At 69.4% G+C, this 54,855-nt stretch carries 60 protein-coding genes (2 of these 60 running past the window's edge); 33 read left to right on the forward strand and 27 right to left on the reverse strand.

Features of this window, described 5'->3' with window-relative positions:
- The 6 genes from MTS1_RS11720 to MTS1_RS11745 all read left to right on the forward strand — a co-directional run.
- Positions 1-607: the 3' portion of a PfkB family carbohydrate kinase gene (locus tag MTS1_RS11720; RefSeq protein WP_023954085.1), read on the forward strand. 278 nt of this gene lie to the left of the window's left edge; the window shows 607 of its 885 coding nt (coding positions 279-885); its start codon lies off the left edge, out of view; it ends in the stop codon at positions 605-607.
- Positions 608-611: 4 nt separating this feature from the next.
- Positions 612-1,445, forward strand: coding sequence for a tRNA pseudouridine(38-40) synthase TruA (truA, locus tag MTS1_RS11725; RefSeq protein WP_023954086.1), 834 nt, complete (start codon positions 612-614; stop codon positions 1,443-1,445).
- A 32-nt stretch (positions 1,446-1,477) separates the two neighbouring features.
- On the forward strand, positions 1,478-2,146 hold the full coding sequence (locus MTS1_RS11730; protein ID WP_023954087.1) for an endonuclease/exonuclease/phosphatase family protein: 669 nt from the start codon (positions 1,478-1,480) through the stop codon (positions 2,144-2,146).
- A gap of 74 nt (positions 2,147-2,220) precedes the next feature.
- Positions 2,221-2,850 carry a hypothetical protein gene (locus MTS1_RS11735; RefSeq protein ID WP_036304775.1) on the forward strand — a complete coding sequence of 210 codons (630 nt, stop codon included), beginning with the start codon at positions 2,221-2,223 and terminating at the stop codon, positions 2,848-2,850.
- Positions 2,851-2,980: 130 nt separating this feature from the next.
- Positions 2,981-3,730: a hypothetical protein gene (locus tag MTS1_RS11740; RefSeq protein ID WP_023954089.1), complete on the forward strand. Its 750-nt coding sequence runs from the start codon at positions 2,981-2,983 to the stop codon at positions 3,728-3,730.
- Positions 3,731-3,859: 129 nt separating this feature from the next.
- Positions 3,860-5,356, forward strand: coding sequence for a glycosyltransferase (locus MTS1_RS11745; protein ID WP_023954090.1), 1,497 nt, complete (start codon positions 3,860-3,862; stop codon positions 5,354-5,356).
- Between the two features lie 22 nt (positions 5,357-5,378).
- Here the strand turns inward: MTS1_RS11745 and MTS1_RS11750 are convergent, their stop codons facing one another.
- Together MTS1_RS11750 and MTS1_RS11755 are read right to left on the reverse strand one after the other, a co-directional pair.
- Positions 5,379-6,425, reverse strand: a complete 1,047-nt coding sequence (locus MTS1_RS11750; RefSeq protein WP_023954091.1) for a response regulator transcription factor — start codon at positions 6,423-6,425, stop codon at positions 5,379-5,381.
- A gap of 80 nt (positions 6,426-6,505) precedes the next feature.
- Positions 6,506-7,621, reverse strand: coding sequence for a glycoside hydrolase family 6 protein (locus MTS1_RS11755; RefSeq protein WP_023954092.1), 1,116 nt, complete (start codon positions 7,619-7,621; stop codon positions 6,506-6,508).
- A 70-nt stretch (positions 7,622-7,691) separates the two neighbouring features.
- Between MTS1_RS11755 and MTS1_RS11760 the strand changes: the two genes are divergently transcribed.
- Complete coding sequence (locus MTS1_RS11760) at positions 7,692-8,399, forward strand: universal stress protein (RefSeq protein WP_023954093.1); 708 nt, start codon at positions 7,692-7,694, stop codon at positions 8,397-8,399.
- Positions 8,396-8,797 carry a VanZ family protein gene (locus MTS1_RS16640; RefSeq protein WP_023954094.1) on the forward strand — a complete coding sequence of 134 codons (402 nt, stop codon included), beginning with the start codon at positions 8,396-8,398 and terminating at the stop codon, positions 8,795-8,797. Before MTS1_RS11760 ends, MTS1_RS16640 begins: the two co-directional genes overlap by 4 nt.
- Here MTS1_RS16640 and MTS1_RS11770 read toward each other — a convergent pair.
- The 7 genes from MTS1_RS11770 to MTS1_RS11800 are packed head-to-tail and all read right to left on the reverse strand — an operon-like array spanning position 8,776 to position 14,249.
- Positions 8,776-9,168, reverse strand: coding sequence for a PLD nuclease N-terminal domain-containing protein (locus tag MTS1_RS11770; RefSeq protein ID WP_023954095.1), 393 nt, complete (start codon positions 9,166-9,168; stop codon positions 8,776-8,778). The two genes, MTS1_RS16640 and MTS1_RS11770, sit on opposite strands and share 22 nt — an antisense overlap.
- A gap of 59 nt (positions 9,169-9,227) precedes the next feature.
- A complete protein-coding gene (locus tag MTS1_RS11775; RefSeq protein WP_023954096.1) occupies positions 9,228-10,298 on the reverse strand; it encodes a spore photoproduct lyase family protein in 1,071 nt (356 codons plus the stop codon).
- Between the two features lie 8 nt (positions 10,299-10,306).
- Positions 10,307-10,555, reverse strand: a complete 249-nt coding sequence (locus tag MTS1_RS11780; protein ID WP_023954097.1) for a hypothetical protein — start codon at positions 10,553-10,555, stop codon at positions 10,307-10,309.
- A 9-nt stretch (positions 10,556-10,564) separates the two neighbouring features.
- Complete coding sequence (locus MTS1_RS11785; protein ID WP_370576222.1) at positions 10,565-11,431, reverse strand: metal ABC transporter permease; 867 nt, start codon at positions 11,429-11,431, stop codon at positions 10,565-10,567.
- Positions 11,432-11,436: 5 nt separating this feature from the next.
- Complete coding sequence (locus MTS1_RS11790) at positions 11,437-12,186, reverse strand: metal ABC transporter ATP-binding protein (RefSeq protein ID WP_023954099.1); 750 nt, start codon at positions 12,184-12,186, stop codon at positions 11,437-11,439.
- The gene (locus MTS1_RS16495) at positions 12,183-13,124 is read right to left on the reverse strand and encodes a metal ABC transporter substrate-binding protein (protein ID WP_023954101.1); all 942 of its coding nucleotides are present in this window, start codon (positions 13,122-13,124) and stop codon (positions 12,183-12,185) included. The genes MTS1_RS11790 and MTS1_RS16495 overlap by 4 nt, the downstream gene beginning before the upstream one ends.
- 9 nt (positions 13,125-13,133) lie before the next feature.
- The gene (locus tag MTS1_RS11800) at positions 13,134-14,249 is read right to left on the reverse strand and encodes a Gfo/Idh/MocA family protein (RefSeq protein WP_023954103.1); all 1,116 of its coding nucleotides are present in this window, start codon (positions 14,247-14,249) and stop codon (positions 13,134-13,136) included.
- A 77-nt stretch (positions 14,250-14,326) separates the two neighbouring features.
- Here MTS1_RS11800 and MTS1_RS11805 point away from each other — a divergent pair, with 77 nt between their 5' ends.
- Complete coding sequence (locus tag MTS1_RS11805) at positions 14,327-15,289, forward strand: alpha/beta fold hydrolase (RefSeq protein WP_023954105.1); 963 nt, start codon at positions 14,327-14,329, stop codon at positions 15,287-15,289.
- Between the two features lie 18 nt (positions 15,290-15,307).
- On the opposite strand, the gene MTS1_RS11810 is transcribed toward MTS1_RS11805, so the two are convergent.
- Genes MTS1_RS11810 through MTS1_RS11820 form a run of 4 tightly spaced genes read right to left on the reverse strand, consistent with a single transcriptional unit; the run spans position 15,308 to position 17,990 of the window.
- Positions 15,308-16,108 carry a MerR family transcriptional regulator gene (locus MTS1_RS11810; RefSeq protein WP_023954107.1) on the reverse strand — a complete coding sequence of 267 codons (801 nt, stop codon included), beginning with the start codon at positions 16,106-16,108 and terminating at the stop codon, positions 15,308-15,310.
- Positions 16,105-16,641: a VOC family protein gene (locus MTS1_RS11815; RefSeq protein ID WP_023954109.1), complete on the reverse strand. Its 537-nt coding sequence runs from the start codon at positions 16,639-16,641 to the stop codon at positions 16,105-16,107. Before MTS1_RS11815 ends, MTS1_RS11810 begins: the two co-directional genes overlap by 4 nt.
- 52 nt (positions 16,642-16,693) lie before the next feature.
- Positions 16,694-16,870: a hypothetical protein gene (locus MTS1_RS16645; protein WP_158497463.1), complete on the reverse strand. Its 177-nt coding sequence runs from the start codon at positions 16,868-16,870 to the stop codon at positions 16,694-16,696.
- Between the two features lie 19 nt (positions 16,871-16,889).
- Entirely contained in the window at positions 16,890-17,990 is a 1,101-nt protein-coding gene (locus tag MTS1_RS11820; RefSeq protein WP_023954113.1) for a VanZ family protein, read from the reverse strand.
- Between the two features lie 115 nt (positions 17,991-18,105).
- Between MTS1_RS11820 and MTS1_RS11825 the strand changes: the two genes are divergently transcribed.
- The 9 genes from MTS1_RS11825 (at position 18,106) to MTS1_RS11865 (ending at position 26,051) form a co-directional block, all read left to right on the forward strand.
- A complete protein-coding gene (locus MTS1_RS11825; protein ID WP_023954115.1) occupies positions 18,106-18,810 on the forward strand; it encodes an L-ribulose-5-phosphate 4-epimerase in 705 nt (234 codons plus the stop codon).
- A gap of 66 nt (positions 18,811-18,876) precedes the next feature.
- Positions 18,877-19,137, forward strand: coding sequence for a multisubunit Na+/H+ antiporter MrpF subunit (locus MTS1_RS11830; protein ID WP_023954117.1), 261 nt, complete (start codon positions 18,877-18,879; stop codon positions 19,135-19,137).
- Positions 19,134-19,478: a monovalent cation/H(+) antiporter subunit G gene (locus MTS1_RS11835; RefSeq protein ID WP_023954119.1), complete on the forward strand. Its 345-nt coding sequence runs from the start codon at positions 19,134-19,136 to the stop codon at positions 19,476-19,478. The genes MTS1_RS11830 and MTS1_RS11835 overlap by 4 nt, the downstream gene beginning before the upstream one ends.
- Positions 19,475-20,482, forward strand: coding sequence for a hydrogenase subunit MbhD domain-containing protein (locus MTS1_RS11840; protein ID WP_023954121.1), 1,008 nt, complete (start codon positions 19,475-19,477; stop codon positions 20,480-20,482). Before MTS1_RS11835 ends, MTS1_RS11840 begins: the two co-directional genes overlap by 4 nt.
- On the forward strand, positions 20,479-20,790 hold the full coding sequence (locus MTS1_RS11845) for an NADH-quinone oxidoreductase subunit K (RefSeq protein ID WP_023954123.1): 312 nt from the start codon (positions 20,479-20,481) through the stop codon (positions 20,788-20,790). Before MTS1_RS11840 ends, MTS1_RS11845 begins: the two co-directional genes overlap by 4 nt.
- Positions 20,787-22,229: a complex I subunit 5 family protein gene (locus MTS1_RS11850; protein WP_023954125.1), complete on the forward strand. Its 1,443-nt coding sequence runs from the start codon at positions 20,787-20,789 to the stop codon at positions 22,227-22,229. Before MTS1_RS11845 ends, MTS1_RS11850 begins: the two co-directional genes overlap by 4 nt.
- Positions 22,226-23,767: a complex I subunit 5 family protein gene (locus MTS1_RS11855; protein WP_023954127.1), complete on the forward strand. Its 1,542-nt coding sequence runs from the start codon at positions 22,226-22,228 to the stop codon at positions 23,765-23,767. Before MTS1_RS11850 ends, MTS1_RS11855 begins: the two co-directional genes overlap by 4 nt.
- Positions 23,758-25,521: a complex I subunit 5 family protein gene (locus MTS1_RS11860; RefSeq protein ID WP_036305683.1), complete on the forward strand. Its 1,764-nt coding sequence runs from the start codon at positions 23,758-23,760 to the stop codon at positions 25,519-25,521. Before MTS1_RS11855 ends, MTS1_RS11860 begins: the two co-directional genes overlap by 10 nt.
- Entirely contained in the window at positions 25,518-26,051 is a 534-nt protein-coding gene (locus MTS1_RS11865; protein ID WP_023954131.1) for a Na+/H+ antiporter subunit E, read from the forward strand. Before MTS1_RS11860 ends, MTS1_RS11865 begins: the two co-directional genes overlap by 4 nt.
- Here the strand turns inward: MTS1_RS11865 and MTS1_RS11870 are convergent.
- Positions 26,031-26,267, reverse strand: a complete 237-nt coding sequence (locus MTS1_RS11870; protein WP_036304776.1) for a three-helix bundle dimerization domain-containing protein — start codon at positions 26,265-26,267, stop codon at positions 26,031-26,033. The genes MTS1_RS11865 and MTS1_RS11870 overlap by 21 nt on opposite strands.
- An 83-nt stretch (positions 26,268-26,350) precedes the next feature.
- Between MTS1_RS11870 and MTS1_RS11875 the strand changes: the two genes are divergently transcribed.
- The 5 genes from MTS1_RS11875 (at position 26,351) to MTS1_RS16115 (ending at position 31,324) form a co-directional block, all read left to right on the forward strand.
- On the forward strand, positions 26,351-26,824 hold the full coding sequence (locus MTS1_RS11875) for an acyl-CoA thioesterase (RefSeq protein ID WP_023954135.1): 474 nt from the start codon (positions 26,351-26,353) through the stop codon (positions 26,822-26,824).
- Positions 26,825-26,978: 154 nt separating this feature from the next.
- Positions 26,979-28,004 (forward strand): helix-turn-helix domain-containing protein, encoded by a 1,026-nt coding sequence (locus tag MTS1_RS16500; RefSeq protein WP_023954137.1) that lies wholly within the window; start codon positions 26,979-26,981, stop codon positions 28,002-28,004.
- A 19-nt stretch (positions 28,005-28,023) separates the two neighbouring features.
- A complete protein-coding gene (locus MTS1_RS16110) occupies positions 28,024-29,424 on the forward strand; it encodes a PqqD family peptide modification chaperone (protein ID WP_052007680.1) in 1,401 nt (466 codons plus the stop codon).
- Positions 29,425-29,575: 151 nt separating this feature from the next.
- Complete coding sequence (locus MTS1_RS11890) at positions 29,576-30,229, forward strand: hypothetical protein (protein ID WP_023954141.1); 654 nt, start codon at positions 29,576-29,578, stop codon at positions 30,227-30,229.
- Positions 30,230-30,358: 129 nt separating this feature from the next.
- Positions 30,359-31,324: a helix-turn-helix domain-containing protein gene (locus MTS1_RS16115; RefSeq protein ID WP_023954143.1), complete on the forward strand. Its 966-nt coding sequence runs from the start codon at positions 30,359-30,361 to the stop codon at positions 31,322-31,324.
- Positions 31,325-31,333: 9 nt separating this feature from the next.
- Here MTS1_RS16115 and lepB read toward each other — a convergent pair whose 3' ends face one another.
- The 6 genes from lepB to MTS1_RS11915 all read right to left on the reverse strand — a co-directional run bounded on the left by lepB (position 31,334) and on the right by MTS1_RS11915 (position 35,703).
- Positions 31,334-32,047: a signal peptidase I gene (gene lepB, locus MTS1_RS11900; RefSeq protein ID WP_064955444.1), complete on the reverse strand. Its 714-nt coding sequence runs from the start codon at positions 32,045-32,047 to the stop codon at positions 31,334-31,336.
- 3 nt (positions 32,048-32,050) lie between these two features.
- A complete protein-coding gene (locus tag MTS1_RS11905; RefSeq protein ID WP_023954147.1) occupies positions 32,051-33,574 on the reverse strand; it encodes a polysaccharide biosynthesis tyrosine autokinase in 1,524 nt (507 codons plus the stop codon).
- The gene (locus tag MTS1_RS16120; RefSeq protein ID WP_023954149.1) at positions 33,565-34,521 is read right to left on the reverse strand and encodes a nucleotidyltransferase family protein; all 957 of its coding nucleotides are present in this window, start codon (positions 34,519-34,521) and stop codon (positions 33,565-33,567) included. Before MTS1_RS16120 ends, MTS1_RS11905 begins: the two co-directional genes overlap by 10 nt.
- Before the next feature lie 161 nt (positions 34,522-34,682).
- Complete coding sequence (locus MTS1_RS16650) at positions 34,683-34,832, reverse strand: hypothetical protein (protein WP_023954151.1); 150 nt, start codon at positions 34,830-34,832, stop codon at positions 34,683-34,685.
- 47 nt (positions 34,833-34,879) lie between these two features.
- Entirely contained in the window at positions 34,880-35,035 is a 156-nt protein-coding gene (locus MTS1_RS16655) for a hypothetical protein (protein WP_157096448.1), read from the reverse strand.
- Positions 35,032-35,703 carry a hypothetical protein gene (locus MTS1_RS11915; RefSeq protein ID WP_023954153.1) on the reverse strand — a complete coding sequence of 224 codons (672 nt, stop codon included), beginning with the start codon at positions 35,701-35,703 and terminating at the stop codon, positions 35,032-35,034. The genes MTS1_RS16655 and MTS1_RS11915 overlap by 4 nt, the downstream gene beginning before the upstream one ends.
- Positions 35,704-36,066: 363 nt before the next feature.
- Between MTS1_RS11915 and MTS1_RS11920 the strand changes: the two genes are divergently transcribed.
- The gene (locus MTS1_RS11920; protein ID WP_023954154.1) at positions 36,067-36,927 is read left to right on the forward strand and encodes a helix-turn-helix transcriptional regulator; all 861 of its coding nucleotides are present in this window, start codon (positions 36,067-36,069) and stop codon (positions 36,925-36,927) included.
- Here MTS1_RS11920 and MTS1_RS11925 read toward each other — a convergent pair.
- Positions 36,903-38,213, reverse strand: a complete 1,311-nt coding sequence (locus tag MTS1_RS11925; RefSeq protein ID WP_023954155.1) for a UDP-glucose/GDP-mannose dehydrogenase family protein — start codon at positions 38,211-38,213, stop codon at positions 36,903-36,905. The genes MTS1_RS11920 and MTS1_RS11925 overlap by 25 nt on opposite strands.
- A gap of 137 nt (positions 38,214-38,350) precedes the next feature.
- On the opposite strand from MTS1_RS11925, the gene MTS1_RS11930 reads away from it, so the two are divergent.
- Complete coding sequence (locus MTS1_RS11930; protein WP_023954156.1) at positions 38,351-39,811, forward strand: YdiU family protein; 1,461 nt, start codon at positions 38,351-38,353, stop codon at positions 39,809-39,811.
- A gap of 126 nt (positions 39,812-39,937) precedes the next feature.
- Positions 39,938-40,534: an excalibur calcium-binding domain-containing protein gene (locus MTS1_RS16845; protein WP_233494923.1), complete on the forward strand. Its 597-nt coding sequence runs from the start codon at positions 39,938-39,940 to the stop codon at positions 40,532-40,534.
- A 16-nt stretch (positions 40,535-40,550) separates the two neighbouring features.
- On the opposite strand, the gene MTS1_RS11940 is transcribed toward MTS1_RS16845, so the two are convergent.
- Positions 40,551-41,486, reverse strand: coding sequence for an aldo/keto reductase family oxidoreductase (locus tag MTS1_RS11940; RefSeq protein WP_023954158.1), 936 nt, complete (start codon positions 41,484-41,486; stop codon positions 40,551-40,553).
- Positions 41,487-41,563: 77 nt separating this feature from the next.
- Here MTS1_RS11940 and MTS1_RS11945 point away from each other — a divergent pair, with 77 nt between their 5' ends.
- Positions 41,564-42,052, forward strand: a complete 489-nt coding sequence (locus MTS1_RS11945) for an SRPBCC family protein (RefSeq protein WP_023954159.1) — start codon at positions 41,564-41,566, stop codon at positions 42,050-42,052.
- 43 nt (positions 42,053-42,095) lie between these two features.
- Here MTS1_RS11945 and MTS1_RS11950 read toward each other — a convergent pair whose 3' ends face one another.
- Together MTS1_RS11950 and MTS1_RS11955 are read right to left on the reverse strand one after the other, a co-directional pair.
- Positions 42,096-43,508: an HNH endonuclease signature motif containing protein gene (locus tag MTS1_RS11950; RefSeq protein ID WP_023954160.1), complete on the reverse strand. Its 1,413-nt coding sequence runs from the start codon at positions 43,506-43,508 to the stop codon at positions 42,096-42,098.
- Between the two features lie 211 nt (positions 43,509-43,719).
- A complete protein-coding gene (locus tag MTS1_RS11955; protein ID WP_023954161.1) occupies positions 43,720-45,264 on the reverse strand; it encodes a fibronectin type III domain-containing protein in 1,545 nt (514 codons plus the stop codon).
- 201 nt (positions 45,265-45,465) lie between these two features.
- Here MTS1_RS11955 and MTS1_RS11960 point away from each other — a divergent pair, with 201 nt between their 5' ends.
- A complete protein-coding gene (locus MTS1_RS11960; protein ID WP_023954163.1) occupies positions 45,466-46,542 on the forward strand; it encodes an ECF transporter S component in 1,077 nt (358 codons plus the stop codon).
- Between the two features lie 72 nt (positions 46,543-46,614).
- Here the strand turns inward: MTS1_RS11960 and MTS1_RS16510 are convergent, their stop codons facing one another.
- The 3 genes from MTS1_RS16510 to MTS1_RS16520 are packed head-to-tail and all read right to left on the reverse strand — an operon-like array spanning position 46,615 to position 47,836.
- Positions 46,615-47,013: an ATP-dependent 26S proteasome regulatory subunit gene (locus MTS1_RS16510; RefSeq protein ID WP_023954165.1), complete on the reverse strand. Its 399-nt coding sequence runs from the start codon at positions 47,011-47,013 to the stop codon at positions 46,615-46,617.
- Positions 46,962-47,108: an AAA family ATPase gene (locus MTS1_RS16920; protein WP_158497465.1), complete on the reverse strand. Its 147-nt coding sequence runs from the start codon at positions 47,106-47,108 to the stop codon at positions 46,962-46,964. Before MTS1_RS16920 ends, MTS1_RS16510 begins: the two co-directional genes overlap by 52 nt.
- Positions 47,109-47,119: 11 nt before the next feature.
- Entirely contained in the window at positions 47,120-47,836 is a 717-nt protein-coding gene (locus MTS1_RS16520) for a hypothetical protein (RefSeq protein WP_023954167.1), read from the reverse strand.
- A gap of 405 nt (positions 47,837-48,241) precedes the next feature.
- Between MTS1_RS16520 and MTS1_RS16335 the strand changes: the two genes are divergently transcribed.
- The 5 genes in view from MTS1_RS16335 to MTS1_RS11990 are tightly spaced (at most 54 nt apart) and all read left to right on the forward strand, a layout consistent with a single transcriptional unit that may run on beyond the window.
- A complete protein-coding gene (locus MTS1_RS16335; protein WP_158497466.1) occupies positions 48,242-49,183 on the forward strand; it encodes a polysaccharide pyruvyl transferase family protein in 942 nt (313 codons plus the stop codon).
- 54 nt (positions 49,184-49,237) lie between these two features.
- Positions 49,238-50,656 carry a lipopolysaccharide biosynthesis protein gene (locus MTS1_RS11975; protein ID WP_023954171.1) on the forward strand — a complete coding sequence of 473 codons (1,419 nt, stop codon included), beginning with the start codon at positions 49,238-49,240 and terminating at the stop codon, positions 50,654-50,656.
- A gap of 18 nt (positions 50,657-50,674) precedes the next feature.
- On the forward strand, positions 50,675-51,580 hold the full coding sequence (locus tag MTS1_RS11980) for a glycosyltransferase family 2 protein (protein WP_023954173.1): 906 nt from the start codon (positions 50,675-50,677) through the stop codon (positions 51,578-51,580).
- On the forward strand, positions 51,567-53,627 hold the full coding sequence (locus tag MTS1_RS11985; RefSeq protein WP_081731788.1) for an acyltransferase family protein: 2,061 nt from the start codon (positions 51,567-51,569) through the stop codon (positions 53,625-53,627). Before MTS1_RS11980 ends, MTS1_RS11985 begins: the two co-directional genes overlap by 14 nt.
- Positions 53,624-54,855 carry the 5' portion of an O-antigen ligase gene (locus tag MTS1_RS11990; RefSeq protein WP_023954177.1) on the forward strand. It continues 37 nt past the right edge of the window, so 1,232 of the gene's 1,269 nt are visible here — the first part of the coding sequence; its start codon is at positions 53,624-53,626; its stop codon lies off the right edge, out of view. The genes MTS1_RS11985 and MTS1_RS11990 overlap by 4 nt, the downstream gene beginning before the upstream one ends.

The following is a 54,855-nucleotide window of genomic DNA, read 5'->3' on the forward strand; positions in this document are numbered from 1 at the left end:
GGCGCAGTACGACTTCGACGTGGCCGGCGTTGTACCGCCCGTGCCCCGCGGCGACGCCGCTCTCGTGCACACCGGCTCGATCGCCCTGTTCCTCGATCCGGGCGGGGAGACCTGCCTGGCGGCTCTGGAGGCCGCCCGCGGCGAAGCGATCGTCACCGTGGACCCGAACATCCGGCCGGCGCTCGTCGGCTCGCGCCAGACGGCGCTGGCCCGCTTCGCCCGCGCCGCGGCGGCCGCCGATCTCGTCAAGCTCAGCGACGAGGATGCCGAATGGCTGTGGCCCGGCGCCGATGCAGACGGCGTGCTCAAGACGATCGCGGGCCTCGGCGCCGCGGCGGTCGTCATGACGCGCGGCCGCGAGGGGGCGATCGGCCGGGCGCCCGACGGTGCGGTCGTCGAGGTCGCCGGCGTCGCGGTGACGGTGGCCGACACGATCGGCGCGGGCGACTCGTTCATGGCGAGCCTGATCGCCACTCTCGTCGACCGCGGCCTGCCCGCCGACGCCGACGCGCTCGCGGATGCGATGGGGGTCGCGGCGCGCGCCGCGGCGATCACGGTCTCGCGGCCCGGGGCCAATCCGCCCACGCGCGCCGAGCTGGAAGACTGATCGGGTGCGCCTGAGACTGGACATCGCCTACGACGGATCGGGGTTCTCGGGCTGGGCCCGCCAGCCGGGCCTGCGGACAGTTCAGGGGTCGATCGAGGCGGCTGTCAGCCGCGTTCTCGGCGGCGACGCGCAGCTCGTCGTCGCGGGCCGTACCGATGCCGGCGTGCACGCCTCGGGTCAGGTCGCGCACCTCGACCTGAGCGACGCGCAGGAGGCGCGGCTGCGACGAGGCCGCGAGCCCGAGCCGGCCGCCCTCGCCGCGCGCCTGAACGGTGTGCTGGGCCGTTACGCCGACGTCCACGTGCGGGCGACATCCGTTGCTCCGGAGGGGTTCGACGCCCGGTTCTCCGCGGTCTGGCGACGCTACGCCTACCGTGTCGCCGACCGCACGACGGGCTACGACCCGCTCGAGCGCTTCCGCACGACCTTCGTTCCGGTGGCCCTCGACGGCGCAGCGATGGATGCCGCCGCACGCAGCCTGACCGGCCTCCACGATTTCGCCGCGTACTGCAAGCCGCGGCCCGAGGCGACGACGATCCGGACGCTGCTCGAGTTCGGCTGGCGGCGCGACGAGAGCGGTGTGCTCGTCGCCAACGTCAAGGCCGACGCGTTCTGCCACAGCATGGTGCGGGCCCTCGTCGGCGCGTGCGTCGCGGTGGGCGAGGGGCGGCTCGACGTCGAGGACGTCGCGGTCCTCCGCGATGCGCACCGACGGACGAGCGCCTTCGCGGTGCTGGCGGCGCGCGGGCTCACGCTCACGGAGGTCGGATACCCCGCCGACGATCTGCTCGCCGCACGCGCGGAGCAGACCCGCGCCCGCCGCGCAACGGACACCTGACCGAAAGGAAGCGGGCGTAGCCTGGCGGCACCATGAAGGTCATCTCGTACAACCTGCGCAAGCACCGCGCCGCCTCCGAGCTCTCGGAACTCGTCGAGCAGCACGGCGCAGACGTGCTCTGCCTGCAGGAAGCGGACACCAGCGGCATCCCCGACCGGATCAGCGGGCTGCGGCTCGCCGAGGCGACGGCGCGCAACCGCCTGGGACTGGCGGTCTACTACCGGGAGAACACCTTCCGCGCGGTCGAGGTCCGTTCGCTCGCGTTGAAGAAGTCGCTCCACGACCGCGTCCTCAAGCCCGCCGAGGAACGGATGCTCGGCGTGCGGCTGCGGGACATCGACGACGGCCGTGACGTCATCGTGGCGAGCTTCCATGCGGCGCCGCTGACGGCGCTGAACTCGCTGCGCCGCAACCAGATCCAGGCGGCGCTGGGCGCCCTGTCGGAGCTCGGTGAGGGGCTGCCGATCCTCATGGTCGGCGACTACAACTACCCGGTGTTCAAGGAGAACCTCGGGCAGGTCGTGCGCAAGCAGGGGTACGAGCTGACGCTCAGCGACGCCCGCACCTACACGCGCTACAAGTTCTTCCGCGGTCACTACGACTTCGCCACGAGCGTCGGATTCGACATCGAGCGGGTGCAGACGCTGCCGCAGGGCGCGAGCGACCACCTGCCGATCCTGGTCACGGCCGAGCCCGCGTGAGATCGAGCCCGCCCGGCTGTGGCGCTCGGCTCCGCGGCTCCCCCGTACACTCGGGGAGGGAAGGCGGAGGAGACATGATGCGACGCTTGGGGACGGCCGCCGCGACTGCGGTGATGGCTGTGGCTCTCGTGGGATGCGGCCCAGCGCCGTGGAACCTCCCCTCCGGCGGCGGGGGAGACGCGAGCGGCCCCGCGCCCTCGCCGAGCGTCTCGCGCACGGCTGTGCCGCCCCCGGTCCCGAACGACCTCTCGAGCGGCTCGACCGAGCGTCAGGTGACCGCCGGGGCCGTGACGGGATCGCTCAACTACTGGTCCGACCTGTCGATGGACCGGTGGACGGCGACGGCCCTCAAGCCGGTCAGCCTCTCCCTCGTGACGACCGTCAGCCCCGATGACGGGCAGAAGGTCTACCTGCAGAAGGCGACGATGATCGCCGTGCCCGGCAACGCGCAGGGCGACCTCAGCCCGCTGGCACCGACATCCGACCAGTCGGCGACCAATCCCGGCTACCTCGTGCTCTCGCCGTACAGCTACTCGCAGACGTTCTACGTCGGCGAGGTGCCGCCGGAGGCCACGTTCGTCACGATCCGCTTCACGTACGACTTCCTCGTGCAGACGACCCCCACCTCCGACGAGTTCGCGAAGCAGACCGCGACCGACAGCATCACGGTCGCGATCGCGGCGGCCGAGAGCGACGGCGGCTGAAACCTCAAGGTCGCCGCAAGGCGACCTGAAGAGATCGCAAAGCGCCCGGGGCGGTCCTCGCCGGGATGCTTGGATGGCGAGGCCCGCGACATTCGACGCTGGCCCCTCGCCTCGAGAAATCCGGTCTGCCATGTCTCCGCGCCGCACCCCCACCCTCCGCGCACGTACGCTCCGCGCGGGCGCGCTCGCCCTCTCGCTCGTCGTGCTCTCGGGCTGCTCTGAACTGACGGGGATGATCAACGCCGTCCAAGGTGAACCGGTCTCGGCTGTGCCGGCACCGGCGCCTTCGCAGTCGCCCAGCATGGCGTTCAACTCCCAGTTCACCTATGACGGATCGGTGTCGCTCTCGTCCGAGGTGGCGCAGGACCTCGAGCTCCGCCTCGACGTGTGGGCGCAGGATCCCAAGCGGACGCAGGAATGGACGCCCGGAGCGGACAAGACGTTCGGCTTCGCGGTCAACGTCCACGACAAGCGCGTCGACGAGAAGGCCGTGCTGTCGCAGAAACGGCGCGTGTTCATCTCGTCGATCTCGATCACCTCGCAGACCGCGCAGACGTCGGGGCAGGTGCAGAACCCGTTCCAGTTCAGCGCAGACCCGCGCACGCTCGTTCCGAGCGACACGATCCGCTCCGACCGGGGTCTGCTGCTCAACAGCTTCCAGGGCGGCCTCTACGTGCCCGAGACCATCGTCCACGGGCTCCCTGCCGACACCTACGGCATGACGCTCGAGTTCGCGATGACCGTGTGGGTCGAGGGCAACGCGAACGACGATGCGAGCTTCTCCCAGCAGACGGTCTACCAGTACCTGCCGGTCGCGATCTTCAGCGACGAGCAGGCGGCCGACTCCGTTCCCGCGCCGGCTCCCAGCACCACGCCCTGAGGCGGCGCGGGCGCCCGCATTCCTTGCGCAGAAATTGCGGTTGACTTCGTCCGCTCTGCACACGCGGCGCCCCAGAATGGATCGCGGCAGACAACAGCTGCCCCATCACCTCGCACAGGATGTGACCGCATGACCCAGACGCCGTACACGCCGTACACGCCGAACCCGGCGTTCGCGCAGCCGCAGCGCCCCGCCCCGGAGGCGCCGGTGCAGCTGGCGGATCACTTCGAGACGGCATTCCCCGACGACTTCGAGTCGGTCCTCGAGAACACCACCGTCCACCGCTCCACGATCGGCTGCGTCATCCCCGCGTACAACGAGGAGGAGTCAATCGCCGACGTGATCGAGGGCCTGCTCGCGCAGACCCGCGTGCCGGACGTCATCCACGTCATCGCGAACAACACCTCCGACAACACCGTGAAGATCGCCGCTGCGTACGCCGGGCCCCACGAGGTCACGACCGAGCTCGGCACGCAGTTCACCGAGGTGTTCGTCCACGACATCGGTAAGAACCCCGACAAGAAGGTCGGCGCGCTCAACTACGGCTACTCGCTCGTCGAGGGGTACGACTACCTGCTCGGCGTCGACGGTGACACGATCGCCGACTCGCGTGCCGTGGAGTACCTCGAGTCGGAGGCCGTCGGCGACTCGCGCATCGGCGGCATCTCGGCGATCTACTCGATCGACGACAAGCCCATCAAGGGGACGATCGCGAAGTTCCTCATCGCCGGTCAGCGCACCCAGTTCGCCGCCTTCAACATGCAGAACCTACTGCGCGGCCGCAACATGGCCGTGCTGGGCGGGCAGTTCTCGATCTTCTCGACGAACGCGCTGCGCGACGCGATGAAGCAGAACCACCAGTCGACCCCGTGGGTGAAGGATTCCGAGGTCGAGGACTCGCTGCTGTCGCTCCAGATCAAGAGCGCGGGCTACCTGACGAAGATCAGCCCGTACGCCCGCGCGAACGTCGGCGGAATGACGACCCTGAAGGGTTACGACGCCCAGCAGGTGAAGTGGACCTACGGTGCCATCGAGCTGATGTGGCCGGGCCAGCGCGGCGACACGAAGGGGCAGCCGTTCCATCCGAACCTGCGCCTGCGCTGGTTCGAGAACTTCGGGATGCTGACGAACCTGTTCGTGCGCGTCGCGTTCCTCATCCTGCTCGCCGGCTCGCTGTCCATCAACGCGTTCGTCTTCTCCCCGCTCTGGCTGATCCCGCCTCTGGTCGCCGTGCTGCTGAACCTGCGCATGGCCCGCAGTATCAAGGACCACAATCAGCGCGACATCCTCTTCGCCATCCTGGTGTTCCCCGCCGAGGCGTTCATGTGGATCCGGCTCGGCCACTTCATGCGCTCGTGGTCGCGCTTCCTGTCGAAGAAGAAGGTCGACAACTGGGCGATGCAGGCCAAGGCCGAGAGCGGCGGCGGCAGCATCGGTCACTGGATGCCGCTGGTGATCCTCGCCGCGGTGCTGCTGGCGATGGCCGTCGTGTGGAACATCATCGGCCCCGTCGCGCAGTCGTCGATCCTGTGGATCGGATGGCCGATCGTCGGTGTCGTCACCGTGCTGCAGACCCTGCTGATGTTCTCCAAGCTGGTCCGCCGCCAGAACGGCTACAAGGTCTGAACCGGAGGCCGGGTCCGCCGGTTCAGACCGCTGCGGCGGCCTCCGACGTCATGCGGTATCCGACACCCCGGACGGTCTCGATGTACCGCGGGGTCGTCGGGCTGTCGCTCAGCTTGCGACGGAGGTTGGTCATGTGCGCCTCGATCGCCCGCTTGTCGGCCTCGCCCACGAAATAGCTCGTGACGTAGGACTCGCCGCGCAGGACGAGCGTCAGGTCGGCCTTCGACCTGACCCGGCGCTTGGAGGCCATCAGCGTCGAGAGCAGATCGAACTCGGTGCGGGTGAGCTCCAGCTCGCGGCCGGCGATGTAGGCCAGCCGCGTGTCGGTGTCGACCTGCAGGTCGCGGTGCGTCAGCCAGTGGTCGCCCGTGGTCGGCACGAGATCGCCGCCGGGCTGGTGCACCACGATGTCGGCGCCGGGCGCCGGTGCCGGTGCCGGTGCCGGGGCGTCGCTCGGGTGGTGCACGATCACCTGCTGCTGCGGCGGTGATGACTGCGGGGGCGCGGGCGGCGGTGCGTACTGCGGCGGGGCGGGCTGCTGCGGGGCCGAGCCCGGGAAGCGGGCGAGGTACTCCTCGTACGACAGAGGTGCGGTCTCGGCGGGGCCGGGAGCCGGGGCGGACGGGGCGGGGCGTGCGCCCGGGAACGACGGGCCGACCGAGTCCTGCTGGGGGGTCTGCTGCGGGGCGGCGGCGCGCGGACGCCGCAGCAGCGCGTCGACCCGCGCCCGGAACTCGCGCGGGCGGAACGGCTTGACGATGTACTCGTCGGCGCCGGCGCCGAGTCCGAGCACGACATCCGCCTCTTCGGAGAGCCCGGTGAGCATGATGATGTATGTGTCGCTCTGCGCGCGGATCCGCCGCGCGGCCTCGAAGCCGTCGATGCCGGGCATGTTGACGTCCAGCGTCGTCAGCAACGGCCGGTACGACAGCACGGCTTGGATGCCGTCGATGCCGTTGCCCACCGAGACGGTGGAGAATCCGGCTGCCTCGAGCACCTCGACGAGGAGATGACGGATGTCCGGATCGTCCTCGACGATGACCGCCGTCTTCAACTGCTCGGACATCATGTTCGTCACTCTTCTCCCTCAGGTTCGGGTTATTTTGCCACACGCGAGCGACGCGGCACTCCCGGAGGAACGCCGAAGAGTCAGGGCGCGACGCCGCGCGTGAGCTCGACGGCTCCTTCGGGCCACCAGACGCCAGCGGCGGGCCCGCCGTTGCACGGTCCGTCGCTCTCTCCCGGCGGCTTGATCCACAGGTTCGTGTCGACGACGTCGTCACCGAACGTGCCGCTCGGATCGCCCACGGTGCGCCCGGGCGGATTGCACCATTCGCCGTCACCCGGAGCGCCCGCGCCGTTGCGCGAGGTGTCGACGAGGGCGTGCATGCCGCCCAGGCGGTCGGACAGGGCGTGGGCGTAGGCGAACTCGTCGTAGGTGTCGTTGAAATTCGACACGTTCGTCACGAAGCCGCGCACCCCCGAGACCGCGACCCGCTCGATGAGTCCCGCCATCACCTCGGGGCCGAGCCAGTTCGAGTGCCCGCCGTCGACGTAGACCCAGGTGTCCGGGCCCGTCAGACGACCGAGCGCCCCGCGCAGCTGGTCGACGCGCTCGTCGACGTTTCCGCACTGCGGGGCGAGGGCCAGGCTGTCGGGCTCGACGATCACGACCTTCTTCACGTCCGGAACCGAACGCAGCGCCGTGCCGATCTGCTTCGTCCACGTCTCGTAGTCGGCCTCGTCGAGACCGCCCGCGGAGTGATTGCCGCAGTCGCGGCCGGGCAGGCCGTAGACGACGACCGCCATCGCGGTGCGCGACTCGCGCGCCTCGTCCGCGATGTTCAGCACGCGCTCGCCGACCGCGCCGATGGGATCCTGCTCGGGGGTGAGCCAGTACGCCGTCGGCTGGGCGGCGAGATACTCGGCGGCGGCGACCTCGTCCGCCGATCCGCCCTCGGCTGCGGCGCGCGCGGCTTTCGACTCGGCGGGCGCGACGAAAGCGGTGCCGACGCCCGGGGGCCGTGCGGTGAGCGCCTGCACCCCGCCCATCACGAGCGATACCACCAGGGCGATCCCGGCGACGACGAGCGCCACCGCGGCGACGATGATCGCGATCCACCCCCAGCGCGGCAGCCGGCGGCGCCGGCGAGCGGGCCGAGGCGGAGCGGGCCGTTCGGGCGGCGGCGGTGGTTCGTAATGTCCGCTGAGGACATAGCGACCGGCGTCGTGATGCGATGCATCGGAGCCGGGTCGCTGTGCCACGCACTGACTCTAACCGCTGCCGGCCGCGAGACCCATCGTGCCGGTCCGCCGCGGCGGATACCCTGGGGCCATGGGCGACGTGATCCTGGGAGTGACCGACGCGGACGGCACGGGTGCGCGGGAGTGGGCGTTCCGGCGCGCCGAGGCGCTGGGAGTGACACTGCGCGAGCTGCTGATCGCGCCCACGCGCGACGATGCCGACCGTGCCGCCGCGGCGACGGCGGATGCCGAGATCCTCGTGCTCCCCGAAGAACACGGTCATGCGTACCGCGCACTTCTCGCACACGCGCACTGCCCGGTCGCGATCGTCCCCGACCGGCTCGACGCTGATGCCGAGGCTCGCGACGTCGCGAGGACGGGTGTGCTCGTCGGCGTCGACGCGTCCGAAGTCTCGGCCCGGGCGCTCGACTTCGCCGCCCGCGAGGCCGTGCGAACGGGTGAGCCGCTCGTCGCCCTCGCCGCCTGGGAACCGGTCTCGGTCGGCACCGAGCCGGGCCTCGATCTGTGGACCGGTCCCATGCCCGTCGACCTCACCGAAGCGACGGCCGGGATGCTGGAGCGCATGCTCGAGCCGGTGCACGCCGAGCACCCGCAGCTCGAGGTGCGCTCGCGCATCGACGTCGGCGACGCCTCCGCGCTCATCGAGGACGCGTCGCGCGGCGCCGTGCTGACCGTCGTCGGCTCGCACGGACGCACCGGGTTGTCGCGCCTGCTGCTCGGATCGGTCAGCGAGCGCGTCGCCGCCCACGTCGGTTCTCCGACCGTCATCGTTCGGTGACCCGCCGCGCACGAGCTCTGCTGATCGGTTACGTCGTCGTCCTCGCGCTCATCGCGTTCTGGCCGACGCCCGTCGATCGCGACGCCGGCCCGATCCTCCGGGCGATCACCTCGGCCGTGCCGTGGCTGACATACGACCGCATCGAGTTCTCGGCCAACATCGCCCTCTTCATCCCGTTCGGATGGTGCGCGGCGCTCGGCTGGCCCCGCTGGCACGCCTACGTCGTCCCCGCCGGCCTCGTCATCTCCGTCGTGATCGAGATGGCGCAAGGTGTGCTGCTCGCGGAGCGGACCGCGAGCGCGTGGGACGTCGTGGCCAACACCCTCGGCACGACGGCGGGCTGGCTCATCGCCCGCCGGTGGGTCGTCGGGCGGGATCAGCCGGCGTCGGGCGACTGAAGACCCTGTGCGCGGCGGCGACGGATCTCGGCCTCGAGCTCGGCGATCTCGATCTCGCGTTCGAGGTCGGCGAGCTGCTGCGCCGTCGACCGGTAGTCGCGGGGCTGCGGGCGGCTGGCCGGGGCGGCGGGCGCCGGCTCGTCGCGGGACCACCGGCGCGGGTCGCCGAAGCTCATCGACTCTCGCGGTGCGGTGTCCCACTCGCGTCCGAGGGCGAACCACAGCACCGATCCGAGGAGCGGCAGGAAGACGATGAAGAGCACCCAGGCGAACTTCGGCAGGTGCTTGACCTGGTCGTCGCGGCGGGTGATGGCGTCGACGAGAGCTGCGACCATCAGGACGAGGACGAGCAGGGGCAGCAGCAGATACACCCCGCCAGGGTGGCGCAGATCCGCGCGTCCGCGCAAGGGAGGGGCACCGGGGGAGCGGGTCAGAACGCGTAGCGGATGCGGCACGACGGCAGCTCGCGCTCGATGAGAGCGCAGAGCGTCGCGACGGCCTCGCCCTTGAGGGGCGAGCGGTACCGCACGTTGATCGCGCCGTTCTGAGAGCGCTTGGTCTCCTGCATGCGCGGGGTCCACAGCAGGTCCTCGCCGCGCGGATGCCAGCCGAGGTTGATCTCGTGCAGGCCCTCATTGTGGGTGAGCATGATGATCTCGCACGCCAGCTGCGCCTTCGCGCGGTCGGAGAGCACGTCGTCCAGTTCCCGCAGCAGGGCCGTCCAGTCGGCCACCCAGGTCGGGGTGAGGATGACGGGCGAGAAGTTCAGGTGCACTTCGTAGCCGGCATCGACGAAGTCGTTGATCGCGGCGATCCGCTCGGAGACCGGCGACGTCCGGATGTCGGTGACCTTCGCCGTGTCGTGCGGCATGAGCGAGAAGCGGATGCGGGTGCGCCCGAGCGGATCCCAGTCGAGCAGGTCGCGATTGACGTACTTCGTCGCGAACGAGGCCTTGGCCGTCGGCGACATCCGGAAGAGCTCGCACAGGTCGCGGACGTTCTCGCTGATCATCGCGTCGACCGAGCAGTCGCTGTTCTCGCCGATGTCGTAGACCCACGCCTCGGGGTCGCACTGGTTCGGCTCGGTCTTCGGTCCCTGCCGGGAGATGTGGCGGGCGAGATGGCGGGAGATCTCGTCGATGTTGGCGAAGACCGTGACGGGGTTGCTGTATCCCTTGCGGCGCGGCACGTAGCAGTACGAGCAGGCCATGGCGCAGCCGTTCGCCGTCGACGGCGCGATGAAATCGGCCGAGCGGCCGTTGAGCCGGGTCGCGACCGACTTCTTCACACCGAGCACGAGCGCCTCGGTCTTGATCCGCACCCAGCGGCGCACGTTCGTCTCGTCGCCGTGGATCTCGGGAACGAGCCAGTGCGAGTCGATCGGCACGATCTCGGCATCGGGCCACCGCGCCACGATCTCCTGCCCGCGGGGCAGCGCGAGCGCGGCCTCCTCGGCGTAGATGCGGCTGATCTGCAGCAGCGGGGCCCGATCCCGGGACATCCGGCCGGTCAGCCGGCCTGCTCGAGCTCGATCTCGCCGGCGGCGAGGGCGTCGGCGTACGTGCGGACGTCGGGGCCGGGCTCCCAGTCGATGAACTTGTCCTTCATGTGGCTGACGAGCGCGGCGTAGGCCTTGTCGGCGTCGTTCGCGTCGTCGGTCGCGGCGACGGCGGCGACGGCATCCTGCAGGACACGGTCGGCGTCGTCGAGCACCTTCTGGCGGGCTTCGTCGTTCCAGTGGATCTCGCTGATCTTCATAGCGGCACGCTAGCCAGCGGGAACGGATTCGGCGACGGACTTGCGCGAGGCGATCCGACGGCCGATGATCCCGTGCTTCGGGCTGAAGAGGTACACCGCGGCGAACACGACGCCCTGCACGAGCACGACGAGTCCGCCCGACGAGGCGTCCACCCAGTAGCTCAAGTAGATGCCGACGATCGAGGATGCCGCCGAGAGCACCGGCGCGATGACGAGCATGCGGCCGAAGCGGTCGGTGAGCAGGTGCGCCGTGGCTCCCGGGATGATGAGCATCGCGACCACCAGCACGACGCCCACGACCTGCAGGGCGACGACCGCGGTCAGCGCGAGGACGCCCAGCAGGAGGCCCGACAGCAGGCGGGGAGAGAGCCCGATGGCGAAGGTGTGGATCGGGTCGAAGGCGAACAGGGTGAGGTCGCGCCGCTTGATGAACAGGACCGCGAAGGCGACGGCGGCCAGGACGCCGATCTGCACGAGGTCGCCCGCCGAGACCCCGAGGACGTTGCCGAAGAGGATGTGGTTGAGGTCGGTCTGGCTCGGCGTGACCGAGATGAGCACGAGGCCGAGCGCGAACAGCGTCGTGAACACGATGCCGATGGCGGCATCCTCCTTCACGCGGCTCGTGCCCCGGATGATGCCGATGAGGGCGACCGCGACGAAGCCGAACACCAGGGCGCCGATCGCGAACGGGGCGCCCAGGACGTAGGCGAGCACCACACCGGGGAGCACGGCGTGACTGACGGCGTCGCCCATCAGCGACCAGCCGATGAGGACGAGCCAGCACGACAGCACGGCGCAGACGACCGCGGCGATGGCCGTGGCCGACAGGGCGCGCAGCATGAACTCGTACTGCAGCGGCTCGAGCAGGATGTCGATGACGGTCACGGGCGCTCCTCGGTGGTCAGGCCGAAGGCGCGCGCCAGCAGCTCGGGGCGGAGCGCCTCGTCGACGGCTCCCTGGAAGACGACGCGGCGCAGCAGCAGCACCGCCTCGTCGGCGAGGGATGGGAGGGCGTGGAGGTCGTGGGTGGAGACCAGCACGGTGCGGCCGTCGGCGGCGAGCTCGCGCAGCAAGCGGACGATCGTCGCCTCGGACTTCTTGTCGACGCCCGCGAACGGCTCGTCGAGGAGCAGGATGCCGGCATCCTGAGCGATGCCGCGCGCGACGAACGCGCGCTTGCGCTGTCCGCCCGACAGTCGGCCGATCTGACGGTCGGCGAGTTCGCTCAGCTCGACGCGCTCGAGCGCGGCGTCGACGGCGCGATGGTCGTCGGGGCGCGGGCGCCGGGTGGGGCCCAGGCGTCCGTATCGGCCCATCATCACGACGTCGCGCACCGACACCGGGAAGGTCCAGTCGACGTCCTCGCTCTGCGGCACGTACCCGATGAGGCCGCGACGGCGAGCGGCGGCGGGAGTCTGCCCGGCGATGCTCACCCGTCCGCTCGCGGGGCGCACGAGGCCCGTGATCGATTTGAACAGCGTCGACTTTCCCGAGCCGTTCATGCCGATCAGTGCGGTGACCCGTCCGGGCGTGACGGTGAGATCGACGTCGTCGAGCGCCACGATGTCGCGGTAGCGCACCGAGACCCCCGAGACCTCGATCCCGGGGGATGCGCCGCTCGCGGTGCTCACGAGGCGCTCCCGGTCAGCGCCGCCGTGATCGTCTCGGCGTCGTGGCGGATGAGGTCGAGGTAGGTCGGCACGGGTCCGCCCTGCTCGGAGAGCGAATCGACGTAGAGCGTGCCGCCGAAGACGGCATCCGTCGCCTCGACCACCTGCTGCATCGGGCGGTCCGACACGGTCGATTCGCAGAAGACGGCGGGCACGTCGTTGTCCTGGACGAACTCGATCGTCTGCCGGATCTGCTGGGGCGTCGCCTGCTGCTCGGCATTGACGGGCCAGATGTAGGCCTCGGTGAGTCCGGCGTCGCGGGCGAGGTACGAAAAGGCGCCCTCGCATGTGACGAGCGCCCGCTGTTCGACAGGAACCGTCGCGAGGTCGGCGACGAGATCGTCGTGGATCCGCTGCAGCTCGTCGTTGTATGCCGCGCCGTTCGCGGCGTAGGCGTCGGCGCCCGCGGGATCGAGTTCGCTGAACGCCGCGACGATGTTGTCGACGTACAGCTGCACGTTCAGGGGGCTCATCCAGGCGTGAGGGTTGGGCTTGCCGGCATAGGCGTCGCCGGTGATGTCGATCGTCTCGACGCCGTCGGAGACCACGGCGTGCGGTGCGTCGGCGGTCTCCACGAACCGTGCGAACCATGACTCGAGGCCCAGCCCGTTGTCGAGGATCAGATCCGCGTCGGATGCCGCCGCGATGTCGCGCGGGGTGGGCTCGTAGCCGTGGATCTCGGCTCCGGCCTTCGTGATCGAGCGCACATCGAGCCGGTCGCCCGCGACGTTGCGCGCGATGTCGGCGAGCACCGTGAAGGTCGTCAGCACGACGGGCCGGCCCTCGGACGGCTCGCCCGAGACGTCGGCGTTCGAGCCCGTCGCGCAGCCCGCGAGCAGTGCGGTCACCGCGCCGAGGGCGACCAGGGCGGAGAGGCGACGATGTCGATTTTTCGGCATACCGAAAAATTACCCGCTGGCCTCCCGGGCATGCAATTCCGCGTCGACGACATCGGCCCAGGGTTGACGCGTCGAGCGCACGGTGTTACCGGTCTCGGCCGCCTGCTGCGAGAGCTGCGCCAGGTAGTGATCCTGGCTCGCCTCGGCCAGCGAATACACCGGTGCGCTGCCGTCGATGGCGTGGGGCATGCCATCGAGCATGCGCGCGATCGCGATCTCGTCGTCGTTGAGGCGGGCGGGCAGGAAGGGGTTGCGGAAGAGCCATTCCTCGCCGAGGAGGATGCCGCGCAGGAACATCCCCTCGAGGTTGCCGCCCTCGCCGGTCATGACCCGTCGCAGAGAGTCGAAGACGGGCTCGTCGAACCGGCGGAGGCGGCGCACCTCGCCGTTCTCGATCTCGCCGCGCTCGCCGCGGATCAACAGGCGGTTGCCGCGGATCCACGAGAAGTACTGCTCGCTCGCGAAGTCGTACACGCCCAGGCGGTCGTCGAAGGCGAACCGTGCCGTGGTCTGCGTCGCCGTGACGACGCGCTCGGCGGTCGGGTCGCCGGCGCGGTCGGGGCCGGCCACGAGCGGGGAGCGGAAGACGGATGCCGAGATCTCGACCTCGTCGGCGCCGATCCCGAGGGCCCGCCGCATGACGCTGACGCCGTGGTAGTCGTGGCACTGCGCGACGAGTGCGTACGACGGGATGCCCAGCCGGCCGGAACGGGCGACCGCGAGCTGCGCCGACAGCAGCGGTGAGAGGTGGTACTGCTCGGCGACCTGGACGGTCGGCATCCCCGGGCGGGCCAGGTGCTCCCACAGGGCGACGAGGTCGTCGATCCCCGCCGCGGGCGGGGTCTCGGTCAGGACCGGGATGCCGCGGCCGGCGAGGTCGACGATGATCCCGGGCGCCACGTCGCGCGGCACCGACACGACGACGAGGTCGGGGGTGCCGTCGGCGAGGAGCGTGTCGAGGTCGGGGTAGCCGCGGACGCCCCAGCGCGTCTCGGTCTCGGCCGCCGTCGCCGCGCTGCGGGTGACGAGACCGGTGACGCGGAACCGCTCGGGCAGGGCGGCGGCGACGCGCAGGAAGAAGTCGCTGCGCCAGCCGCTGCCGACGATGGCGAAGGTGAGGGTCATCGGCACAGTCTGCACGGGCCGGCGTGTGAGACGGTAGGGACATGGTGGAGGGGCGCGCTCGCGGCGGTGAAGATGATATGGAGCCGGCCGACATCGACGTCGAGACGGTCGCGTTCGACGGGGTGCGCACGCGGGTCACGCGGGTGCAGACCGCCTCGTCGGCGGACGCGGAGCGGGTCTTCGTGCTGATCGCGGGGATCGGGGTCGCCGCGACGTACTTCGACCTGCTCGCTCCCTTGCTCGCGCAGAACGCGCGGGTCTTCGCGCTCGACCTCCCCGGCTTCGCGGGCCAGCGTGCGCCGCGTGACGAGCCGTCGGTGTCGTTCTTCGCCGACCAGGTGGAGGCGGTGCTCGACCGGTTCGAGCTCGAGGACCCGGTGCTGCTCGGGCACTCCTTCGGCACGCAGATCGTGACGGAGGTGCTCGCGCGGCGCCCCGCCATCCGTCAGGCCGTTCTCATCGGGCCGGTCGTGAACGACCGCGAGCGCTCGGTGGTGCTGCAGGGGATCCGGTTCGCGCAGTCGTCGCTGTTCGAGCCGTTCCGTCTCGTGCTGCTGGCGGTCAGCGCCTACCTGCTCTGCGGTTTCGCATACTTCATGCGGGTGCTGCCGCACATGATGCGGTATCCGCTGCGCGACCGCCTGGCGGACGTCTCTGCGCAGGTGCTGCTGATCCGCGGCGCGCGCGACTTCTCGTCGCCGCGGTACTTCCACTCGGAGCTCCTGTCCGTCGCGCACGACGCGTGGCGGTGGGAGATCCACGGTGCCGCGCACTCGGTCATCAACGGCAACGCGATCGGCGTAGCCAAGCTCATGGACGCCTTCGTCGCGGGCGACCTGCCGCGCCGCGGTCAGATGTCGCAGGAGGAGGCACGCGTGCCCCGCCCGGCGTACGGCGGGATCGCCCTGATGTGGCGGGCGGCCCGCTATCGCGTGCAGGAATGGTTCAGCGCGCGGGAGGGCGACGAGGTCGGCGTCGAGCACGCGAAGGAGTCGCACGCCGCCGTCATGTGGCGCGCGTTCACCGGCGGACGGCGCTGAGCCGTCACTCCCGCGTCGTCACTCCCATACCGCGGTGTCGGGGTCGATGCCGCGGGCGCGGGCGCTCTCGTCGATGCTGCGGCGCAGCCACGAGGCGAGGCCGGGGCGGAGACGGTCGTAGTGCGCGGCGAATGCGGCATCCGCCTCGTACATCCGACCCAGGCACACCTGCATCGACCGGCTGACCGGAAAGTACTCGCTGATCGCTGCGCGATGGCGCTCGACGAGCGCATCGGCTTCGGCAGCGCCGGGCTCGATGCCGGCGCCCGCCGCCGCGGCGAGGTCGCCCTCGAGCGCGGTCATCGCCGCGGTGACCGCGCGCCACTGGTCGGGGCTGCGGGTGGCGGCGCGCTCCGCGTACTGCTGCCACTGCGGGGAATCACCGTACCGGCGCCGGGCGAGCGCGGGCCAGTCGGGGTTCCAGTCGGGGCCGAAGATCGACAGCTGCTCCTCGGCCGTGAGCAGGACGCCGCGCTCGTGCGCCTCGATCATCCGGTCGAGACCCGCGCGGAGGTCTTCGAGCCGGGCGAGCGATCGTGACACCTCGTCGCGCTGCGCCCGCAGGGCGGCGGAGGTGTCGCGATCGGGTTCGTCGAGAATCGAGCGGATCTGGTCGAGCCCCAGCCCGACCTCCCGGTACACGACGATGCGCTGCAGACGCGCGATGTCGTCGGCGGTGTACAGCCGGTATCCCGCGTCGGTGCGCAGCGACGGCGAGGCGAGGCCGATCTCGTCCCAGTGGTGCAGGGTGCGCACCGTGACCCTGAGATCGGATGCCGCGCGCCCGACCGTCACCCCGTCCGTGCTGATGTCGCTCATGGGTGCTCCTGCGAGGGTGTGATGCCGATGGCGGCGAGGGAGCGTGCCGCTGCGCTGTCGGGCTCGTAGGGCTTCGCCGCCGTGACGACGATACGCGCGTTCTCCGGGGTGAGGATCTCGACCTCGCGGCTGTTCCATGGGGTGTCGCGCGGATCGCCCACCGCCCCCGGGGCCAGGGCGCGGCAGTCCGCGGCGATGCCGTCGAGCTCGGTGAGGATGCAGGCGTAGCTGTAGGTCAGCGCGGGTGGTTCGGACGCGGGCAGCGTGGCCGGGTCGGCGGCGACGAGGAGGACATCCTGGAAGGCCCAGCGGCGGAGGTGCACGAGCGTTCCCGGGATCGTGAAGAGCTCGAAGAACCCCAGGCCCGCGGTCCAGAACTGCGTCGAGGTCGACAAGTCATGCGTGGGGATGGTCACGAACGCCGGCATCCCGTAGATGCCGCGGTAGGGCTCGGGGGCGACGGCATCCGGTCCGGGCGGGGGAACGGGGCTGATCTCGAAAGCGTCGTAATACGGGGTGTGCTGGTCGGTCATGCGACCACTCTCTGCCCTCACGTCGCGTGAGGGTCAAGCGGGCGTGACCCCCTCAGCGGTACATGCCGCGGGGAAGCAGCATGACGGCCGCGATCGCGAGGACGACCATCGCGACGCCGCCGACGATCACGCCGAGCATCGGGTTGAGGGTGAGCAGCCCCACGACGAATCCGAGGGCGATGCCGACGAGAGCGCCGGTGGCGGTGTGGGCGAGTGCTTCGACGTCCATGCTCTCGACGGTACGGACCTCAGCGCCGGCGCGCGTCCCCCGTACGGGTGATTTCGACTCGTCCTGCGGGACCATGCTCTCTGCTGTCGCGCAGCTCCTGGCCGCCGAGGACTCCGGGCAGGCCCCGGCCGGCGCGGGTCGTGAACGCGAGGATCGTGGCCGTCACGAGGAAGGCGAAGGTGAGGAAGCCCCACGGGCCCGGGAGCTGGTCCAACAGGGCATATCCGCCGATGCCGCCGATGAGCCGGGTCAGCCGCGTCACGCCGGCGGGGGCCGGTCCTCCCGCGTAGCGGAGGCGCACGGTCAGGTCGCCGATCGTGCGCCCCGACACCAGGACGCATCCCGCCACGATGATCAGGGCGGCGACGGAGCCGACCTGACCGGCGAGGTCGGTCTCGACGGCGACGTCGCGGTTGCCGGTGACGACGAGGGCGGCCTGGATGCCGACGCTGACGAAGATGCCGACGAGCGCGTAGGCGAGCAGGTCGCACACCATCGCGAGGATGCGGCGGCCCCGGGTCACGGGCCGCGGGGCGTCGGGCTCATCCGAGACCGGCCGGCGCGGCACGAGGAGGGCGAGGATGGAGCCGATGACCGCGCCGACGGTGTTGGTGAGCAGATCGTCGACGTCGAAGACGCGGTAGGCGCACGGGTAGACGCCCCAGACACCGGTGAGCTGAGTGAACTCGACGATGAGGGAGATCCCGAGGCCGGCGGCGAGTGCGACGAGGATGCCGCGGCGGGCGAGCACGCGGACGAAGAAGCCGAGCGGCAGGAAGAGCAGGACATTGAGCGCGAGCTGCAGGAAGGCGAAGTCGGTGAGGAACGCCCGGGTGCTGCCGCCCGCGCGCTGCCCGGCACCTCGGATGTCGTCGACCAGCTCCAAGGGGTTGAGGTTGACCCCCGCGCAGCGCATGCCGGCGGGATCGGGGAGAGGCAGGAGGGTGTACGTCCAGATGGCGAAGAAGTACACGAGGGCCGCGCTCCACAGCACGAGCTGCCCCGCGGTGAGGTGGCCCGCGCGCCGGTACTGGATCGCGACGAAGGGAACGAACAGCACGATCCCGACGACCGCGCCGATGCCGATCGCCACGGCACCGAGGAAGACGTTGTCACCCATTCCGACAACTCTTCCAGATGAGAGGCTGTTTCCGTGACCCGCATGGTGTTACCGGTAACATGTCGAGCGCCGGTCCCGAAGGCGGATCCGGCATCCCGAGAAGCGGAGGAGTCCGATGGAACACGAAGCGGTGGCGCGGGTTCGGGCCGAGGTGGCGTCGTTGCACGCGGAGCTGGTGCGTTACGGGCTGGTCGTGTGGACCGGCGGCAACGTGTCGGGTCGGGTGCGCCTGGGCGCAGACCCCGCCGACGACCTCATGGTCATCAAGCCGTCGGGGGTGTCGTATGACGAGTTGGCGCCGGAGAACATGATCGTGTGCGATCTGGACGGCAATGTGGTGCCGGGGACGCCGGGCAGTGATCGGTCGCCGTCGAGTGACACGGCCGCTCATGCGTATGTGTATCGGAACATGCCCGAGGTGGGTGGTGTGGTGCACACGCATTCGACGTACGCGGTGGCGTGGGCGGCGCGGGGTGAGGAGATCCCGTGTGTGATCACGGCGATGGCCGATGAGTTCGGGGGGCCGATTCCGGTGGGGCCGTTCGCGATCATCGGTGATGACTCGATCGGTCGGGGGATCGTGCAGACGCTTCGGGGGCATCGTTCTCGGGCGGTGCTGATGCAGAACCATGGGCCGTTCACGATCGGGTCGAGTGCGAAGGATGCGGTCAAGGCTGCGGTGATGGTGGAGGACGTGGCTCGCACGGTCCACATCGCCCGGCAGGCGGGGGAGCTGCTCCCGATTCCGCAGGACGCGATCGATGCGTTGTACGACCGGTATCAGAACGTTTACGGACAGACCACCGACGACCGCCGGTAGCCCCGCACCGGGGCGGCTTCGCATTCCGGATATCGTCAGTGGTGACGACGTCGGAGGGGAGACGCCATGACCGCAGTGGACATCGCGCTGCATGCGGTCGCCGCCGTTCTGCTCGTCTGCATCGTCGTGGGACTCTGGCGTGCGGTGCGCGGGCCGAGCCCCGAGGACCGGTTGACGGCCTTCGTGCTTCTGGGCACGAGCGGCGCCGCGCTCTTCGTCGTCCTCGCCTCGGCGCTGGGCGTCGCGGCTCTTCGTGATGTCGCGGTCACGGTGGTCGCCCTCGCAACGGTCGTCGTGGTCGTCTACACCCGGCGGGCAGAGCGGTGACCGCAGCGAACGTCGGGGTGCTGGACGTCCTTGTGATCTGCCTGCTGTCGGTCGGATGCCTGTTCGTCGTCGTCGGCACGCTGGGGCTGCTTCGTTTTCCGGATCTTCCGACCCGCCTCCACGCTGTCGCCAAGGCCGACAACCTCGGCCTCGGGTTCATCGTCATCGCCCTCATCGTCGATGCGATCGCCCGCGGCGGCGACGGGCTCGGCATCGTCGGGGTCGCGGCGAAGCTGCTGCTGATCTGGATGCTCGCGCTCCTCGGCACCGCAGGCAACTCCCACCTGCTGGCCGGCAGTGAGCGCCGGAAGCGGCGCAGCGACGCGGACGGCGGCTCATGAACGTCGACCTCCTGGATCTGCTCGCTGTCGGGGCGGTCGTCGTCGCCTCGGTGGCGGTGCTCGTGCGGGGCCGGGCCGCCGCGACGACAGCCTTCCTCGTGTTCGGCATCCTGCTGGCGGTGCTGTGGGGTCGCATCGATGCGCCCGATGTCGCGCTCGCGGAGGCGGCGCTGGGCGGCGGTATCGCCGGGGCGTTGCTGGTCGACGCGCTCGAACGCCGGGCACCGCCGCGACCGAGCGCCGAATCGCGGGGTCGGGCGGTGACGATCGGGGTCGCCGTCGCAGGGGGTGCGGCTGGTCTGGTCGGTCTGCTGCTGGCCGTACGCAGCGTGAGCGCCGAACCCGCCGACCTGGGCCGGGAGGCGGTCGCGGCGACGGACGCGGCGGGCGTCTCGCACCCCGTCACGGCGGTGCTGCTGAGTTATCGCAGCCTCGACACGCTTCTCGAGATCGCCGTGCTCGTCGTCGCCGCGGTGGCCGCGGGCGCGGTCGGCGGCGAGCGGCTGCGGCCCGTGAGGCCGGCTGATCCGGTGCGGCGGGCTCTTGCCGTCGTGATCGTGCCGGTCGTCCTCGTGCTCGCGATCTGGGTGCTGGTGGCCGGCAGCGTTCAGCCCGGCGGGGCGTTCCAGTCGGGCGCGCTGATCGCCGCGGCTCTCGTGATCGCGCGGCTGTGCGGCATCCGAGCCGCCGCCGTCTCGCGCCCCGTCGCGACGGCGATCGTGGGCACGAGCCTGCTCGCATTCGTCGCCCTCGCCGTCATCGGCCTCGTCGTGACGGGCGCATGGCTCGGGCTCGACACCGCGTGGGCGGGTGGGGCGATCCTCGCGATCGAAGCGGTGCTCGCCGCGGGGATCGGCGTCGCGCTCAGCGAGATCTTCTTCGCCGCCGGCGCGGTCGATGACAGCGCGAGTCCCGCCGGCGCGATCGATGACAGCGCGAGTCCCGCCGGCGCGGTCGATGACAGCGCGAGTCCCGCCGGCGCGGTGGATGAGGAGCGCGCATGAACGCGACGTTGCTCTTCCTCGGTGCGGGCGTCGTGGTGTTCGTCATCGGCACCACGGCGCACCTCGTGGTGCGCGACCTCATCCGCCGCATCGTCGCGCTGAACGTCGCCTCGGGCGGAGTGATGCTCGTGCTGCTGGCTCTCGCCGACCGCGGCGCAGCGGGCGCTGACGGCGGCGCGCCCGATCCCGTGCCGCAGGCGCTCGTCCTGACGGGGATCGTCGTCATGGCCGCGATCACAGGCCTCGCTCTCGCGCTCGCTCGCCGGGTCGAGGACACCACCGACGAGAACGAGCAGGGAGACGGATGATCCCGCTGCTGCTGTTCGTGCCGGTGGCCGCCGCTGTGGTCGCCGCGCTCGTTCCCGCTCGGTTCCGCGCTGCCGTGGGAGTCGTGGCCGTCGTCGCGAGCGGTTCCGTCGTGATGGCGCTGTGGCCGGCTGTCGTGGACACCGGCGTTGTGCGTACCGAGCTCGCGGGATGGATCCCCCCACTGGGCATCGCGCTGCAGGCGGATGGAGCGTCGGTCGCGATGCTCGCCCTCGCCCATGTCGTGTTCCTTGCCGCCTTCGTCATGGGCTCGGCAGAGCCACGTCTCATCGGCGCCGACAGCTTCTGGCCGCTGGCGCTCTTCGCGATGGCCGCGATCTCGGGTGTGTTCGTGGCCGCGGACCTGTTCACGATCTACGTCCTGCTCGAGCTGCTGACCCTGGCCGCGGTCGCGCTCGTCGCCCTGGGAGGGGCGCGGGCGCGTGCGGCGGCACTGCGGTATCTGTTCGTGGCGGTGACCGGTTCGCTGTTCTACCTCCTGGCGGTCGCGCTCGTCTACGGGCAGGCGGGGACGCTCGACCTCGCTCTGGCGGCGGGTCGCCTCGACGACGGTCCCGTCACGGCGGCCGTGCTCGCCCTGGCGCTTGTCGGCATGGGGGCGAAGATGGCGCTGTTCCCGCTGCATTCGTGGCTTCCGGTCGCGCATCCGGCTGCCCCCGCCGCGGTGAGCGCGCTGCTGTCGGCGCTCGTGATCAAGGCGTCGCTGTTCGTGCTGTGGCGCATGTTCGCCGCGGTCGGTCCGGAGACCGCCCTCGGGCCCGTGCTGGCGAACACCGCGGCCGCGGCCGGAGCCGCCGGCATCCTCTGGGGCGGGTTCATGGCGCTGCGTCGCGATCGGCTGAAGACCGTCATCGCCTATTCGACGGTCGCGCAGGTCGGGTACCTCGTGCTGATGCTGCCGCTCATGCTCGATGGCGGCGCGCACGGAAACGACGCGGGCGCGGCCGGTTGGAGCGGCGGAGTCGTGCTCGCGGTCGCGCACGGGCTCGCGAAGGCGGCGATGTTCCTCGCGGCCGGCACGCTCGTGGTCGCGTACGGCAGCGACCGCCTCGGCGGGCTGAGGGGCGCGCTCGCCCGGATGCCGCTCGCGGCCGCCACGATCGGGATCGCGGGGGTCGGCCTGGCGGGCCTGCCGCCCACCCTCGGGTTCGTGGGCAAGTGGCAGCTGCTGGAGTCCTCGCTCGCGGTCGGCGCCTGGTGGTGGGTCGCGGTGCTGCTCGCGGGCGGACTGCTGACCTTCGCGTACGTCGCGAAGATGCTCCGAGAGATGTTCGCCCCGCCGGGCGATGACCCGCCGCCCCCGAACGGCGTGCCGAGGCGCACGCTCTCGATCGTGCCGTTCGTCCTGGCCGCGGCATCCGTCGTCATCGGCGTCTTCCCGGGGCCTCTCGTGGCCATCATCGAGGGGGCGGCGCCATGATCCCGGGTTCCGTCGTCTCGCCCAGCCTCATCCCGGTCGTGCTGCTGCTGACCTCGCTGGTGCCGGCGCTCGTCATCTTCGGCCTGAGGGAGGAGCAGCGGCGGCTGCGCACGGCGCTCAACCTCGCCGGCGCGATCGCGAAGGCGGCGATCGTGGTCGTGCTCATCCCCATCGTCGTGTCGGGGGAGAAGCTCCGTTCCTCGTTCGAGTGGATCCCCGGGCTGGAGATCGTCTTCGTCACCGACACGTTCTCACTGTTCTTCGTCGCGCTCTCGTCGGGACTCTGGCTCGTCACGACCGTCTACGCGATCGGCTACCTCGAAGGCGCCCCGAATCGCAGCCGGTTCTTCGGGTTCTTCAGCCTGTGCGTGACGGCGACGACCGGCATCGCCCTGGCCCAGAACCTCTTCACCTTCCTCATCTTCTTCGAGCTGCTGACCCTCGTGACCTATCCGCTCGTCGCCCACCGCGGCACGCCCGAGGCGACGCGCGGAGCGCGCACCTACCTCGGCTACACGCTCGTGGGCGGGGTCGTGTTGCTGCTCGGCGTCGCGTGGCTGACCCTCGAGGTGGGTCCGGTCGAGTTCGTGTCCGGGGGCGTCCCCGCCGTCGCGGCGCTCGCCGCGCGCGACCCCGCGACGGCGACCGTGATCGGCGCACTGCTGCTCACGGGGGTCGGGGTCAAGGCCGCGCTGTTCCCTCTGCACGGCTGGCTGCCGGTCGCGATGGTCGCCCCGGCGCCCGTCAGCGCCCTCCTGCATGCGGTGGCGGTGGTCAAGGCCGGTGCCTTCGGCATCATCCGGGTCGTCGAGGACACGTTCGGCTTCCAGCTGTTCGCCGATCTCGGCCTGCTCGCGGTGCTCGCGGTCGTCGCCTCGATCACGATCGTCTACGGCTCGCTCCGTGCGCTCACCCAGGACGACCTGAAGAAGCGCCTCGCCTACTCGACCGTGTCTCAGGTGGCCTACATCGCGCTCGGGGCCGCGCTGCTGGCCCCGATGGCCACCGCCGGCGCGATCGTGCACATGGTCAATCAGGGGTTCATGAAGATCACCCTCTTCTTCTGTGCCGGGCTGTTCGCCGAGGAGCTGAAGATCCACAGGATCAGCGAGCTCTCCGGAGTCGGACGGCGGATGCCGCTGACGGCGACGGCCTTCACGATCGCGGCGCTCGGGATGATCGGGCTGCCCCCCTTCGCCGGGTTCATCTCGAAGTGGGCGCTGGGGGTGGGCGCCCTCGATGCCGGCGAGCCCTGGGTCATCGCGGTGCTGCTGACGAGCACGATCCTCAACGCCGGGTACTTCCTGCCGGTGATCATCGCGATGTGGACGGAGCCTGCGGCCACGGCCGCGTCGGCGGAGCGGGCGCCCCGGCTGACCCAGCCGGGCGACCACGCGCGGCGCCTCGAAGCGCCCGCCGCGCTGCTCGTTCCCACCCTCATCACAGCCGCGGCCGTCGTCGGACTCGGCGTCGCCGCGGGCTGGGAGTTCTCGCCATGGTCGCCGGCACGGTTCATCGCGGACGGAGCGTGGCTGTGATCTTCCTCCCCGCACTGTCGTCGCCGCTGCTCGTCGCGGTGCTCATCGCCGTGCTGAGCGGTGTCGGCGGTACGCGGGCGCGCCGGGCGCGGGAGGCGATCACCCGCTTCTCCTGGCTCGCCGTGCTGCCCGCCGGTATGGCGGCGGTCTTCGACGCCGGCGACCGCCATGAGATCCCGTGGATGCTGCTCGGCACCTCCATCCGGCTCGACGCCGTCGCACGGCCCCTGGCGCTGATGGCGGTCGTTCTTTACGGCATGGCCCTGTCGTTCGTGGTCCGGTCGAAAGCCGAGCGTCCGCATGTGCTGACGGCCTTCCTGCTGCTGTGCTTCACCGGCAACATCGCGGTGTTCCTCGCTGACGATCTCGTGACGTTCTACCTCGCCTTCGCCGCGATGAACTTCCTCGGGTACGCGATCGTCGTGCACGACCGGACGCCGAGCGCGCGGCGTGCCGGCGCCATCTATCTGGTGCTGACGGTGTTCGGGGAGTGCGCCGTGCTCGCGGCGCTGCTGCTGCTGGCCGCGGATGGCGTCACGACGGTCGGGGAGGCTCCGGCGGCCGTCTCCGCCTCGCCCGCGCAGGGGACGATCATCCTGCTGCTGCTGATCGGCTTCGGAGTGAAGGCGGGCACCGTCCCGCTGCACGTCTGGCTGCCGCTCGCGCATCCGGCAGCCCCGAGTCCCGCGAGCGCGGTGCTGTCGGGAGCGATGCTGAAGGCCGGCATCGTCGGGTGGCTGCGCTTCCTGCCGCTCGGCGAGGGAACCGGCGAGCCGACGTGGGGCGCGGTGTTCCTCGTGCTCGGCCTCGTGGGCGGGCTGCTGGCGGTGCCCGCCGGCGTGCTGCAGCGCAATCCCAAGGTCATCCTCGCCTACAGCAGCATCAGCCAGATGGGCTTCCTCACGTCCGTCATCGGTGCGGCCCTCGTCGCCCCCGCGCTCGCGCCGGCCTGCATCGCCGCCGTTGTGGTCTACAGCGTCTCGCACGGGCTCGTGAAGGGGGCTCTGTTCCTGGGAGTGCAGGCGTGGGACAGCGAACGGCTGCCGCGCTGGAGCGTCACGGCGGCGCTCGCCGTCGCGTCCCTCGCGCTCGTGGGCGCACCGTTCACGAGCGGGTTCATCGCGAAGTACGTCGCGAAGGAGGCCGTCGGCGAGGTGCCGGTGCCGTGGCTGCCCGCGCTCGGCGTCGCCGATGTGCTGCCGTGGTTCGGCGTGGGGTCGACGCTGCTGCTGGCTCGGTTCGCCGTCACGCTGGCGCGGCGCGAGCGCACGCCGAAGCCCACGGCGCGCATGCGCGGCATCGCGTGGGTCGCCCTGTCGGTGCTTGCGGTGGTGCCGGTCGCGGCGCTCGCGTCAGCATGGGCGCCGCCGCTGAGCGTGCCAGGCTGGCTCGATCCGTCGGCCATCTGGGCGCAGACGTGGCCGCTGCTGCTCGGACTCGCCGGCGCCGCGATCGCCCTCGGGGTCACGCGGCGCGCACCGGAGCGCTCACCCACCGTGCCCCCCGGTGACATCGTGGTGGTCGAGGAGCGCGCGGCGCGGATCGTTCTGCGCGGTCTCACCGTCGCGTCGAACGGCCTGGGACAGGTGCGGGGTGCCGTCGTCGCCCGGATCGCCGCCGGTCCGAGCGCGGGACCGGGTCTCGACCGCGCGCAGCGGGCGATCGGCAGTTGGTCCGGTTCGGGTGCGGTGATCGCCCTCGCCTTGGGCGGTGCCGTGCTCGTCGCGGTTCTGGCGGCGGTGATGGTGCCATGACGGCCGGACGGGTGGGAACGGTGATCGTCTCCGTGCTGTGCCGGATCGTCGTGATCGCTGCCGTCTGGATCGCGGCGACCGAGGCGTCGCTGGCGGCGCTCGGTTACGGCGTGGTCGCCGTCCCTGCGGTCACTGCGACCACGTATGCCCTGACGGGAATACCGAGGCGCCGGGCCGGGCTGACCCGCTCGGTGCGAGGAGCGCTCGGGGTTGTCGAGCTGGCCGCATGGGTGATCGGTCGCTCGATCATCGGCGGGATCGATGTCGCGCGGCGGGCGATCTGGTTGCCAGGACCCGACATCGATCCGGAGTGGGTCGCGCATACGACGATGCTCGAGACGTCGGCGGGCCGCGCGGCGCTGGCGCTCGTGGCGAATCTCATGCCGGGCAGTCTCACCGCCAGCATCGACGGACGGCTGATCGCGGTGCACACGATCAGCCCCTCGGTGGATGTCGCGGGGGCGCTCGCCTCTCTGGAGCGGCGCATCGCCCGCATCGAGGCGGCCTGGTCAGTCGGAGGCGGCGCCTGAGGACTCATCGGCGATGTCGGCGAGGCGCTCGCGGGTCTCGCGCTCTGCGATGATGCCGATGAAGTCCGTCACGCGTGCGTCGGCGTGGCTCTCGACCGATGCGGCCGCCTCGCGGCGGATGAGATCGTCGTCGACATCCGGCATCCGCTTCTTGACGCGCTCGGCGACCTCCTCCGCCACCTCGTGAGCGTCGAAGTCTTTCGCAGGCTTGTCCATGCCCATATCATCCGCCGCCCGCCGCGCGCGGGGAACCGGTCGACGCGACGCCCGGACCGTGCGATCATGGCGAGCTAGGCTGGATGAACGTGAGCGATCAGACGAGTTCGGAATGGCCCTGGTCAGAGGGCGGCATCAACTTCCACACGCGCAAGTGGGTGCGACCGGAAGACCTCAACGCCAACGGCACGCTCTTCGGTGGAAGCCTTCTCCGCTGGATCGACGAAGAAGCGGCGATCTACGCGATCATCCAGCTCGGCAACTATCGAGTGGTGACCAAGCTGATCTCGGAGATCAACTTCGAGTCGTCGGCGCTGCAGGGCGACCTCATCGAGATGGGACTGACGGCGACGCACTTCGGGCGCACCTCGCTGACGATGCGGGCCGTCGTGCGCAACATGATCACGCGCAAGCGGATCCTCTCGATCGAGCGGCTCGTGTTCGTGAGCGTCGACGAGGAGGGGCAGCCGATCCCGCACGGCTACTCCGCCATCACGTACGACCGAGACCGGATGCCGCGCGAGCACCCGAAGACCGACTCGGTTCGCCTGCCCTGAGGCGCGCGATCCGCGTGATTCCGGGCTGGCCAGATGGTCGGGCCGTGTCGGGGCCGTGTCGGCTTGGTGCGCCGAGCCCGGTGGTGGTGCACTGAGCGACGTGAATGAAACGCATGAAGCCGGATCGCCCGAGGTCGGAACACACAAAGGCGACGTGGGGCGCTTCCTCGCCGGCGCCCGGCGGGCGGCCGGGCTGACGCAGAAGGAGCTCGCCGCGCGCGTCTTCGTGACCGAGTCGGCGGTGTCGAAGTGGGAGCGCGGGCTGTCGTACCCCGACCTCGCGACGCTCGGCCCGCTGGCACGAGCGCTGGGAGTGACCGAGGGCGAGCTCGTCAGCGCGAGCGCAGACGACCGCGGACGTCTCGACGCGCACCAGGCCCGCGTGCATCGCCGGTGGCGGGCAGCCGTGCTCTGGACGACGATCGGTGCGTACGCCGTCGCGCTGGTCGCGACCTTCGTGACGAACCTCGCGGTCGCGCACACGCTGTCGTGGTTCTGGATCGTCGCGGCGGCGGTCGCCCTGGCCTTCTCGCTCACCACGCTGCCCCTGCTCGTGACGGGGCGGCGCGGCTGGACGACTCTCGCGGCGGCGCTCGCCTCGCTCGGCCTGCTGCTCGCCTCGATCGAGGCGCTGACCTCGGCGGGGTTCCTCGGCGTCACCGGCGCTGCGATCCTGTTCGCGGTCGTCGTGATCTGGGGCCCGCTCGCGCTGCGATCGTTCGGGTCGCCGGGGTTGCGTCGACACGCCGCCGTGATCGCGGTGCTCGCGGATGCTGCGGCAGTGACGGCGTTCCTCGCGGTGGTCCTGTGGGCGGCCGGCGACGCCGATGCGTTCGGCGGCATCGTGCTTCCGCTGGTGGGGTTCGGCGCGGCCATCGCCTTGCTCGTCGTCGGGGTGCTCCGGTATCTGCCGTTGCGCGGACTGCTCCGAGGAGCGAGCGCCTGCGTCATCGGCGCGGCATTGGCCGTGTCAGCCGGGCCGGTCGTCGATGTCGTGCTGGACCACACACCGTTCGAGCTCGCCCCCGTCGATCTCGCGACCTGGTCCGCGGTCACGCTGAACGGCAACATCACCGCCGTGATCGCGTTCGCATTCCTGGCGACTGCTCTTCTTCTTGTCGGGGTGTCCGTCGTGTCCGCGCATCGCGCGCGTCCGGAATCCGATGCGGTGACGGTGTGATCGACCATAGGCTACGAGGGTGTCGCCGCTTCCTCTCGTCTCCGCGCTCGGATGCGCGGTGCGGATCGACGCCGATGACCGCGCGGACGGCGACATCGAGGCGATCGTCCGGGCATGGCGCGACGCCGAGGCGACTCCGGACGATCCCCTGCCGGCGGCTCACCGCAGCGTTGCGCTGACGCGCGGCGAGCTGCGGCGCGAGCTCGCCGCGCTGTCGCAGGCCGTGACGCTGGCCGCGATCGAGGCGAGGCGTGGTGAGCTATGGATGCTGCACGCCGGTGGTCTGGCCGACGACGAGGGAAACGTCGTGGCGGTCGTCGGGCCGTCGGGGCGGGGCAAGACGACCGCGACGCGCGCGCTCGCCGCCCACTACGGCTACGTGACCGACGAAACGGTCGGGATCACGGACGACGGGACGGTGCTGCCCTACCGCAAGCCGCTGTCGATCATCGAGGATCCGGCAGGGGACAAGGCCCAGCGTTCAGCATCCGAGCTCGGGCTGCGCCCCCTGGCGGCACGACCGTTGCGCTTGAGCGCGATCGTCCTGCTCCACCGGGTACCGGGCGGGCCCGAGGTTCCGGTGCTGGAATCGTGTGCGCTGGGCGACGTGCTTCCCGAGCTCGTCGAGCAGACCAGCTATCTCGCGGACCTGCCTGCGCCGCTTCATCGGATCGCTGCGCACGTCGCCGCCATCGGCGGGGTGCATCGCGTGACCTACAGTGAGGCCGAGACCCTCGCCGCGGCCCTGGCGCCTCTGTTCCGGCCCGGCGACGTCGTGTTGACGCTGCCCGTCGCGGACGCGAAGCCGCTCACGGCGGAGGTCGAGACCGACCTGGACCCGGCAACAGGGACGACCTGGTGGCGCGGTGCCCATCTCGACGCGATCGCGCTCGGCTCGCCGACGGACGGTGCGGGTGAGCGGCTCGCCCTGTTGCAGCCGGAGCCCGCGGGCGGAGCGACGCTCCACATCATCGACGGCATCGGCCCGGCCCTCTGGCGGGCGGCCGACGGACGTTCGGCCCGAGCACTCGCCGAGGCGGTGGTCGCGGCCCACGGGGCGCCGCCGAGAGGCGACGCCGAGGCTGTCGTGGGCGCCGCGCTGGACGCGCTCGGTGCCGCGGACGTCGTGGTGCGCGAGCCGTCCTGGCGGACCCGGGCGGATGCCGCCTGGACGTCGAGCGACGACGGATTCGTCGCGCTGTCGCTCGCGCGCGGTGGATCTCCCGAGCCGGTCGCATTGCGCGACACGGCAGCGATCATCTGGTCGGCACTGACGACCGCGCGCGGTGCGACGGCGGAGTCGCTGGTGCGGGTGATCGCGGAACGCGGCGACGTCGACGGCGCCGAGATCGATCGCGACGTACGCGCGTTCCTGCGGTCGCTCGCCGAGCGCGGGCTCGCCGAGCCGTATCTGCCCTAACGGGGCTCCGGCACACCCGCGCGGCGTCCGACTCCGACACTTCGCGACACCGATCGTGACCTGAGCGACGGATGCCGGCGCAGCCATCGACGACGTTCGTGGGCGGCGAAAAAGTACGGGAAAACCTCTCATTCCGACCTGAGGAGATCCCGTGACCGACGTCACCCCCGCCCGCCGCGAGTCCGACGGCATCGACCGTCGCACGATCATCAAGGGCGCCGCGTGGGCCGTCCCGGTGATGGCCGTTGCGGTCGCAGCACCCCTGGCTGCGGCATCCGTCAACAACTCCGGCCTGGCGGTGACGAACACCCAGACGGGCCTGCTCTCGCTGAACCTGTTGGACGGCGGGGGCACGCTGACCGCGACCGCGCTGACGACGGTGCCGACGGAGTTCACCATCACCAACGGCGCGGGTGCGATCAACCAGACCGCGACGGTGACGGTCACCGTCGGACGTCCCTCCGGTATCAACCTGCCCGTCGGACGCGCGCGCGGGTTCGGCGTCTACAGCCTCAACGGCGTGCCGTCGACAGCCGGGCAGCGGACGGCGGTGTACCAGAGCGCCGCGATCGTCGGCCAGTACGGCTTCCCGCTGACGACCTTCACGACGACTCTCCCCGTGAACATTCCCTCCAACGGAACGCAGACAGTGCCGTTCGTGCTCGGTCTCGCGGGCAACTCGACAGGTGTCTCCATCTCGGCTCTCGCGACTTTCCCGGTCACGATCGTCGTCGATTTCGGCAACGGCCTGACCCGCACAGCCACCTCGAGCGTCACCGTCCCGGTGGGTGCGGGGATTCTCTAAGTAGTCATGACCGTAGCGTCCGCGGGTGCGGGCTGTGCCCCGAATGCGTAGTCCGCGCCCGCGGATCCAGTGCGGGAGGGCCGATCGGTCGCTCCTACGCTGTGAGGCGATCGAGGGGGGAGGTGCAGCGTGAGCTACGAGCGCTACCCGAGTGCGCCGGGAACGCCGCCCCCCTCGTCGCGTCGGCCGGGCGAACCCTTCGCGGGCCGCCCAGCCGACACTCTCGCCCTCGAGTCGGTCGTGCTGAAGCGATACGAGCTCGCACGCGGCGCCGAGCGCGTCGTGCCGACGAGTGAGTCCCCCGTCCTGCATTGCATGCTCGTCGCGGCCGGGAGCGTGAGTGTCGCACCGACGCTCGATTCGCGCCGACGCCATCGTGCCGACGCTGGCCGGGGTCTTTTCCTGCGCTCGCGCTCCGACTATCTGCTCGCCTGGTCGGATGAGGCTGAGGTCATCGTGGTGTCGGCACCCGAGGCCGTGGTCGCCGCCTTCGGCGCTCCTCTCGACGAGAGCGACGGACCGCTGTTCGCGGGCGACTCGGCCCTGGTCACCCCCGCGACCGCCTACTTCCGTTCCCTGCTGTCCGGGGCGGCCCGGCCCGGACGTGTGGCGACCTACGCCCTGTCGCGGTTGAGCGAGGAGATGGTCGGCAGCCTGTTCCTCGAGCGAGCGAGCGTGGGAGCGGGGCCGGTCAAGGTGCAGCCCTCGCTCTACCGCCGCGCCCTCGCCCTCATCGCCTCGCGGCGCGCCGACTCCGAGCTGACGGTGCCGTCGCTCGCGGCCGAGCTCGCGGTGTCCCCCCGGCATCTGCAGCGGGCGTTCTCCGAACAGGGCACCTCGCCCGCTATGGAGATCCGTCGCCTTCGCGTCGAGCTCGCCGTGCAGCTGCTGACGGAACAACGCTACGACGTGCTGTCCGTCGAGGAGGTGTCGCGATTCGCCGGCTTCACGAGCGCCGACGATCTTCGCCGAGCGTTCCGGCTGCAAGGGGAGCCCTCCCCGACCCGAGTGCGTGCGCAGCGCCGGGCCCCGCGCACCGACCGGCGCGGTCTGCATGCTCTGCCCCCGCTCGCGGCGCCCGCGGCGCCCGCGTGAGGCCGACGCCTACGGCATCCCCCATCGGGTCACCGGCCAGAAGCGGAAGAATGCTTCGCCGATGATCTGTTCCCTATCCACCGGTCGTGCGCACGAGGCGGTGTCGGCGCTGGCACCGCCTCGGCAGGCCGCGAGCGAGTCGGCGGAGTTCGCGCGGCTGTCGCCCAGAAGAAGGTACTCGTCGGAACCAAGGTGGATGGGAGGGAAGCAGCGCGACGAACGGGGGGCGGTGTCGCAATCGAGCACACCGGACTCGAACGGAAGATCGTGCGTGACGTAGGGCTCGTCGAGCGGCTCGTCGTCGATCGTCAGTCGGCCGACGGCGTCGCAGCACGCGACCGTCTCACCGGGGCCGGCGACGATTCGCTTGACCAGTGCGTCGCCGTTGCTCGGGCCGAAGCCGAAGACGTCGCCGAACCACCCGGCGGCCGCGCGCCACGGGCTCTTCTCTGCCCGTGGTGCGTCGCGCCATGACTCGGGGCGCTCGAACACGACGACGTCGCCGCGGCTCGGAGGGCCGGCGATGCCGAGACGGTCGACGAGGATGCGATCGCCCGGCATGAGGGTCTGCTCCATCGAGGCGGAAGGCACCTGGTACACCTTGACGGCGAACGACTGCACGAGCGCGATCACCAGCACTGCCGCCGCGAGGTGTGCGAGTGGATGGCTCGCTGCACGTCGCCAACGTCGGCGTGCCGGGGCGGCGTCGGGCGAGGCCGTCACGGTTCAGCGCCGGGCGCGGCGTGCTCGCCGCCCATCGGGCAGGACCTGCCCGCCGACCGTGACGACACGTGAAACCGCTGCGGTCGCCGGCGTCGGAGCCAGATCCGGCACGGTGTCGGCATCCTCGGTGCGGTAGTAGGCGCCGGTGTACTGGTAGCCGTAGTACGCCGCGCCGCTGCCCTTGCGCGGCACACGGTTCAGGACGACACCGAGAGCACGGCCGCCGGCGCGCTCGAGATTCTGCTGCGCCTTCTTCAACGCGTCGAAGGTGGTGCGGCCCACGGTGGTGACGATGATCGCGCCGTCGGTTCGGTTGGTGAGGACCGCGGCATCCGTCACCGGGATCAGCGGCGGTGCGTCGACGATGACCACGGCGTCGCGACTGAGGGTCTCCATGAGGTCGCGCATGCGCTGGGATCCCAAGATCTCGCTGGGATTCGGCGGGATCTTGCCGGCAGCCACGACCCGCAGCGAGCCCGACCGGCCGACCGGCTGCGCGACGTCGTCGAACGTGGCACGGCCCGCCAGGATGTCGGTCAGGCCGGCGTCACCGATGAGGTGGAAGATCGTCGCGACCATTGGCCGGCGCAGGTCGCCGTCGATCAGGACGACCCGCTGCCCGCTGGCCGAGAGCGTGATGGCGAGGTTCGCGGCCGTCGTCGACTTGCCCTCGCCGGGGAGGGGGCTGGTGACGACCAGGATGCGGGGCGGGTTGTCGACGTCCATGAACTGGATGTTGGTACGCAGCTCGCGCACCGCCTCGGAGACCGCGTACAGGTGCACGTTCCTGCTCGACGATGTGTTCGCTCCGTCGAACGGGATCAGCCGGTTCTCTGCGGTGAAGGACTTCTCCTCGGGGATCGCGCCGACGACGTTGAGCCCCGTCTCCCGCTCGACGCCCTCGGCGGAGCGGATGCGGCGATCCAGCGTGAATCGCAACAGAGCGTAACCGATGCCCACGACGAGGCCCACGAGGCCACCGATGGCCAAAGCGAGGCGGACGTTCGGGGAGCTGGGGGTGGTGGGAAGACGCGCCGAGTCGGCGGTGACGAGCGTGATGCCCGGGTTCACACCCGTGCCGCCGGACTCGATGTTCTCGATCTCGATCTGCATGCCGCGGATCCAAGCCCCCGCGAGGTCGCGCGCCGCCTCCGGGGTCGGCCCCGTTGCGTCTACCTTGATGACGACGGTGTCGAGCGGGTTCGAGACCGAGACGCGGCGAACGAGGCTCTCCGGGCTCACATTCAGGCCGAGCTCTTCACGAGCATGCTCGCCGACGGCACGCCATGTGCCGACGTCGACGTAGGACTTGACCTTCGACTTCGCGAGGTTGTCGCTGACGTACTCCGAGCTGCTGTCGTTCTGCCCCTCGGCTTTGACCGGCGTCACATAGCCGCTCGCATCGGCGGTGTAGACCTTGGGCTGGATCAGCGTCCAGGCGAACGCGACGACGACGCCGAGGATCAGGCACAACGACAGCGCGATCCAGTGCGCCCGCAGGATCCGCAGATAATCTCTCAGTTCCACCGTGGTCCCCCCGGCTCGATGCTCGTGTTTCGAGTGTTCAGCGTCATGGCCCCCAGTGCTCGCGGCACGGAGCGGACTCCGCGGCCCCAGCGCCGCAGGCGTGCTGCGGTGCGCCCGACTGTCGTGTCGACGGTCTCGGGCCGGCTCAGGAGGAGATCGGAGCGGCTCGGCCAGATCGCGCGGGACGCGATGACGGCTCGGTCCAGGCCCCGAGCGTCACGCAGAGCCGCGAACCAGAAGTACGACCCGAACGACCCCGAGGCGACCCGCTCGCGCCACCGCCGCGCCGCAGCCGAATCGCGCTCGCGGGGATTGACGGGCACGACCACGCCCATGCGCCGGAACACCTCGGCCAGTGTCGCGGCCGTTCCTGTCCTCGATGCGAGGCCGGGCAGGTGCGCCCGTTCTGCGGGTGTCAGGACGACCTTCACGAGAGCTTCGAGCTCGGTGACGTGACGCGCCTGCCGTCGAGTGCCGCGCAGGGAGTGGAGCGCGAGAATGACGATGTTGGACAGGCGCGAAGGCACCGTGCAGGAGCGCTGAGCAAACACGCTGGTCTCGTGCTCGGCCCAGAGGGCGTCGAATGCGGTACCGGGGTCGACGAGCATGCCCGGGTAGTGACGGTGCACGTCGAGGTCGCACGGCCAGTAGGGATGAAGGAACGTGCGCGAATGGACGCTCGTGAGCCGTCCGATGAGCGGTGCCGGGCGCTCCTGCCATCCGCGCGCGACGATCTCGGCGCACAGCCGGTCGAACGCGACCGGCTCGACGAGGACGTCGACGTCGGAGGACGTGCGTTCGGCGCGCAGTCCCTGTCGCGACAGCGTCGGCCCCTTGAGGAAGAGCACGCGGACACCGAGGCCGTCGGCGAGTTCCTGCACCCATGCATGACCGAGGTCGACGCCGCTGCGAAGAGCGAGGTTCAGCGCTGTCTGATGTGGGGGCATGTGTCTCTCGGGTCGGTGGTGGGGCTCATTATCCCGACAGCCCGCGCCTTCCGATCAGCGTCCCAGCGACAGATCCGAGAGCCGATCAGCGTCTGAGCGACACGATCGCCTCGCCAGGCAGTGCTGGGGCGACATCGCGCCCTCTCATGCGGTCACGGCCGTCACCGCGGCGTCAGGAGAAGCGTCGTGACGAACACTCCCAGAGCCACGATGACGACCACGACGACGACGATGGCCCAGCCCGGAAGTCCGCCGTAGTCGCGGGTCCACCAGGACTGGCTGCCGTAATCGGAACGCCGTGATCGCTTCATGGCGGCAACGGTACGCCCGGTTCGGGCCTGATCGGGTGTCGGGCGGGTTACAAGTCGAGGATGATCGCGAGGGAGAACAGGAGGGTGCTCGCGATGGCGGTGAGCATGACGGCCAGCCCCCAGCCGGGAAGACCGCCGTACTCTCGACGCCACCACGACGTGTGTCCATCGTGTCCGCGGCGTGCCCGCGTGCTCGTGGTCACAGGATGCCGGCGCCCAGCGGAACGCTGATCGACGTCTGAGCCTGGTACGTGGGGCCGCTCGCGAAGGCCACCGTCAGCGTGACCGGGAAGGTCGCAAGCGCGCTCACCGCGATTCCGGAGTTGGATCCGGACAGGCCGAACTCGACGGGGATGCTCAGCGTCCCGTTCGAGGGCACGGACACGGCGCGGGTCGTGACGAGGGTGGTCACCGGGAAGCCCACGCGCGCCCCGAGGAGTGTGTTGTAGCTGACCGCGTTCTGCGCTGCGACATCGGTGCCCCCCAGCGCGGCGACGCCGAACCCACGGGCGCGGCCGACGGGCAGATTGAGCCCTGAAGGACGACCGACGACGATCGTGATCGTCGCGGTGTCGTCGATGGCTCCGGCTCCGTTCGTGATCGTGAACTGGGTGGGCACAGTGATGAGCGCACCGGCCTGGACGGCACTGGCGCCGTCGAGCACCCGCAGGCTCAGCAGACCCGTCTCGTCGTCGGTCCACGCGAGTCCCGCGTTCTGGACGGAAGCGGATGCGAGCGGCGCGGCGACGCTGAGGGCGATGACGGGGGCAGCCCACGCGACGCCCTTCATGAGCGTCCGGCGGTTCACGCCGGCGTCGGGCGCGGGGGTGATTTCGGGAGCGTTGTCGGCAGGGCCGTCGGTCAGCGACATGGTGTTCTCCTGGTAAACGTGCATCGGGTCTGCCCGAAGCGTTGCGCTTACGCGATGGAGCGGTGACGAGAATGACGGAATCCGGCGGCATCCGTCACAGATCGGTCGCCAGGCGTCACACGCGACTCCCCGCCCCGGGGGCGAGTGGTCGATGGAGCAGCTGCGGGGTGGCGCTCAGCGACAATTGCGTGACGTCGTGCGACACGCGTCGCCCGGTCGCCGGGGAGTGCACCGCGGGGGTGGTGACAATGAGGAGAACGGGAGGGGGCAGCCGTGCGTGATCTCATCGCTGGGGACGGTGCATCCGATAGCTGGTCACGAGGTCCGCGACGACTCGACGTCATCTCGACCCAGGGTGTGCGCGTGGCTCACATCGAAATGCGTCGCGTGCAGCTGGGCCCGGGGGCGGTCACGCTTTCGCCGCTGCGAGAGGAATCAGCGCTCGTCGTGTTCCCCTCGGACGGCGGCGCGTTGATGAGTCGTGCTCCGATCACCGAGCCTGCGCGGCGGCTCGAGACGGGCGAAGCGATCTTCCTGTCGACGCGCGTGCCGCACATGGCGTGGTGGGAGGAGGAGATCACCCTCCTCGTCGTGAACGTGTCAGCCCGGGAGGAACCGGCGAGGGTCCTCCCGGACACGCATCTCGTCGAACCCACGCGACGCTACCTCGAGTCGCTCCTCGACACCGACGCGGGCGTCGACGCGGCGACGCAGCATTCTCTCGCCTGCGCGGCGGAGCACATGATCGACAGCCTGTTCGCCGAGCGCACGGCCCGGGAATGGGTGCGCTCGCGAATACCGATGTCGCTGTTCTCGCAGGCCTCATCGATGATGGCGGCGACCCGCGCCGACCCGTCCGTCACGCCCGAGTCGATCGCGGCGCACCTGGCGGTGTCGATGCGGCACCTGCAGCGCGCCTTCCAGGCGCACGCGACATCGCCCTCGGGCGAGCTGCGGCGGCTCCGGCTGGACCTCGCGGTGCAGCTGCTGCGAGCCGACCGCGACCGCGCGCTCACGGTCGCCGAGGTAGCCAGCCGGGCCGGCTTCCACAGCATCGATGCGTTTCGCCGTGCGCTCCGTATCGAGAACCTGCCCTCGCCGACGGAGCTGCGCGACTCCGACATCCGCGTCGAGAACCCGCGCCGCAACGGGTGGCGACTGCTGGGCGTCCCGGGAACATCGGGCCGTATGACGTCAGATCAGGGGCGCCCCATACCCCGGTAGTCCCAGCCTGCTGCACGCCACGCGGCGGCGTCGAGGCAGTTGCGGCCGTCGACGATGAGCCGGCCGGAGGTGAGGGTCGCGGCGTGGGCCGGGTCGAGCTGACGGCGGTACTCATCCCACTCGGTGACGACGATGACGGCGTCGGCGGCGCGCAGTGCCTCGTCGCGGTCCTCGACGTAGTTGAGCTGCGGGTGGACGCGGCGGGCGTTCTCGATCGCTTCGGGGTCGGTCACGGTGACCCACGCCCCGAGGCCGTGCAGCCGGACGGCGACGTCGAGGGCAGGGGAGTCGCGGGTGTCGTCGCTGTGCGGCTTGAAGGCGGCGCCGAGGACGGTGATGTTCTTCTTGAACACCGATCCGCCGAAGGCGTCGACCACGAGGTCGACGGCGCGATCGCGCCGGCGCATGTTGATGGCGTCGATCTCGCGGAGGAACGCGACGGACTCGCCACGGCCGAGCTCCTCGGCGCGGGCCGAGAAGGCGCGGATGTCCTTCGGCAGGCAGCCGCCGCCGAAGCCGATGCCCGCTCCGAGGAAGCGGCGGCCGATACGGGCGTCGTGCCCGATCGCGTCGGCGAGCGTCGTGACGTCGGCGCCGGTGACCTCGGCGATCTCGGCCATGGCGTTGATGAAGCTGATCTTCGTCGCGAGGAAGGCGTTGGCGGCGACCTTGACGAGCTCGGCGGTGGCGAGGTCGGTGACGATGAACGGCGTGTTCTTGGCGACCGAGGGGTGGTACACCTCGCGCAGGATGTCGGCGGCGCGCTCGCCCTCGGCGCCAGTGGGGACCCCCGCGACGAGACGGTCGGGGTCGACGGTGTCCTGCACCGCCCAGCCCTCGCGCAGGAACTCCGGGTTCCAGACGAGCGTGGCACCGGTGGGGGTCACGCGCTCGGCGAGCGTGGCGGCGGTGCCGACGGGGACCGTCGACTTGCCGGCGACGATGTCACCCTCAGCGAGGTGCGGGATGAGCGCGTCGACGGCGGCGTTGACGTAGGTGAGGTCGGCGGCGTAGCCGTCCTTCTGCTGCGGGGTGCCGACGCCGATGAAGTGGACGGCGGCGCCGGCAGCATCCGCCATGTCGGTCGAGAAGCGGAGCCGGCCCGACGCGAGACCCTCGCTCAGGATCTCCTGCAGACCGGGCTCGAAGAACGGTGCCTCTCCGTTCGAGAGGGAGGCGATCTTGCGCTCGTCGACGTCGATCCCGACGACCTCGTGCCCGATCGATGCCATCGCTGCGGCGTGGACCGCTCCGAGGTAACCGCAACCTATGACCGACAGACGCATGGTGCTCGCTCTCTGCGGCCCCGAGCGGACCGCCACACATTCCTATCAAGAACGCATGACGGATGTGTAAACCGCTCCCGTGAACGACGGTGTCGCAGCGCGGCCCTCGGTCGTCGCAGCGCGCGTAGCCTCGGTGCATGCATCCCGTCACGTTCACGCTGTCGCACGACTTCGCCGACGCGTTGCCCGCGCTCGCGCGGCCGTGGTCGGCCGACCCGGCGCCGGAACCGCGGCTGCTCGTGCTCAACGAGGGGCTCGCCGGCGGGCTCGGACTGGATGCCGGGTTCCTGCGCAGCCCCGCGGGGGTCGACCTCCTCGTGGGCGCCGCGCTGCCCGACGGTGGGCAGCCGGTCGCGCAGGCGTATGCCGGTCACCAGTTCGGGGGGTTCTCGCCCCGCCTGGGTGACGGCCGGGCGCTGCTGCTCGGCGAGCTGACCGCACCCGACGGCTCGTTCCGCGATCTGCACCTCAAGGGTTCCGGGCCGACGCCCTTCGCGCGCGCGGGTGACGGGCTCGCCGCGGTCGGCCCGATGCTGCGCGAGTACGTCATGAGCGAGGCCATGCACGCCCTCGGCATCCCGACGACCCGCTCGCTCGCCGTCGTCGCAACCGGGCGCGAGGTGCAGCGCGAGACGGCGCTCCCGGGCGCCGTGCTGGTGCGGACCGCATCGAGTCATCTGCGCGTGGGCAGCGTCGAGTTCGCGCGGGGGACCGGCGACATCGCGGTGCTGCGTTCCGTCGTCGACTATGCGATCGCGCGGCACCACCCCGAGGCGGCGGGCGAGGAGATCGCCGCGCTGGGACTGTTCCGCGCGGTCGTTCGAGCACAGGCCGACCTCGTGGCCCGATGGATGCTGGTCGGCTTCATCCACGGCGTGATGAACACCGACAACATGACCCTCTCGGGCGAGACGATCGACTACGGTCCGTGCGCGTTCCTCGACGCGTACGACCCGGCGACCGTCTACAGCTCGATCGACACCGGCGGGCGCTACGCCTACGGCAACCAGCCGTACATCGCGGAGTGGAACCTCGCCCGGCTCGCCGAGGCGATGCTGCCGCTGTTCGACGACGAGCTCGAACGCGCGGTCGAGCTGGCGCAGGGCGTGCTGGCGGAGTTCCGGCCCCGGTTCGCCCAGGCACGGGCCGCCGGCATGCGGCGCAAGCTCGGCCTCGCCGATGCGCGAATCTCCGATGAGCAGGTCGAGGCGCTCGCCGGCGACTTCCACGAGATGCTCGAGCGGAAGCGCGCGGACTACACCTCGACGTTCCGGTCGCTGGCGGATGCCGCGCGAGGCGACGCCGCCGGTCTCGAGGCGGCGCTCGGCGGGGACGCGGCGCTGGCCGGCTGGTTGGGCCGGTGGCGGGCCCACGATCCCGACGCCCACGTGATGGATGCCGCGAATCCGATCTACGTGCCGCGGAACCACCTCGTCGAGGAGGCGCTCGCCGCGGCGACCTCCGGGGACCTCGAGCCGCTCGGCTGGCTGACGACGGTCCTGTCGACGCCGTTCACAGCGCGCCCGGGCGCGGAGCGGTACGCTCAGCCCGCAGGTCCGGACTTCGCGGCCGGCTACCAGACGTTCTGCGGGACCTGACCGGAGCGTAACGCGACGCCGCCGATCCGCATTGCGACGCTCGGGCGAGCGGCCGTGGTGCAGTGACGCTCGGCCCGCGATGATCACGGCGGGGCTGCGCGGGGCGCGGCGATGGGGGAGAAGTACATGTCCGAATCCAGCCTGCGTACCGACAGCAAGCCGACGTTCCTGGCGCGTCCGATGTCGCGCAAGGCGGCGCTGATCACGTCGGCATCCGCGCTGGTCGCCGGACTGCTACTCGGCGGCGGGGCCGGCGGCGCCGGAGCCCAGTCCGAGGTGACGTCGCTGAAGGACCAGGTGACCTCGCTTGAGACGGACGTCGCCGACGCCGAGACCGTGGCTGTCGAGAACGACACTGCGCTGACCGAGGCCCGCGCGGATCTCGACCGAGCGCTCGGGGACCTCGCCACGGCGACTGCGTCGCTCAAGACCGCCACCGACCAGGTGACCGAGATGCAGACCGCGGCGACGGCGTCGCAGACCGAGCTCGACGCCCGCGCCGCGCGGATCGCGGATCTCGAGGGTCAGCTGTCGGCCCGGACGGTGCAGGCACCCGTTGCTCAGGCGCCTGTTGCTCAGGCGCCCGCCGCGCAGGCGCCGGCATCCGTGTACTACGACAACTGCACGGCTGCCCGGAATGCAGGTGCCGCCCCCGTCCGGGCGGGTGACCCCGGTTACGGGCGGCACCTCGACCGCGACGGCGACGGCATCGGCTGCGAGTAGGCAGGGCTCCCCGGGCTCAGGGCACCTTGTGCCCGGCGGCTTGGATGAGTCCGTACCACTCGCCCCGCGTCAGGGGGATGTCGCTGCCCTCGGCGGCATCCGCGACGCGCTGAGGATTCGTCGTGCCGAGCACGACCTGCATCCCGGCAGGGTGGCGGGTGATCCATGCGGTCGCGATGGCGGTCGGGGTGACGCCGTACTTGGCGGCCAGTTCGTCGAGCTTGGCGTTGAGCACGGGGTACTCCTCGGCGCCGAAGATGACGCCGTCGAAGAAGCCCTTCTGGAACGGCGACCACGCCTGGAGCGTGATGCCGTTGATACGCGAGTAGTCGACGAGTCCGCCGCCGTCACGGGTGATCGAGTCGTCTTCGCCGGCCATGTTCGACGCGAGCCCTTGGGCGATGATCGTCGAGTGGGTGATCGACAGCTGCACCTGGTTCGCCACGAGCGGCTGGGTCACCGCCGTCTTCAACAGGTCGATCTGACGGGGCGTGTGGTTCGAGACGCCGAAGGCGCGCACCTTGCCCGATGACTCGAGGTGGTCGAACGCGCGGGCGACTTCGTCGGGTTCGACGAGAGCGTCGGGACGATGGAGCAGCAGCACGTCGATGCGGTCGGTGCCGAGCGCTTCGAGCGACTCCTCGGCGGAGGTCACGATGTGCTCGTACGAGTGGTCGAAGTGCCAGTCGTCGGCGACGATGCCGGTCTTGGTCTGCAACGTGATCTCGTCGCGCTCGGATGCCGTGAGCTTGAGCGCTTCGGTGAAGCGCCGCTCGCACGCGTGGCGCGAGGAGCCATAGAGGTCGGCGTGGTCGAAGAAGTCGACACCGACCTCGCGGCAGCGGTCGTAGAGGGCTCGGATGTCATCGTCGGAGAGCTCCTCGATCCTCATCATGCCCGCGACGACGTTGGGGACCTGGATGTTGCTCCGACCGAGGGGGACGCTGCGCATGATTCTCCGTTGATTCAGGGGCGGGACGGTGGTGCTGCTCTTTCAGTATGCGCGCCGGACCGTGCCACGATGGGAGAGTGCCGGTCGTCGAGTCGCGTTGCGTCGTGCCTGTGCCCGCCGACGTCGCGTTCGCTGTGTCGCAGACGCAGGGCGCGGTGCGCAAGCGGTGGGATCCATTCATTCGGCGACAGCACCTGATCGGCGCGGAACGGCCCGCGAAGGGTGTTCGCACGTACACCGTGCAGCGCTTTGGGCTGGCAATGGAGAGCGAGTACGTCTCGTACAACCCGCCGTCGAACGTCGGGATGAAGATGACGAAAGGTTCGTGGTTCTTCGCGCGTATGGGCGGCGGGTGGCGGTTCAGTCCGGTCGAGGGCGACCCATCGCGTTCGTTGGCCGTGTGGCGCTACAACTTCGCCTGCCGCCCCGCGTGGCTCGCGCCGCTCGCGGAGCGCATCGGCAGCGTCATCCTGCAGCGCGACATCGACCGTCGGATCGCCGGCTTCGCGCGCGGATGCGAGGATCCCGTCGTGCTCGCTGAAGCGGAGCGCCTCCGGATCGCATAGACGGCCGCGCCGGGCGCGCCGGCGAGTTCGTGAAGAGCCCGGGTCAGAAGGGCGGTGGCTCGTCCCTGCAAGACCCGGGTGGCGGACCGGCGGGATCGGGAACGAAGCACACGGACGGAACCGGCACGTCTTCTCGGTAGATCCGGCCGAGGGGTGAGGTCCATTCGAGAACCCCGCCGCCGATCTGTCTGACTTCCCATTTCGTGAATTGCTTCATCGAATGGTGTCTTTGGCACAGGTGGGCGAGGTTGAAGATGTGGGTGTGCCCGCCGAGGGCGTAGTCGATGGTGTGGTCGAGCTCGCAGCGGATCGCCGCCCTCCGGCATCCGGGGAACCGGCAGTGCTGATCTCTCGCCTTGAGCAGTCTGCTCATCGCCGCGGTGGGTCGGTAGGTGTCGACCTCGACCGGTGTGCGGGTGATGGGATCGATGAAGAGCCGGTTCCAGATTCTCGCCCGGCCGGCGAGCTTGCGGGCGGTGTCGGCGTCGATGAGCGCGGCGCCTACCAGTTCGGCGGGGGCCTCGTCGGCGCCGGTCACCGTCTCAGAGGTCAGCGTCACCTGAACCTGCGCCCGGATCGCACCCAGCGGCCCCGCGGTGTCGCTGCCAGAGGTGGGGTCGACGGCCGGAGCGCCGCCGAGCAGCAGGTCGCCGAGGATGTCGGCGCGCAGCTGATCCATCGTGCGCACGTCGGGCGCCGCGGCATCCGCAGACTCCGCACCCGCGGCACCATCACCCGCAACGGCATCTCCCGGCGCAGCATCCGCAGGTGGAGACCCGTCGGTGGCGCGCGCATCCTTGACGGACTGCGCCATGGCGGTGAGGCGGTCGTGGATGCCTGCGGCGATGACGGTCGGCAGGGTGGCGCCGAGCTCGGACATGCCGTCGGTGCCGTGGGTCACCCAGACGCGTCGCTTCGCCGTTGCCGTGCGGTGCCGCTCGGCGAAGGACTCGGATCCCATCCGCGCAGCCAGGTTGCGGAGCGCCTCGCGCACCCGTGACGCGATGTCACGCTCGCAGATCGAGATCGCCTGCAGCGCGTAGTCGTCGCGGATGTCGTCGGCGAGGCCGCATCCCATCCGGACGACCGCATCGACATGGTCGCGCGTGATGCGCTGCTGCTCCCACGCCTCGAAGACAGCGGGGAAATCGTCGACGATGGTCAGTGCGTGGTCGATCTCGCTCTGCGCGCGACGGTCGTGCGAGCGTCGCACCCCGGCGACCTCGGCGGCGATCGAGCGCATCTCCATGTCGGAGCCCATACCGCGCGGCCGCGTTCGCGAGCGCGCTGCCTGCCGGAGGGCGCTGCGCCCCGCCTCGGCGAGAGCGCGCGTCATCGCGATGTGGGCCGCGTGAAGCAGCTCGTCTGCTTCGGAGACCCGGTCGACGACACCGGCGTATGGCGACGCCGACGAGCCGGCCTGCGGATCGTATGAGCTGTCGCCGTTCGATGTCATGTTCCCATTCTGCCCGGGGGGTCGGACATTCACATCGAATATTTGTACGTCTGTGGAGGAGCTTCTCGTTGTCGAATTGTGGAGGAATCGGCGGCCTCTGTCGGACGGCGCACGCAGCGAAATGCGGGCGAAGCGAAAGGGCGCAGTGAAAGCATGTGCGGGGCACCGCCCCCCATGGTCGGTGCCCCGCACATCGTTCTCTCGATGAGCGTCAGTCGACGACTCGTCGTCTCGCGATCACCAGCCCGCCGGCCGCGAGAAGCGCCGCAGCCCACACAGCGAGCTCCCACGGCGCCGCACCGCCGGTCGATGCCAGAGCGCGCGTCTTCGCCGCCGACGCGACAGAACCCGCAGCCGAGGTCGCGCCGTCTCGGCCCTCCGACGCAGACCCGTCAACCCCAGCGCCAGCCCCAGACCCGGCACCCGCTCCGGCCCCAGCGCCGGGCCCACCCGGGCCACCGGTCGCGGGCTGAGTGGTCACCTCAGCGGCGCGCACCTCGACAGGGCTCCAGCCGAGCGTGCTGCCGTCGCCCGCGGTGAGTGCGAGGCGGTGGGCGCCCGCGGGGATGTCGGCGGGAAGGGCGAACGTCGCGATGCCGTCTGCCGTGACCGTGGCCACGCCCAGATATCGCGGCTCGGAGAACAGCCACCCGTGGATCGCCATACCCGCCAGCTCGCGTCCGACGTTCGCCCTCACCGTGGTGCCGGGGACGGATGCGCCGTTCACGACGACCCCGCCGCGGTTATCGCCGGTCAGCGCGTCGGGATCGGGCGCGGCCGGTCCGGTGACGGGACTCGTGGATGCCTGCACCGAGACGGGCGCGCTCTGCCCCGCGGCGTTCCGGGCGACGACCGTCAGCGTGTATGTCGTCGAGGGCTCGAGGCCGGTGAACCCGAAGCGTCCGAGACCCTGCACGTCGTCGACCTCGCGCGTTTCGGTGCGGCCACCGCCCGTGAGGGTCGCGGTGTAGGTGGTGGGCAGATAGAACGGCCAGACCCCCTCCGGGAACGGGTTCTGCAGCGGGGCCGCCCAGATCTCGCCGAGCAGCGCCGTGGGGCTACTGTCACGGATCGTCACCGTCGGCTCGCCGGGGACCTCCGGCACCGCGAACCGAATGTCGCGGGCGCCCGTCGAGCCGTGACTGTTGTGCAGGCTCGCCTCGATCTCGTACGTGCCCGGCTTCAGCCCGGTCAGGATGAAGACGGTTCGGGTCGTCGAGGTGCGCGTGATCGGCTCGCCGCCGTCCATGGGACGGACGATGAGCTCGTATCGCTCGATCGGTCCGCGCTCGCCGATCGGGCCGACGCCGATCTCGGCGCCATCGACCCGGATGCTGATCGTGACTCCCGTCTGCGGCGGCAGATCGGCGACACTGTCGTCGTCATCGTGGCCCGCACCGGACCCGTCGTCATTCACGTAGCCGGGCGCCGCACTGGCCGCCGCGGGCTCAGCGGACTCCGGTGCGGGTGCGGGTGCGGATGCGGATGCGGGTGCGGATGCGGATGCTTCGGCGGTGACGCGCTCCGCGGCATCCGGTTCCCCAACCGGCTCCGCGGCTTCCGGGTCGGCAACCAGCGCCTCAGCCGCCACCTCGGCACCTGCCACCTCGACTTCGGCTGCCGCGGTCGGCCCCGCCGGTTCAACGTTTCCGGCCGGTTCGTCGGCATGCGCCGGGAGCGCCATACCGGCGACGACGAGCGTCGCTGCGATCAGGGCGGCCGAGGCCGCGGCGAGGGAGGGATGTCTTCTCTTCATGGATCCTCATCGAGAGCGAATCGCGACCCGCGCCCCAGTCGGCGAGCCGTCGCTCTCACGCTGGCATCGGTCGCCCGACGAGGCGGGCCGTTCGGGCCCGCAACGCGCGTGTGCGAACAATCCCGAACACCCCGGCGGCCAGTGTCGATAGAGTGATCGCCGCGGGGCGAGGGGATTCGCCGCGCGTATGCGGTTTGCGACATGCATCCGTTCGAGGGCGGGGGAGCGCACGTGCAGGACGATGACACGCGATTCGGCGAGCCCGATTCACTCGACGCGATCGCGCGCGATCTGCTCGCGCTCAAGGATGCCGCCGGGCCGGTGTCGTACGCCGAACTCGTCCGTCGCATCGCACAACTGCGCGTCGAGAGGGGCGTCAACCCGGCGGCCGCCACGCCTCCGCGTACCACGGTGTACGACGCGTTCCGGCCGGGCCGGGCCCGGGTCGACATCGGGCTGCTGCGCGACATCGTGCTGGCGCTCGGCGCAGATTCAGACGAGGCCGACCGCTGGATCCGCCGCTATCAGCAGGCACGCCGGCCCGATGATGTGGCTCCCCGGGTCTCTCCGCCGCGGCGTCCCCGTCCCGCGAGCGAATCACCTGTCGCGCCGACCTCGCTGACCGTGCCGCCGCCGCTCGTCTCCCGGCGGGTGCAGGCGCTGATCATGTTCGGCTGCCTCATCGTCAACTTCATCGGCATGTCGACGGTGCAGCTGCTCCACTTGCCGATCTACCTCGACATGGCGGGCACCGCGGTCGCGGCGATGGTCTTCGGTCCCTGGGCGGGAGTCGTCGTCGGGCTCAGCACGAACGTGTTCGGCTTCGTCGTGGGCGCCCCGGGGGCGGCTCCCTTCGCGCTCGTGAACATCGCCGGAGCGCTCGTTTGGGGGTACGGCATCCGCCGGTTCGGCATGGGAGCCGACCTCTTCCGCTACGTCAACCTCACTCTGCTCGTGGCGGTGGCGTGCTCGCTGGTAGGTGCTCCGCTAGGCGTCCTCATGTTCGGCGGGTACTCCGGCCACGGTTCCGACAACGTCACCTCGTCGATCGCCGGACTCGGCCTGCCCGTCGTCGCCGCGGCCTTCTCGGCCAACATCCTCACGTCGGTCATCGACAAGATGCTCTCGGGGTTCATCGCGCTCGTCGGCATCGCGATGCTGCGCAGCCGGGTGAGCATCCCCACCGCGCAGATCCCGCTCGTCGAGCGGCTGATCGTGCAGAGCGGACAGGTCTCGGGCAACCGGAACGGCTGGTCGCCCGGAGCGGTCGCGCGCTGACGTCGCTCGCGTTCCACCGCCCGGCTCGAGGCGGAGGTGCGCTGACCGGGGGCCGGCCCATCGACGGCCTCTTCAGCCGCCCGCCTCGGCACCGAGCATCCGCCGTGTGAGGTGCTGGCGTGAGTCCATGAGCCCGTCGAGCGCGCGAGTGAGATGCTCATCCGTCACAGGCTGGCCTTCGATCGCGGCGGCGAGCACAGCACGGCGGATGAGCTCCCTCGCGAAGGACCCCGTGACTCCCTCGGTGGCGGCAGCGGCCGAGCTGATCGCTGCATCCGAGAAGGGCAGACCTCCGGCGTAGCGGCGCAGCAACTGCTCGCGCTCACGGCGACCGGGGCGGGGGATCTCGACCGCGAGGTCGACGCGTCCCGGTCTCTCCGCGAGAGCGGGCTCGAGGACCTCGACCCGGTTCGTCGTCATCACGAACGTGACGTCCGCGTCGCCCGCAAGCCCGTCGAGCGCTTCGAGCACTTCGAACAGCAGCGGCTGACGGTCGCATCCGTCGCGCGCGAGGCCAGATGGCAGATGGTGAGGGTCTTGCCCGTTCCAGGCGGGCCGTAGAGCAAGACGCCACGCTTCAGATGCTGACCCGAACGGCGCAGCTCGTCGCGATGCTCGCCGATCCCGATGACAAGGTGAGCCCCTCGTCGAGCACCCCGTCGGCCAGGACGATGTCATCGGCCGCCACCGACGGTCGCGGCAGGAACGTGGCGCCCGCCTCGTGGCCGAACTGGGTGGGCTGGAAGGAGAGCACCTGGCCGCGCAGAACGCTCTTCTCGATCATCACTTCGCGCACCTGTGCAAGGAACGCGCTCGTGACGTCGTGGTCGTCGGCCAGCACCTCGAGGGTCGCCGAGTCGCGACCGGAGCGGGGGAATGCCGCGCGCTGCAGCATCGCGAGGGGAGTCCCCTCGAACACGAGGAGCCAGATGCCCATCGCCACGACCCGGCGCGTGCTCGACGGTCCGCTCGCGCGCTCGGCATAGTCGACCGGACCCGTCTGGAAACGCGCGTACGGGTTGGCGATCAGCTCGGCGAAGCTCTGATGCAGTCGCTGCTCACCACCACCGACGCCGATGAGCGTCCCCTCCGCCCCGGCCAACTTCTGGAGAGCGATTTCTGCATCGACGAGACGATGATCGGCGATCGACTCCGCGACCACCGCGATCTGCGACGCATCCGCACCCACATGCTCGGAGACGACGTCGCCCAGCGGTGTTCGTTTCACCGCGTGCTGGTCGTCGCTCTCCGACGCGGCGACGCGCTTCAGATAGGCCGCGACGGCGTGGAGCATCTCGCGGTCGAGTTCATCGGTTATGAGGCTGCCTCCCGCGTGAACGGTATCGAACCGGGGGGGGGTGGGGGGGCAGTCAGGCAGAGATGTATGCAGCTTCCATCTCGGCCCTCGAGCTGCGGTGGCAACATCTGAGAAGCGCCAGCCAACGGCAGGTCGTGGGCTCGAAACAATGCGACGGTATGCTTGCCCTTCGGCGGCCTCGTCGGCGGCTACGTGCGGTACCGCACATGTCGCTCGACGTGATCGCTGACTGAGGCGCTGGAGCCGTCGCTAAGCCACCCCCCAGGAGAGGACAGCCCCGGCATGAGATCTGTCTATGTGTCAGCCACCGGCCAGACCGACAACTTAGGTGACTCTCTCCTCCGACGCGGATATCTCGAGGCACTGCGACCATTAGGTCGCTTGCGCATCAACCTGGCTGGTTCTACAAGCGACTACATCAGCGGACTCGGGCTGCGACCCGGTGACGAGGTCTTCTCATCGTCCCGAGCTTGGGAAGCCTCCCTAGCTCTCAACGCCGTGACTCTGCGGCGACCTGTGTTCGCACTCAACGCCGGCGAGGCGCGTCTCACCGCAACGCACTCGTATCTCGGGCGCCGCCTGAGGACACTGGCACGTATGGTGCGGTGGACGGGCGGTGCGTTCACGCAGATGGGCCTCGGGGTCAGAGAGGCGCCCGACATAGTTCCGCCGGAAGCGCTCGTCAGATCATTGTCGAAAGCTTCTGTCGTCACTTGGCGCGATCAGGCTTCTGCGACTGCCGTCGGCGTCGGAGAAGTCCAACCCGACTGGGCGTTCGCCATCGAGCCGCTAATCGACCCCGGGGATCGTCGGGTGCTTGCGATCAACATGAGGAGCGACAGGCAGTTGCCCGGCGAGCACTGGCTTCGACTCGTGCGGAGCGTCGCTCGGCGAGATGATTTGAAGGTCGAGCTCATCGCTCAGGTGCGCCGTGACAACGCCCGGCTTCATGCCATCGCTGATCTCCTCGAAATCGAAGCCGAGGTTCGGGAGTGGAGCGAAGATGAGGATCACGCTGCCCGGCTGCAGATCATGGCGGATGTCTATAGCCATTCGCGAGCCGTCGTTAGTGACCGCTTGCATTCTCTAGTCCTGGGCGCTATTCATGGCGCCGTGCCGATCGGGTTGAGCACTGGATCGGCAGAAAAGCTTAAGCGGACCCTGGCTCCGGCCGGACTTCAGTCGTGGAGCTTCGACGCAGATGAGCTCGAGCTGCATCAAGAAATTGAACTGCCGCCCAATGATCGGATAATCGAATTGTCGGCGCACGCCCGTTCACTCGCTCGAGGTGCACTCCAGCGTCTTGAGCGCGAGAGATCATGAGCGCCATCAGTGGCTGAGCGGAGCCTGACGAGCAGTGCTGCCAGAGGCGGCCTCGTGACGCTCGTGTTCCAGGCAATCAAGATCGCGACGATGCTCCTCTCGATCGTGGTCTTGTCGCGAGCGTTGGAACCGCGTGATTTTGGCCTGTTCGCGATGGTCATCGCGATTGTCGGAGTCGCTGAGATCTTCAGAGATTTCGGCCTTTCCATGGCTGCTCTTCAAGCAAAGGATGTGTCGCAGGGTCAGCAGTCCAATCTGTTCTGGATCAATCTCTCGATAGGTTGCATCCTCGCGCTAGCAACATACTTCGCGGCATGGCCGATTGGGGCGTTCTACGGTGAGCCTCAGGTGACTGAGATCGCTCACTGGATGAGTCTCACTTTCGTTTTGAACGGCGCTTCGACCCAGTTCAAAGTAGTGGTCAATCGTCGTCTACAGTTCGTGCGTCTTTCCTTGATCGATGTTGCCCCCTACGCTCTCGGCCTCTCCGGTGCAATCGTTGCCGCCCTCGCGGGCTGGGGGGTTATGGCGCTCGTGACGCAGCAAATCGTGATCGCGATCATGACGCTTGCTCTCGCGCTCAGCTTCGCTCGATGGCTGCCGTCGTTGCCCACCCGGACTCCGATGGGCGGGCTTGTCGGATTCGGATGGAGAATCGCTGTCACGCAGACCGTCGGATACTTCACTCGAAACGTTGACAGCATCGCCATCGGCCAAGTCTGGGGTCCGTCGACGCTCGGCTTCTATGACCGCGGATTCCAGATCGTCATGATGCCGATCAATCAGATCAACGCTCCGCTGTCCCGTGTAGCGGTCCCGACTCTCGCTCGGGTCCGGGACGATGCGGTGCGATACGCAGATGCGCTCCGTCGAACACAGTTCGTTACGCTTTACGCCACGGCTTCGATCTTCGGCTTGCTCGCGGGGATGGGAGACCTCGTCACTCGAATTGTCCTGGGTGATGGCTGGGGACTCACGGGACTTATAGTGCAGATTCTGGCAATCGGGGCGATCTTCCGAGCGCTCTCGCAGGTTTGCTACTGGATATATGTATCGAAGGGGCTCGCGAGTGCGCAGATGAAGTACTTCCTCATCGCGCAACCGGCGCTGGCGGTAGTGGTCGTCGGCGGGGTCGTTTGGGGGGCAATTGGAGTCGCCTCCACCTATGCGATCGGGCTCGTCGTCTACTGGGTCGTATCGCTATGGTGGGCGTGCCGACGAGCCGGCCTTTCCGCGGCGCCTCTGTTCAAGGATGCGACACGCGCCATCGTTGTATTCACTGCGCCCGCTGTCATCGGGTCCTGGCTCGTGTCGCATGCGATCGATGACAAGGTGGGGCCAATCTTCGCCGTTCTCGGTGGGCTAGGCGCAGCGCTGGCCCTCTGGTCATTGTCCGCGCTCGCCGTGCCACCCATCAGAAGAGACCTTATATCCATGGTGCGTATCGCCAGATCAGCATTCGCTCGGCGCTAAGAGTTAAGAGGAGCCAAGATGACAAGTGACACGCTGCCGTCCGTGAGTTGTGTTATCCCCACGCATCTGCGGGGAGAGTTCCTTCGGGAGGCGATCGAGTCGGTCCAAAGGCAGAGTTATTCTCCTGTGGAGATCATCGTCGCTAGCGATGTCTTGGACACGGACGCGGAAGCGATCTGCGCTGAACTCGCGATCGAGTCGGAGATTCCGATACGGTACGTGGAGACGCCGCATGGGAAAGCTGGCGCCTCCGCTTCGCGAAACTTCGGGGCATCGAACATTTCTGCCGATTGCGTCGCCTTTCTCGACGACGACGACAAGTGGGACCCCGAGTTCCTCCGTTCATGTCTAGCTTTGATGTCCCACGATCGGGTTGATCTGGTGGTTTCATGGATCACCGAGTTCAGTGATGAGCACGAAAAAGCCGGCCATGCAATGGTCGGTGGGCTCGTTGCTGCCGACGTGATTGCGGTGAACCCCGGCATCACCGGGAGTAGCTTCGTCATTCGGGCAGAGGTTTTCCGGGAGCTCAACGGCTTCGATGAGGACCTCCCCATCAAGAACGATACGGACTTCTTTGCGAGATTCTTGCGTGCTCACTTCAAGTACGCGGTCGTTGCGAAGCGCCTGGTGATGCAGCGTAAGCACCGTCTCGGTCAACTCACCGCAGTGGACGAGAGGCGTGCCCGAGGTACCGAGCTTTACATGGCGAAGCACCATCAGTACCTCTCCCCGTCAGACCGTCGGCAGCTTCTCCAGTTGGTTCACCGCATTAGGTCTCGCTCGTCGCGTACGAGGATCGCCCGGGTTTATCACATGCTGTGGGTGGCAACCCTCTACGGACCAATCGGCTTGCTGAGAAAGATACGTCGTGGGCGCGAGCGTGAGGTGTACGAGGTGGGGCGCGCTGATGACGGCAACTAGTCCGTCGAATCTCGAGCGCTCTGGGGACGGGCAAGCCGGCGGCAAATTTCGGCCTGATGTGCAGGGCCTTCGTGCTCTCGCAGTTCTGCTTGTTCTTCTCTATCACGCTTCCATTCCTGGTTTTGGCGGGGGATTTGTCGGCGTCGATATATTCTTTGTCATCTCTGGATTCCTGATAACGACGCACCTGCTGGAATCTAAGCTAAAGACGGGGCGCATCGGCTTCGTGCGGTTCTATGCGCGCCGCGTCCAGCGCCTGTTGCCCGCCGCCGTCACTGTCATCGTGCTCACGGCAGCTGCGGGTCTGGTCTTCGTGCCGCGCGTCATGATGCCGGACGAGCTGCTCGCCGCAGTTGCAGCCCTCCTATATGTGCCCAACATGTACTTTGCATATCGGGGTAGTGATTACCTCGCGGGCGGCACTGACTCCCTCTTCCAGCAGTTCTGGTCGTTGGGTGTGGAAGAGCAGTTTTACCTCATATGGCCGCTTCTGGTTGCTGGACTGGTGTGGTTCGCCCGCAAGCGCCTCTCGCTCGTCACCGTGATGATTCTCGGGCTGGCGATTGCATCATTCAGTCTCTGCCTTGTGACGATGGGATCGTCGCAACCATGGGCTTTCTACTCGCTTCCGACGCGTGCGTGGGAACTTGCTGTGGGTGGCATCGTCGCGACCGTATTGGTCTCGAGTCGCTCCTGGGCGAAGTGGCTGAGTGTTACCTGCGCGTGGGTCGGTCTCGTGATGATTGTGGCGAGCGTTGTCGTGATAGACGCAAACGCAGGATTTCCTGCCCCGTGGGCAGTTCTGCCGGTGGCGGGCACCGCGCTACTGATATTCGGCGGCGCGCGAGGTGTCGTCTCTCCGGTTACGCGTCTACTTTCCATCTCGCCCGCGCAGCGTCTGGGGGATATCTCTTACTCCGTTTACCTCGTTCACTGGCCTATGCTTCTCATCCCGGAGTTGGCCTCCGGTGACGAGCTGCCGTTCTGGGGTCGGGTATTGGTCGCAGCGGTCGCGGTGCCCGCCGGGTGGGTGCTGTACCGCACAGTCGAGACGCCATTGCGGCATCGGCCTGCTCTCAGGAGCGCGCCGAAGCGTGTTGTCGCGTTCGCAGTCGCCAGTGCGCTCGTGCTGTCTGGGGCCGCAGTGGTGACACGCGCTCTCGTGGAGAGGGCGCCGTACGGGAGCTCAGAGGTTGCGATCAGCCCGCCCAGCCCAGAGGAGTTCCCTCTTGAGACCGAGTTCGTCCCGGCTAACGTGAGGCCTGGCCTCATGGGAGCGCGAGATGATAACGCCAGCGTCTACTCGTCTCCTTGCCATCAGACCGAGAGCGAGACGGGCTTCCAGGTCTGCGCTTTTGGCGACGTCGATTCGCCCGTGACCGTCGTCCTGTTCGGTGATTCTCACGCGGCGAACTGGTTCCCGGCGCTGGAGACTATTGCGCGCGAGAGGGGCATCCGGCTTGAGTCCTATTCAAAGTCGAGTTGCTCATCGAATCTCGTCGCAAAGAAGTTCCAGGGACGCGCCTACTGGGAGTGCGATCAGTGGCGAGCAGCGGTGTTGGACCATCTGAGGGAGGAATCACCCGACATGATCATCCTCTCCAACTTCAGCCCTAGCTCCACGGAACCGACGTCTTTCGTGGATCAAAGCAGGCCGACCGCTGAGGTGTGGGCAGATGGAACGCGGCGCGCGATCGATGCGATGCCTTCGAGCTCAGATGTTGTGGTCATCGAGGACACGCCGCGACAGTTGGAGGATCCCGTCCTATGCCTCTCGCGCCACCTGAACGATGCCGCCCAGTGCGCGACGTCGTCGGAGGCTGCGTTGCGAGCCGACGTCGCGGCACAGGAGCACGACGCGGTCGAAGCAGTCGGTCGGCGTTACATCGACTTGAACGATTACCTATGCAACCTCGAATCTTGCCCTGTGGTCATCGGGGATATGCTCGTGTACCGGGACGCTCACCACCTCACCGCCACATTCAGCAAGTTCCTCACGCCCGCGTTGGAGAGCCGTCTGTTCCCTGCACAGGAGACGATCGGATGAGTCACGTCACGATAAGCGAACGGGTACCCCGCAACCTCTGGTTTGCAGGGCCGAGTCTCCTGGTCTTTTCAGCTCTCGCGGCGGTCCTGCCAGCATCCCGCCTCGCCTTCGGTGCGGACCCCTTGGGACTCGTCCTGGCGATCGACCTCTTCCTGACTGTTTGTTTCCTGCTGGGTTACCTGCGCCGCCCGCCCTTCCTCTGGTTGTGGGCGACGGGTGCCGTGCTCGTGCCTCTCGGGGCCGCCCTTTCGGGTACGAACAGTTCGGTGAGAGGCTCGCTCCTGGTCGGAGCGTCGCTCGCTGCTATGTGCCTCCTTCTCCCGCCGGTCCTCACAAGGCTGATGGCTGATCGCCCGCGATCAATGGCTGTCATCGCGGGGTGGTTCATCGCTGGCCAGACAGTTTCTGCGCTGGCTGGCGTCGCACAGTTCGCCGGTATCCACGTTGGGGCTGGCCTGATCTTCGGCCGCGCCACGGGGCTCGCTGGCCATCCCAACACTCTCGGTGTCATGGCGGCTCTCGCCATCGTCGCCGCCATCGCACTATGGGGGCGGGCGACGCCGGCGCGTCGCTGGCTCCTCGGCGTCGTCGCTTTGATGAACGCTCTCGTACTCGTCTCGACCGGTAGCCTGAGCGCCATTTTGGCGGCGGTTGCGGCTGTCGGCTTCGGTGTTGTTGCAGCGCGGCGGGTGATCGGCACGGCCGTGTCGCTGATCATCATCTTGGCGGGCGGTTTCGCGACCACCCAGCTTCTCCTGCCGGGCGAGGATACTCTGTTCTCGTCGATCGGCTACCGCCTGCTTGTCGTCACCGGAGAGAGTGACGGGAGCGGTGGCGCCGCATCACTCGATATTCGCGACCAGACCTACGAATGGGCATGGCGGTGGATCGAGAAGAGTCCCGTAGTCGGGGTCGGAATGGATCCGCTCAACGCCGGCACGTTTGATGGCACCACGGTTGTACACAACTTTCTTCTTCGAGGGTGGTACCAAGGCGGGCTGCCCGTCGTGCTGTGGTTGACTCTCGTGGCGCTCGTCGTTCTCACACTCATGGCCCGGGCTCTCCGTCGCGGCAAGGGCGGATGGCCCGTTTCGGCGGCCTTTGGCGTCTTGGTTTTTGGTTTCACGGCCGCGTTCCTGAACCAGCCGACGTACTGGCTGCCCCTCATCTTCGCCATTCTCGTTACCGCGCATGCGCAACGGCGGCCGGCGGATCTTGAAGATGCGCG

The sequence above is a fragment of the Microbacterium sp. TS-1 genome, assembly GCF_000509385.1.
Lineage (GTDB): Bacteria > Actinomycetota > Actinomycetes > Actinomycetales > Microbacteriaceae > Microbacterium > Microbacterium arborescens.

Bases quoted from the DNA above. Each gene is read 5' to 3' on its own strand.
- MTS1_RS11950 (WP_023954160.1), bottom strand. From the start codon at position 43,508: ATGACATCGAACGGCGACAGCTCATACGATCCGCAGGCCGGCTCGTCG.
- MTS1_RS11745 (WP_023954090.1), top strand. From the start codon at position 3,860: ATGACCCAGACGCCGTACACGCCGTACACGCCGAACCCGGCGTTCGCG.
- MTS1_RS11825 (WP_023954115.1), top strand. From the start codon at position 18,106: ATGGAACACGAAGCGGTGGCGCGGGTTCGGGCCGAGGTGGCGTCGTTG.
- MTS1_RS16120 (WP_023954149.1), bottom strand. From the start codon at position 34,521: ATGCCCCCACATCAGACAGCGCTGAACCTCGCTCTTCGCAGCGGCGTC.
- MTS1_RS11810 (WP_023954107.1), bottom strand. From the start codon at position 16,108: ATGAGCGACATCAGCACGGACGGGGTGACGGTCGGGCGCGCGGCATCC.
- MTS1_RS11800 (WP_023954103.1), bottom strand. From the start codon at position 14,249: ATGACCCTCACCTTCGCCATCGTCGGCAGCGGCTGGCGCAGCGACTTC.
- MTS1_RS11840 (WP_023954121.1), top strand. From the start codon at position 19,475: ATGAACGTCGACCTCCTGGATCTGCTCGCTGTCGGGGCGGTCGTCGTC.
- MTS1_RS16495 (WP_023954101.1), bottom strand. From the start codon at position 13,124: ATGCCGAAAAATCGACATCGTCGCCTCTCCGCCCTGGTCGCCCTCGGC.
- MTS1_RS16845 (WP_233494923.1), top strand. From the start codon at position 39,938: ATGTCCGAATCCAGCCTGCGTACCGACAGCAAGCCGACGTTCCTGGCG.
- MTS1_RS11830 (WP_023954117.1), top strand. From the start codon at position 18,877: ATGACCGCAGTGGACATCGCGCTGCATGCGGTCGCCGCCGTTCTGCTC.
- MTS1_RS11985 (WP_081731788.1), top strand. From the start codon at position 51,567: ATGACGGCAACTAGTCCGTCGAATCTCGAGCGCTCTGGGGACGGGCAA.
- MTS1_RS11930 (WP_023954156.1), top strand. From the start codon at position 38,351: ATGCATCCCGTCACGTTCACGCTGTCGCACGACTTCGCCGACGCGTTG.
- MTS1_RS11815 (WP_023954109.1), bottom strand. From the start codon at position 16,641: ATGACCGACCAGCACACCCCGTATTACGACGCTTTCGAGATCAGCCCC.
- MTS1_RS11775 (WP_023954096.1), bottom strand. From the start codon at position 10,298: ATGTCCCGGGATCGGGCCCCGCTGCTGCAGATCAGCCGCATCTACGCC.
- MTS1_RS11915 (WP_023954153.1), bottom strand. From the start codon at position 35,703: ATGTCGCTGACCGACGGCCCTGCCGACAACGCTCCCGAAATCACCCCC.
- MTS1_RS16645 (WP_158497463.1), bottom strand. From the start codon at position 16,870: ATGGACGTCGAAGCACTCGCCCACACCGCCACCGGCGCTCTCGTCGGC.
- MTS1_RS11750 (WP_023954091.1), bottom strand. From the start codon at position 6,425: ATGATGTCCGAGCAGTTGAAGACGGCGGTCATCGTCGAGGACGATCCG.
- MTS1_RS11820 (WP_023954113.1), bottom strand. From the start codon at position 17,990: ATGGGTGACAACGTCTTCCTCGGTGCCGTGGCGATCGGCATCGGCGCG.
- MTS1_RS11740 (WP_023954089.1), top strand. From the start codon at position 2,981: ATGTCTCCGCGCCGCACCCCCACCCTCCGCGCACGTACGCTCCGCGCG.
- MTS1_RS11980 (WP_023954173.1), top strand. From the start codon at position 50,675: ATGACAAGTGACACGCTGCCGTCCGTGAGTTGTGTTATCCCCACGCAT.
- MTS1_RS11960 (WP_023954163.1), top strand. From the start codon at position 45,466: ATGCATCCGTTCGAGGGCGGGGGAGCGCACGTGCAGGACGATGACACG.
- MTS1_RS11875 (WP_023954135.1), top strand. From the start codon at position 26,351: ATGAACGTGAGCGATCAGACGAGTTCGGAATGGCCCTGGTCAGAGGGC.
- MTS1_RS11760 (WP_023954093.1), top strand. From the start codon at position 7,692: ATGGGCGACGTGATCCTGGGAGTGACCGACGCGGACGGCACGGGTGCG.
- MTS1_RS11865 (WP_023954131.1), top strand. From the start codon at position 25,518: ATGACGGCCGGACGGGTGGGAACGGTGATCGTCTCCGTGCTGTGCCGG.
- MTS1_RS16650 (WP_023954151.1), bottom strand. From the start codon at position 34,832: ATGAAGCGATCACGGCGTTCCGATTACGGCAGCCAGTCCTGGTGGACC.
- MTS1_RS11870 (WP_036304776.1), bottom strand. From the start codon at position 26,267: ATGGACAAGCCTGCGAAAGACTTCGACGCTCACGAGGTGGCGGAGGAG.
- MTS1_RS16520 (WP_023954167.1), bottom strand. From the start codon at position 47,836: ATGCTCCACGCCGTCGCGGCCTATCTGAAGCGCGTCGCCGCGTCGGAG.
- MTS1_RS11805 (WP_023954105.1), top strand. From the start codon at position 14,327: ATGGAGCCGGCCGACATCGACGTCGAGACGGTCGCGTTCGACGGGGTG.
- MTS1_RS11955 (WP_023954161.1), bottom strand. From the start codon at position 45,264: ATGAAGAGAAGACATCCCTCCCTCGCCGCGGCCTCGGCCGCCCTGATC.
- MTS1_RS11855 (WP_023954127.1), top strand. From the start codon at position 22,226: ATGATCCCGGGTTCCGTCGTCTCGCCCAGCCTCATCCCGGTCGTGCTG.
- MTS1_RS11925 (WP_023954155.1), bottom strand. From the start codon at position 38,213: ATGCGTCTGTCGGTCATAGGTTGCGGTTACCTCGGAGCGGTCCACGCC.
- MTS1_RS11940 (WP_023954158.1), bottom strand. From the start codon at position 41,486: ATGCGCAGCGTCCCCCTCGGTCGGAGCAACATCCAGGTCCCCAACGTC.
- MTS1_RS11780 (WP_023954097.1), bottom strand. From the start codon at position 10,555: ATGAAGATCAGCGAGATCCACTGGAACGACGAAGCCCGCCAGAAGGTG.
- MTS1_RS11730 (WP_023954087.1), top strand. From the start codon at position 1,478: ATGAAGGTCATCTCGTACAACCTGCGCAAGCACCGCGCCGCCTCCGAG.
- MTS1_RS11845 (WP_023954123.1), top strand. From the start codon at position 20,479: ATGAACGCGACGTTGCTCTTCCTCGGTGCGGGCGTCGTGGTGTTCGTC.
- MTS1_RS11850 (WP_023954125.1), top strand. From the start codon at position 20,787: ATGATCCCGCTGCTGCTGTTCGTGCCGGTGGCCGCCGCTGTGGTCGCC.
- MTS1_RS11735 (WP_036304775.1), top strand. From the start codon at position 2,221: ATGATGCGACGCTTGGGGACGGCCGCCGCGACTGCGGTGATGGCTGTG.